Origin of the sequence: Nocardiopsis alkaliphila YIM 80379 (assembly GCF_000341005.1) — a bacterium.
GTDB classification, from domain to species: Bacteria; Actinomycetota; Actinomycetes; order Streptosporangiales; family Streptosporangiaceae; genus Nocardiopsis; species Nocardiopsis alkaliphila.
Genome location: NZ_ANBD01000039.1, coordinates 1 through 56709, shown reverse-complemented (window position 1 = coordinate 56709; position 56709 = coordinate 1). Strand labels below are relative to the sequence as shown.

Below are 56709 nucleotides of genomic sequence, written 5' to 3'. Positions count from 1 at the left end.
CCGAGGCCCACCCCCAGGCACCGGCGTGCCCCGCGGCGGCCGCGCCGAAGACGAGGCCGACGTAGACCACGTATTCCCTGAGCTGGACGGCCATGGACACGGTCCACAGGGTGAGGGCGTCCAATCGATGGACTCGCATATGGGAACGGACCACGTCGCAATACAGGACCAGACCGAGCAGGAGCGATCCGAGGACCGCTCCGGCGAGGTCGGCCCGACTGAACCAGACGGCCGCGGCTGCGGCGATCAGGATGCTGATACGGGTCACCCCCGAACGGGTGACGTATCTGCGTTCGAGCATCCGCGCGGTCGCCCGCGCCACGGTTCCGTTGGTCATGTCCGCACCCTCCAGATCGCAACTGAGAGTCACGGTCACTCACCCTTTGTGCGCAATCCATCACCGACACACCCAAGCACACCGATACACGCTTTCGGTGTGCTCGGGTGGTGTTTCGGACAGGCTGGACAAGGGAGGAGCGCACCTGCCGGAACCCTCCGGGGCGCGCTCTCACGGTGGACCGACGGGACGGATCAGGCGGCCTGACCGCCGTCCTTGCCCTCGTCCTTCTTCTTCGGCGCCTCGGCCCGCGTAGAACCGTCCTCGGCGGATTCGTCCTTCTTCGCCGCTCCCTCGGCACGCTTCTTTTTGGCCGCTTCCTTCTTCTTGCGCTCCGCGATCTCCGCCTTGGTGTCCGCGTTGTACGCGGCCAGAGCGGAGTCGATGTCGCTGTCCAGTGCGAGCGAACCGTTCTTGACGTACAGGCCGCGGTTACAGAAACGACGCAGGTCGCCCTCATTGTGCGAGACCAGGACCATGGTGCGCTCGTTGGCGAGCATTCGCTCGATGGCCTCATAGCTCTTGCGCTTGAAGGCCTTGTCACCCACCGCCAGCACCTCGTCGACCAGCATGATCGGGTGCTCCAGTTGGGAGATGAGCGCGAACCCCAGACGTACCTTCATACCGCTGGAGTAGTGCCGGATCGGGGTGTCGACGAACTTCGGTTCGATCTCCGCGAAGTCGATGATCTCATCGAAGCGTTCGTCGATGTCCTTCTCGGTCATGCCGTGGAGCGAACCCACCAGGTACACGTTCTCGCGTCCGGTCAGGTTGTCGTTGAAGCCGGCCCGCAACTCCAGCAGCGGCGCCACCTTGCCGTGCACGCTCACCTTGCCTTCGTCCGGGATGAGCACTCCGGCGATCAGCTTCAGCAGGGTGGACTTACCGGTGCCGTTCTTGCCGACGATGCCCACGCAGTCGCCCTTGGCGACCTCGAAGGAGACGTCGCGCAGCGGCCAGAACTCGTTACCCGCCGCGTTGGGGTCGCGTTTCTTGCCGTGGATGAACATCTCACGCAGGCTGCGCTTACGCCGACGGTTCACCGCGAACTTCACGCCGAGGCCCTTGGCCTCGATGACCGGACCGCCGGCGACCGCGGCCTCGTAGGTGGACGCCATCACAACTCCTTCAGAACGGACGTCTCCAGACGGCGGAACGTCCAATACCCGATCACCAGCATCAGGATCGAACCGACCACCGCGGAGGTCAACGCGAGCGTACTCGGCGTTAGTTGCTCGAACCCGGCGAACCACACCGTACGGTGCATCTGGAAGATACCCATCAACGGGTTGAGCTCGTAGATCGTCTTGGCCCAGTCGGGGACACGCTCGGCGTCCAACACCATGGATGCGGGGAAGAGGATCGCCGAACCATAGAACAGGAGTCGGGTCAGGATACGTGTCAGCCGTTCCACGTCACGGAACAACACGTTCACCGATGCCAGGAACAGGGTCACACCCAGGCCGAACATGAAGGTCAGCACGATGGCCAGCGGCAGCCAGACCAGGATGCCCTCCCAGGTGAAGCGCCCACCCAGTGCGAACACGAAGATCAGCAGGACCGGCCAGGTCAGCAGGTACTCCACGAACTTGGTGCCCACCGTGGCCATCGGGAAGATCTCCCGGGGCACCTTCATGGTGGTGATCAACTTCGAGTGCGTGATCATCGCGCGCGGCGCCTCGCTGAGGATGGCACCGAAGGTGGTCCAGGGCAGGATGCCCGCGACGAGGAAGAGGGTGTAGCCACCGTAGGGCTTGGCCTCGGGCGGGATACCCCGGTCCGCGTTGAGAACGAGACCGAAGACGAAGAAGTACACCAACGTCAGGGCGAGGGGTTCCAACATCGTCCAGGCGTATCCCAGCACGGACTGCTGATACTTGACCTTCAGGTCGCGCCGGACCAGGAGGCCGACGACCTTCCGGTGCTCCCAGACGGCCAGCGTCCTTGACGCCACCGCCACCTCCAAGGTTTCAGATCGTCCGGTCCACGATGTGCCGGACTGTCGCGTCTATGAATTCGCCTGTGCGCACCGACCGACCATCGAGGTGGTCCCGCCCGCACCCGGACCGGAACGAGGGCTATCCGGAAGGACCGGGGGATGTCACGGACCACACCCGGCTCTACGTCCGAATCGAAGGGAAGAGAGGACCGGGCACGCCCAACAGGCGTCCATAGGGTACCGCTGCATCGGACAACGCGTGTCAATCACGTACCCTCCGAACCACATCCACCTTCTCCCGAACCTCCCCCACCTCCGTCGACCAGGGTCCGACATCGCGCGCCGACGCCCATCACGGGAGGGCTCCCGTTCGGGCGCCGTCAGGCCCGTTCTCTTCACCAAGGTTCCATTCGGACACGGCGAGAGACGATGAAGAAGGGGCCAAGAGGATGGGGCGGGCGAAAAAGCCCGAAACGAACACGGAGGAAGCATGTCCGCAGGCCCGCGGGTGATCGCGGCGGTTCTGGCCGGAGGGGTCGGTGCCCGCATGGGGGCGTCCTCACCCAAGCAGCTCCTGCCCTTGGAGGGTCGGCCCATCATCGAACATTCGATCGCGGCCTTCGAAGCCAGTCCGGAAGTGGACGAGATCGTCGTGCTGATGGTGGCCGAGTACGTGGGACGGATCGAGGACGTCGTCGCCAAGGCCGGATTCACGAAGGTGTCGAAGGTGGTTCCGGGTGGAGCGACCCGGACGGACACCTCCTACGCGGCGCTGTCGGCGATGTCCGCCGCTCCCGACACCGACCTGGTTCTCCTGCACGACGCCGCCCGCCCCTTGGTCCGCCCGAGAACCATCGCGGCCTGCGTGTCCGCGCTGGACCGAGCAGGGGCCGTGGGGGTGGCGGTGCCCAGCGCCGACACCGTGGTGCGGGTGAGCCAGGGACAGGAAGGCGAGGTGATCGCCCAGACCCCGGACCGGTCGACGCTACGCCGGATGCAGACCCCACAGGGTTTCCGGCTGGGGTTGCTCCGCCGCGCCTACGAACTGGCCATGGCCGATCCGACCCTGGTGGCCACCGACGATTGCGGGGTGGTGCTGCGCTATCTACCCGAGGAGGACGTGCGGATCGTGCCGGGAGAAGAGAGCAACATCAAGGTGACCAACCCCGGTGACGTGGAGATCGCCGAGACGCTGCTGCGACGGATGCGCGCGCAGGGCGGATCGGGGCGCCGGACCACTGGAGCCGCTTCGTGAGCGGTGTGTTCGAGGCGACCGAGGTGATCGGCCATCGGGGCGCGGGTCGGGGCGTGGTGGACGGTGCTCGGGAGAACACCGTGGCCTCCTTCGAGCTGGCGGCCCGCACCGGAGCGGACTGGATCGAGATCGACGTGCGACGCACCGGCGACGACGAATTGGTGCTCTACCACAACGCCGCGTTGGACGACGGACGCGCGGTCGTGGACCTGAGCCTGGAGGAGTGCCGGCGGGCCGGTCTGGTGGGTCTCGCGGAAGGGCTCGCGGCGATTCCGGACCACATCGGCCTGGACGTGGACGTCAAGACGGTGATGGAGGACGCGGTGGACGCACCGGCACGGCGCACCGTGTCCCTGCTACTGCCGTATCTACGAAGAGAGGCCGCGCGCCGCAGAGTGTTCGTGTGTTCCTTCGACCCGGGGTTGCTCTTGGCGGTGCGGGAGGGCTCACCCGGAGTGCCGACGGCGTGGATGCCGTACGTGCGCAATCCCGCGGACTCCGCGATCCCCGGCGCCGTGGGCATGGGCTGCCCGGTGGTGGCGGTGGACGCCCGCGCTCTGGGGTTGAACGGAGAGGAAGCCCGGCCGGGGCGACGTTCACTGGAGTACACGGTGGAGGTCGCGCATCGGGCCGGGCTGGAGATCATGTCCTGGTGCCCGGGCCCGATGGACGTGGCCCGCTTCGCCGCGGCGGGGATGGACGCGGTCGTAGTGGACGACGTACCCGGTGCCGTGGCCGCCCTGAAGGATCCACCTGGCCCGGGAGCCTGCTGACAGTGGGTGTCGGCTCGGGTGGATAGCGGATGGGGTACTTGGCACCAGGTGGCGGGGCGGCCCGGGCTCGAAGGTCTTCCAACACCCACCATGATGAACCGGTTGATCTTGCTTCTGGTAGTCAGGGAAGCGATTTCCTAACTACCAGAAGCGTCACCACGGAACAAGGCACAAAGACCAACTCCGACACCAACCCCGACGCCGAGGACACCCCACCACAACCACCACCGGACAGGTCGAACCTCGAGTTCAGATCCGGTCGAGGAGTTCGGCCTTCTTGTCACCGAACTCCTCGTCGGTGAGCAGACCTTTGGCGTGCAGGTCGCCCAGGCGCTCGATCTGCTCGAAGATCCACGTGGTGTCGACGGGCTCGCCCTTGCGGTCCGGCGCGGGCTCCAGGACGGGTTCCCGCCGGTCCTTCGGTTCGTCCTCACCGACCTCGCTCGAAGCGTTCCCGCTCCGGCCGGGCAGGTTGAAGGTGAGCCTGGGGCCACGCAGTGCCTCGACCGCGTTCCGGGCGGTGTCCTTCCACCACCGTGGGTCGTCGAATCCGGCTGGTGGGGTCTCCTCGGTGTCCATGACGGCCGAGTCGAGAGCCCGTCGGTCCGTGTCCTCACGGGCCCACAGGTAGGCGGTGACGGTGGCGGCGAGCAGGAAGGCCTGGTGGATCTCGTTGCCCTCCGCGCCGGCCCGCAACACGTTGAGGTCGTTCCTGGGTTTGGCGTCGGCGGACCGTCCCCACCGGCCGCTGACCACCCGAACGAAACCCCAGCCCCAGTCATCGACGGGAGCCCACTCCACACCGGTGATCTCAGCGAGATCGAACTCTCGGCGCTGTTTCTTCTTCTTGTAGCCACTGGCGTAGCCACCCGACCACACCAGGGAGAGGCCGTCGGTGTCGAATCGAGCGGTGCCCTCGGAGGTGAGCACGTGCAGGGGTGGGGAAGGGACGAGGTCCAGCACGGCTCGGGGATCGGGGAGGGCGGCCTGTTCGGCTGCGAAACCCAGCTGGTCGGCCAGGTACTCGGCGATCAACTCGCTCTTGGCGGGACCGGTCAACCGAAAGGGCTGGTACTTGTCGTCGAGCATGGCGCCGACCGCGGCGTAGGGGTCCATGCGGTCGTGCAACCGCAGGTTGAGGATCCAGCCCTTCTTGCGACCCGCGCCCGGGCGAAAGTCCACCTCGCGGACCGCACCGACCGGTAGTTCGAGGCTTCCCAGGAGCTTGAACAGGGGACTCTTGAACCATCCCTTGGTCTCGAAGCGGATCCGGACCGTCTCACTGTCGAACACCCACACGGCCTGGTCTCCGCGCAACTCGCCCATGGCATCCTCTCCCGGTTTCGCCTCACCCTTCTTGCTAGCAGAATCGAGGCCGCGACGGGAGCCCCGATACCGTTCCCTCACGGGTTTTCAGGAGCGGGCTTCCTGCGCGGTGCGCGAGTCGGAACCGAGGCCGGGCGGACTGGTGAGGAAACCGACCCCCCATGACATGTGCATGGTGGCCAGCGAGACCGGGATGAGCGGCCAGGCCAAGGCGGGTAGACCTCGGGTCAGCGGCACCGAAGCGACGGTGATGGCCGCCAAGTAGGCGACGGGCACCGACCACAGCGGCCAGAAGACGAATCCTCCGACGAGGCCCGCGAGGATCCCGGTCACGGCCACCGGCGGGGCCAGGTAACGCAGGTTGATGGTGCCCTTGTGCTGGCGAGCGACCACACGCCGCCACCGGCCGTAGTGGAAGTACTGCTTGGCGAGCAGCTTGACGTTGCGACGCGGACGGTAGGAGACACGCATACGTGGCTGGAACCAGACCGTGCCGCCGGTCGTGCGAATGCGGTGGTTCATCTCCCAGTCCTGCGCCCGCAGGAAGGCCTCGTCGTAACCGCCCACGCGTTCCAACGCCGAACGTCGGAAGACACCCAGATAGACGGTGTCGGCGGGGCCGCCCTCTCCCCCGGTGTGGAAACGAGCGTTACCGACTCCGACCTTGGAGGTCATGGCTGCGGCCACGGCCATCTCCCAGGGGGTGGTGCCTTCGGCGGCCATGATGCCACCGACGTTGTCCGCGCCGGTCTCCTCCAGGGTCTCCACGGCCACCCGAAGGTAGTCGGAGGGCATCATCGCGTGGCCGTCGATGCGGGCGACGATGTCGTGGGAGGAGGCACCGATGGCGGCGTTGAGGCCCGCCGGGGTCTTACCGGTGGGGTTGTCCACCACCTTGACCCTGGGGTCGGCCTCGGCGAGACCGTCGGCGACCTCACGGGTACGGTCAGAGGAGGGCCCGACACCGAGAACGACCTCGAGTTCGCCCGGGTACTGCTGAGCCAGGACGTGCTCCACCGCGGCGGCGAGGTGGCGCTCTTCGTTCAATACGGGCATGACGACGGAGACAGGCGGCCAGGACACGGGCACTTCCCAAGGTCAAAACGTGTCGGAATCGCGTACGAAGAGAGGGTGTACGCGCGCTCAACCGTACTGCACCGGGATCACCCACCGGACGCCACGCTCCCCACCGCTACGCCCTATCGGGCCACCGATGATCGACGGGCGGCCCTTCGCTCTCCTGGAAGTCGCCGATCATGAGGTCGTGCAGCTCAGGGCGGCTCACATGAAACCTCGGAACCGATCGAGAAGTCCTGGACTCGAAACATATGGGAGCAACACGCCGAGGGTCGACATCCCGCGCCCTTCGGCCTATCAGGTGACAACCTAGATAGCGAGGACACCGTTGAATCGGGTGGAACGGGGACGCCGATGAGCGACGACGCCGGACGGCACGGATCCACGGGGGAATTTCGACGTGAGCGTTCCGCTCCCCTGCCACCCGAGCGAAGGCGTTCCATCCGCACCGGCCGCATCACCGTGCCCGACGCCGTCGTCCAACGTCGCCGCAACGGCCTGCTGGTGATGAGTGTCCTGTCCGTGCTGGTACTGCTCGCCTCGGGCACCTCCTGGGCCTTCACCGGCTGGATGTCGGGTTCGATCAACCGGTTCGACGTATTCGGCGAGTTGGCCGATGGGGAGCGCCCCGAGGGGACCGGTGGCCTGACCTTCCTCGTGATCGGCTCAGACAGCCGTGGCGACCTCAGCAGGGAGGATCGAAACGCTCTCAGTGTGGGTTCCACCCCCGGCCGGCGTTCCGACACCATCATGCTGGTACGCCTGAACCACGAACGGGACCACCTCACCGTGGTCGGTCTCCCCCGTGACCTGTGGGTGGACATTCCCGGTGAGGGCGAGGACAAGATCAACGCCGCCTACGCCTACGGAGGTCCACAACTGGCGGTACGGACCGTGGAATCGGTGACCGAAGTGCGCATCGACCACTACGTCGAAGTGGACTTCAACGGGTTCGTGGACGTGGTGGACGCCTTGAACGGCATCGAGGTGTGTCTGCCCGAAGCCATCGACGACCCGAAGGCCCACCTGAACATGGATGCCGGAACCCACGAGGTCGACGGTGTCGAGGCGCTGGCCTTCGCACGCACCCGGGCCACCGCACGCGGCGACCTGGACCGGATCGACCGTCAGCAGCAGGTGTTGTCGGCCATGCTCGACAAGGCGATGAGCGGTCAGACCCTGTCCGACCCGGGCAGGCTCACCGCCTTCTTGGACAGCACCCTGTCCTCGGTGACCGTGGACGAGGGGCTGGACACCAGCACCATCAACGACCTCGCTTACCAGATGCGCGACTTGGACCTGGACAACGTCACCTTCGCCCAGGTACCGATCGCCGACATGGACCACTGGACCTCGCGTGGTGACGTGGCTCTGCTGTGGGACGAGCCCGCTGCCCGGGAACTGTTCGCCGCCATCAACAGCGACCGCCCCCTGACCGAGCCCGCGGCAGGGGCCGAGGAGGAGAAGAGCGAGCCGTCTCCGGCCGAGGTCCGTGTGCGGGTGTTCAATGGCACCGCGACACCAGGGTTGGGCGCCAGGTTGGACGACCAGTTCGCCTCGGCCGGTTTCGACGTCACCGACCCGGCGGAGAACTGGACCGACCGGAGCGTGCCCACGACCGAGGTCAGGCACGGGCCGCAGAACGAGGCACTCGCCGACTACCTGGCGACGACCCTGCCCGGCGCGGAGACGGTGGAGGATCGGACCCTGGGCAAGGACCTCCAGGTCGTGATCGGCTTCAACCACACGGGGTTCGAGCCGCCCGAGCCGATCGAGGGCCAGGTTCCGCAAGAGCCCGAGCCATCTCCCGAAGAAGGGCCGGCCACCACGACCGCCGAACAGAACATCTGCGCATAGTCTGATGGAGGGTCCACGGATGGGCCCTCTAGGAGGGGATGACGTGCTCCGCCACCTGCTCGGCCTGCTCGCCGGGGTAGCCTTGGCACCCGTCCTGTGGGTCGGGGCCGCCTGGTCGGCCGACCTGTTCCCTCGCATCACCCAAGGTGACGTCGACTTCACCACCGTGTCATCGGTAGTGGTGCTGTGTCTGGTGGGGGCCGTGGGCGCCTATCTGGTCGCCTCGCGACGTTCACCCCTGGTCGCGGGCGCCGGCGGACTCCTCCTGAGCGCACTGTGCCTGTGGCCGGTCCTGTCCCCGGAGTCGATGTCCGCCTCCCTGACCTGGCTCGACCAGGAGAGCTTCCTCTACCCGAACGGTGCCGGTCTTGGAGTGGCACTCCCCTTGGGCGTCCTGCTGCTGGGATCGGCGTTCTCCCCTTCGCGTTGGCGGTCCGCCCAAGACCCGGGCCCGCTTCCCGGCGGCCGTGTGGTCGCCGCCGCCAGTCGCGACCAGTACCGTTCGGCGCCGGTCGAGGAAGCCGAACCGGAAACGCTTCCCGAACCGGAGCGTGCCTGGAACGACGGTGGACCGGTCGGTGACACCGTCCCCAATGTCCCACCGCCCACCTCACCGATGCGCGAGTTCGACGACCCGGCCAAGACCACCACACCGTTCCGACGTGGGGAGACCGGAGCCGTATGGACTCCTTTGGACGAAGAGGCCGGTCACGGGGCCTTCGACGAACGACGCCACTGAGAGGCCTCAGACGGTTCGGGCCCCGTATCCCTCCCCCGTGTCGACGTCCCCTCGCCCAGCGATACCCTGTCCGCCTGACTGTTCACATGTTGTTGGGTCGTGCGCCACACCTCGACGCGTAGGGTGATGCCCCGTCCCTCGGATTCCCCTCGACCGAACCATGTCCGTTTTCTGCCCCCGTGCAGGATGTCGTCCGCCATGAGCGGGAATACCCAAGTACGAGGCGCGTGCGGAAGCAAGGAAGGAACACCAGTGGTCGAAGCGGAACGTATGCGGGTCTCCGTCATCGGAACCGGCTACCTTGGCGCCACCACGGCCGCCTGTCTCGCCGAAATGGGTTTCGAGGTCTTGGGACTCGACGTCGATGAAGCCAAGATCGACCTGCTCCGCTCAGGCCGGGTCCCCTTCTACGAGCCCGGCCTCGACGAACTCCTGGTATCGAATCTGCGGGCCGGACGCCTGCGCTTCACCACGGATTTCGCCGAAGTCGCCGAGTTCGCGGACCTGCACCTGATCTGCGTGGGCACTCCCCAGCGCGATGAGTCCGGCGCCGCCGACCTGAGTTACGTCAACTCGGCGGTGGAGGGCCTCGCCCCACACCTGACCCGACCGACCGTGGTCGTGGGGCGTTCCACCGTCCCGGTGGGCACCGCCGCCACTCTGGCCGCCCGTTTGGCGGCGCTCGCCCCCGTGGGGAAGGAGGCCGAACTCGGTTGGAGCCCGGAGTTCCTCCGCGAGGGCTTCGGGGTGGAGGACACACTGCACCCCGACCGCATCGTGATCGGCACCGACTCCTCCCGAGTGGAGAAGGCCGTTCGGGCCCTATGGCAGCAGCAGGTCGACGCGGGCACCCCGTTCCTGGTCACCGACATGCAGACCGCCGAGCTGGTCAAGGTCTCGGCCAACGCGTTCCTGGCCACGAAGATCTCCTTCATCAACGCGATGGCGGAGGTGTCCGAGGTCGCGGGCGCCGACGTCATACAGCTCGCCGAGGCACTGTCCTACGACGACCGGATCGGTGGCAAGTTCCTCGGTCCCGGTCTGGGCTTCGGTGGTGGCTGCCTACCCAAGGACATCCGCGCGTTCATGGCCCGGGCCGACGAGCTCGGCGTGGAGCCGGCCCTGTCGTTCCTGCGCGAGGTGGACGCGATCAACCAGCGCCGTCGGGCTCGCACCATCGACATCGCCCGCCAGCTGATCGGTGGCAATTTCGCCGGACGCACGGTGGCGGTACTGGGCGCGGCGTTCAAACCCAACTCCGACGACATCCGTGACTCGCCGGCCCTGGACGTGGCTTCGACCATCGCCTCCCTGGGCGCGCGCGTCACGGTGTACGACCCGCAGGCGCTGGAGCGTGCCCGCCAGGAGCACCCGGAACTGAACTACGCCGATTCCATGTTGGGCGCCACCCGGGACGCGGACGTGGTCCTGCTGCTCACCGAGTGGGCGGAGTTCCGCGAGGCCAACCCCGACGAGATGGGCGAGGTCGTGGCCCAGAAGCGGATCGTGGACGGCCGCAACGCACTGGACCCGACGTACTGGCGTGCTTCGGGTTGGACCTACCGGGCCTTGGGGCGCCAGTAGGCACCTGAATTCGACCCAACGGCCGTCCCACTCGGGACGGCCGTTCGTGTGTCCAGACCCCCGACGTGGTTCACTACTATTCGCGTTCTTTCAATGACGCGTAGTAGTGAACAGTCGAACGGAGTCCGATGTCCCTCTTTCACGTGGTGGCCGCCACGAGCCTGACCCTGGTGTTCGGCGTCTGGCCCGCCCTGGCCGACGAATCCCTTCCCACGCCACCGCCGGCGCCGACCGGCGAGTGCCCCGTACTGGAACCACCGCCCAGCGAGGAAGAGCTGGAACGGTACCTGTGCGGCGACCCGAGGCTGGGACCGGCCGAACTCCCCACCGACGGACCCGTCGGCGAACTGGTGGAGGGCTACGACCGTTTCGGGGGCCTCTCCCCGGTCGAGTTCCTGGATCGGTGGGCCACCGACGAGGGCTGGGACTACCCCGAACACGACGGTTTCGTGGTCGAGGACGGACGCCCGTTGAAAGAACTCCAGGAACTACCCGAAGGATGGATGCTGGACCGCTTCGGCTCCCCTTGGGGCACCTTCCTCGCCCCGGCGGGTGCACCGTTCGCTGAGCGCGCCCTACCGCCGGACTCCTTGAACACCTGGCCGGACGGGGCCGAGCACAACTACAACTGCTACGAGGTGGTCCTACCCATCAAGGCGTGGGTGGGACCGATCGCGCCGCACTTCGAACAGCCCGGCGGCGGAGAACAGCTCCTGGTCCCGGCCGAAGAGGTCCCCGAGGCCGAGGGCGATGGCTACGTACCGGTCAACGACCTCTTGGAATGGGACTACCTGGACCAGCGCCCCGCCGAGGAGTGCGTCCTCCCCGACGAGTACGCGGTCTAGGAACCGACCCGGGCGGAGTCGGGTTCCGGTTCGTGGTGCTCGGGCGCCTCGACACCCGCCGGAATCCGACGTAGGGCCACCAGAACGGCGACGGCCAACGCCGCCAGCGCCCCGGCGGCGCCCAGGGCGGCGATGTTGAGACCGTCGGTGTAGGCGTCGAAGGCCGCTTCCAGCAAGGCGTTCCCTTCGGCCTTCGGCAGGTGGGGCGCCATGGCGACCGCGCCGGCCACGGTCTCTCCCGCCGGCCCCTCGACTCCGCCCATCGCCGAACGGTAGATGCCCGTCGCCACCGTTCCCAGGGTCGCGATGCTCAGGGCGGCACCGAACTCGGCGCTGGTCTCCGACACCCCGGCGGCGGCGCCGGCGCGTTCGGGCGGGGCGGTGGCCAGAACCAGGGTGTTGGCCAGGGTCCCCACCACACCGGCGCCCATGCCGATCAGCCCGTAGGCCCCGATGAACAGCGGCAGCGGTGTGTCCGGGTCCACCAGGGAGACCATGGCGAACCCGAGGGCTCCCACGGCCAACCCGGTCGCCATGAGCGGAGCGGGGCGCACCCGCGGGGCGAGCAGGCTGCCCAGAACAGCTCCCAAGGCGGTGGTGGCGAAGGTGGGCAGCGTCCACAGCGCCGCGTGCAGCGGACTGAGCCCGTGCACGCTCTGTAGGAACGTGAACGTGAGCAGCCCCATCCCGGCCGCGGCGAAGGACACGGCCGCGTTGCCGCCGACCGCCGCACTGAAGGCCGGCCGGGCGAACAGCGTCACGTCGATGAGCGGGTGCGCCACGCGACGCTGCCGCACCACGAACAGGACACCGAAGGCCGCACCGAGCACCAGGGCCACCCCGCCCTGGACCTCGACGCCGTGTTCGACCAAGCGCTTGGCCGCGTAGACCAGACCCAGCACCGCGACCAGGGACAGTCCCGCGCCGGGCAGGTCGAACCGGGCACCCTGGGGATCACGCGTCTCCGGCACCAGGAGGGGCCCGGCCACCAGGAGCAGGGCCATGAGCGGCAGGTTGATGAGGAACACCGATCCCCAGGCGAAGAACTCCAGCAGCACTCCGCCGAAGACGGGCCCGGCGACGGCTCCACCGGTGAAGGCGATCGTCCAGGCGCCCACGGCGGTGGCCCGCTGCCCGGGATCGGTGAACATGCTCCGGATCAGGGAGAGCGTGGAGGGGGCCAGGGTGGCCCCGGCCAGGCCGAGCAGGGCACGTCCGGCGATGAAGAGCTCGCTGCCCGGTGCGAAGGCGAGCAGGGCGGAGGCGAGACCGAAGAGCAGCGCTCCGGCGAGGAGCAGCCTTCGACGCCCGACCCGGTCACCGAGCGAACCCATGCTGACCAGGAGACCGGCCAGGACGAAGCCGTAGACGTCCATCATCCACAGCCACTGGGTGGCCGTGGGCCGGAGGTCCTGGGCGATGGCGGGCGCGGCGACGAAGAGCACCGACAGGTCCATGGCGACCAGCAGCGCGGGGACGAGCAGGACGACCAGTGCGGCCCAGGTTCGGGCGGTGGCGCGTGGTGGTGTGCGTGTCGCTTCCATGCCTTTGATCGTACGTACGTCAAAATCAGCCGTCAATATGTACGTACGTCAAAATGTTAGGGTGGACGCATGAGCCAACGTGAGGACCTGCTGGCCGGCGCCAAGAAATGCCTGACCGAAAAGGGTTACAGCAAGACCACGGCCCGCGACATCGCCGCCGCGTCAGGCGCCCACCTGGCCTCCATCGGCTACCACTTCGGGTCCAAGGACAACCTGATGAACACCGCCCTGATCGAGGCCAGCAGCGAATGGGGCGACGCATTCGAAGAGGCCATCCGCGACGCCGGACCCAGCACCGCGGAGAACCGGACCCGTCTGCTGCTCACCTCCCTGTTCAGCACCCTTCCCGACCACCGAGACCTGATGGTGGCGAGCCTCCAGGCCTTCGCCCACTCCCAGTTCGACGAGGGCCTGCGTACCACTCTGGCCGAGGGGATCCTCGGGGGCCGTAGGGAACTCGCCGCCCTGATCCTCGGCGTCACCTCCGAGGAGGTCGACCACGACACCGTCGCGGGACTGGGATCGATGGTCTACAACCTCGTCACCGGCTACGTGCTCCAGTACCTGGTGGACCCCACCTCACTGCCCACCGTCGAGCAGGCCTTGGACGGAATCCGGGCCCTACTGCCCCAGGTGGACTGATCCCGGGCACACCGCGGCCCCGGTGCCCTCGTGGAACACCGGGGCCGAAGAAGCACCCGCTACATGCTGAAACCCATGGGCCTGCCACCCTCGGCGACCTCACGCCGCAACTTCTCGCCCTTGGCGTGCGCCTGCGACTTCAACTCCTCCTGGAAGTGGGCCATTCGCTCGGCCAGCTCCGGATCGTGCGCGGCCAGCTGGCGCACCGCCAACAGGCCCGCGTTGCGCGCCGCGCCCACCGCCACCGTCGCCACCGGCACCCCGGCGGGCATCTGCACGATGGACAACAGCGAGTCCATCCCGTCCAGGTACTTCAGCGGCACGGGCACACCGATCACCGGCAGCGTGGTCACCGAGGCCAGCATGCCCGGCAGGTGGGCGGCGCCGCCCGCCCCGGCGATGATCGCCTTCAATCCTCGACCGGCCGCTTCCGTGCCGTAGGAGATCATCTCGTGCGGCATACGGTGCGCCGAGACCACGTCCGCCTCGAACGGCACGTCGAATTCGCGCAGGGCCTCGGCCGCCTCGCGCATCACCGGCCAGTCCGAGTCCGACCCCATCACGATGCCCACCACGGGCCTGTTCTCGGTCACAGCTGGTCTCCTCGCAGGTAGCTTGCGGCGTCACGGGCGCGCTCCAGCAGGTCCCGGTAGTCGTCGCCCATCACGGTGACGTGCCCGATCTTGCGGCCCGGACGCACACCCTTGCCATAGAAGTGCATCTTCACCTCGGGGTCCTTGGCCATGACGTGCAGATAGCGGCCGTAGACGTCGGGGTCCGCACCGCCCAGCAGGTTGGCCATGACGGTGTAGGGGGCGTTGGTGCGCGGCGAACCCAACGGCAGGTCGAGCACGGCCCGCAGATGCTGCTCGAATTGGGAGGTGCGGGCACCTTCGATGCTCCAGTGCCCCGAGTTGTGCGGACGCATGGCCAGTTCGTTGACGATCACCCCGTCCACGGTCTCGAACAACTCCACCGCGAGCACACCGGTGACCTCCAGCGCGTGCGCGATCTCGATGGCCAACCGCTGGGCTCGGGTGGCCTTCGCCTCGCTCAAGCCCGGAGCGGGGGCGATGACCTCGTGGCAGACACCATCGCGTTGCACGGTCTCCACGACCGGGTAGACCGCCACCTGACCGTGCGGGGAACGGGCCACCTGCACGGCGAGTTCACGAACGAAGTCGACCTTCTCTTCGACCAGCAGTGGTACGTCCTCGGCGGCCGCGCGTTCCACGACCTCGCGCACCTGCTCGGAATCGGCCACGACCCACACGCCTTTGCCGTCGTAGCCGCCGCGCGCCGCCTTGAGCACGACCGGCCATCCGGCCCCTTCCGCGAACGCGGTGGCGTGCTCCAGGGCGGTCACCGCCCGCCAGCGGGGCGAGGGGGCTCCCAGTTCGGCCATACGGGTGCGCATACGCAGCTTGTCCTGGGCGAAACGCAGGGCGTCACGGCTCGGGCGCAGCAGTCCGCCGGACTCCTCCACCGCCCGAAGGACCGGCTCGGGCACGTGTTCGTGGTCGAAGGTGACGACGTCGTGCGCCTTGGCGAACGCCAAGACGTCGTCGGCACCACGATCGTCACCGATGGTGACGTCACCGCAGACCAGGGCCGCGCTGTCGGTGGGGCTCGCGGCCAGGACCGAGAATTCCACCCCCAAGCCGATACCGGCCTGGTGCGTCATCCGGGAGAGTTGGCCTCCGCCCACCATTCCCACCCGGGGGATGATGCGGTTACGCTCGCTCACAGTTCCTCAACTCAATGCTCGTCAACCGCGGATGCGGGGCGGTCCCGACCATGCCGGAACCTGGCCGTTCGGCTCGGAACCCGCGGCCGGGGTCTTCCTCATGGCCCCCGACCAGAGTCTAGGGCGTACGGGTACTCCGCCCGAGTCCCGCTCCCCGCCCCGCGAGCCCACAGGACTGGAGGCCCAGCTCGTGCGCGAGTTCCTCGACCGACACCCACGCATCGCCCGGTTCACCGGTGAGGTGGGCAGGTTCGGCTCGGTGGGCGCCATCGCCTACGTGATCCAGTTGGCCATCACCAACCTGATCTGGGGTACCACCGACCTGCCTTTGATCGTCGGTCAGGTGGCCGGGACCTCCTGTGCGATCGCGGTGGCCTTCATCGGCAACCGGTTCTGGACCTTCGCCGATCGCGCCCGCACCGGCTACGGCAGAGAGACCTTCCTGTTCTTGGTGATGAACGGTGTGGGCATGCTCATCCAGGTGGGTTGTCTGGGTTTCGCCGTGTACGTGTTGGGCCTACAAGGCCCGTTGGCGAGCAACGTCGCGGGCAATGTCGTGGGAGTGGGGCTGGGCACGCTGTTCCGCTTCTTCGCCTACCGGACCTGGGTCTTCCCCGCCCTCCCCGAAACCGAGGGCCGCTTCGATGCCCCGGAGGTTTCGGCGAGGGACACCGCCTAGGCACGGACGGCGCTGCGGCCGCGCACTCCGAGACGGGAGGCACAGAGCAGTACCAGGAGCGAGTACAGACCCACCTGGGCGAAGGTGACGGCCAGGGTCAACGGGGTGTCGGCACCCATCGGAAGTCCGGCCCCGATGACCACTCCGGTCCCCACCTCCGACAACCGGCCTTCCAGGGCGCACCGAGTGAACTGGAACAGACCGTTGACCACGTGCAGACCGATGGCGGCCTCCAGACCACCGGTACGCACGGTCAGCCAGGACATCGCCAACCCGAACAACACCAGGGAGGCCGTGGTCCACACATGGCCAGGGTGGGTCGCGGCGTACAACGCGCCGAACAGGGTTCCGCCCGCCAGGATCGCCGGCCACGGGGAACGCAGTACCCGAGAGAAGGCGCTCCGCCCATCACGTGCACCCAGTGAACCCACGAGCTGCATCACCAACCCGCGCATGGTGAGTTCCTCGGCCGCCGACTGCAAGGGCACCAACAGGATGATCACCGTCATGGCGGCGAGCAGGACCTGAGCACCGCCACCGGCGGGGGTGGCCTCCACGGCGGCGGCCTCGGAAGCGGTTCCAGGGAGCATCGGCACCAGCAGGGCGCACACCATCGCCAAGGCCAAGGCCACCAGTAGGCAGACCCCCAACCAGCGCCGACGCAGGTACCCCGCCACCGAGATCAGCGAGCCGACACTGCGCCACTGCACCACACGGACCACGAAGAGCACCAGCGGTATGAGCAGGGCCATCGACGCCAACCCGAAGGCCAGCCCCGCGATCTCCCCGACCCGGACGGACTCCGGGGCCAGGCCACCACCTCCGTAGATGGCGACGATGGTCATCACGACCATGACGCCGGCCCACAGGAAGAACAGCAGGACTCCGAAGACCAGGACCAGCAGCGGCGGCACCCACCACCGGAACAGTGGAGTACGGGCCAACCTGTGATAGGGCTCACCATCGGGGATCGGCGCACTGGCGAATCCACTCGTGCGCACCGGACGCGGCGGTGGCCAAGCCCACACCGAAGGGTCCGGAGTCAGCGCCGGATGCCCACCCGGCGGAGTCTGTCGCGCACCCCCGGGCGGCCACGCCCAGGTCTGCTCCCGAGACTCGTCGAAGCCATCAAAAGCCCGTCCTTCCGGCCCTTCGGGCGCAGCGGGCCAGGACGAACCATGCGGTGGCGGCACATTTCCCATCGTGCGCGAGACTACTATCCGGGCATGTATCGGCCGCGTTAAGACCGCGCCGTTATCACCTGGTCACCGTGCGCATCCGGTCACGTCCACGAACATCGCGTGGCTGGAATAGCCGGACGCCGCTCCACCGTTGAAGATGAAGGACCTGGGAGCGACACCACAGGCCGTTCATCCCATCCCTGACCTACGATTGAGCATATGTCCTCCACAGCAACCACCGAGCAGGTACACGAAGCCCTGGCCACGGTGCAAGACCCGGAGATCCACCGCCCCATCACCGACCTCGGGATGGTCAAGAGCGTCGACATCGCCGACGACGGTGCCGTGCACGTCGGCATCTACCTCACGGTGGCCGGCTGCCCGATGAAGGGTCGCATCGAAAAGGACGTGAGTGAAGCGGTGACCAAGGTCGCCGGCGTCACCTCCGTCAAGGTCGAACTCGACGTGATGAGCGACGAGCAGCGCAAGGAACTCCAGACCAAGCTGCGCGGCGGCCAGGCGGAGAAGGAGATCCCCTTCGCCAAGCCGAGTTCGCTCACCAAGGTCTACGCCGTCGCCTCCGGCAAGGGCGGTGTCGGCAAGTCTTCCGTGACCGTCAACCTCGCCGCGGCCCTCGCCGCCCAAGGTCACAAGGTGGGTGTCGTCGACGCCGACATCTACGGCCACTCCGTACCGCGCATGCTGGGTGCGTCGGACTTCCCGACCAAGGTCGAGGACATGATCCTTCCGCCCACCGCGCACGACATCAAGGTCATCTCGGTCGGCATGTTCACCCAGGGCAACCAGCCGGTGGTCTGGCGTGGTCCCATGCTGCACCGTGCCCTGCAACAATTCCTCTCCGATGTCTTCTGGGGCGACCTGGACGTCTTGCTGATGGACCTGCCTCCGGGCACCGGCGACATCGCCATCTCCGTCGCGCAAATGCTGCCCGGCGCAGAACTGTTGGTGGTCACCACGCCGCAGCAGGCCGCCGCGGAGGTCGCCGAGCGCGCCGGCGCCATCACGGCGCAGACGCACCAGCGCATCGCCGGTGTCATCGAGAACATGTCGTACTACCAGCCGAGCCCGGACGTCGAACCGGTGTACCTGTTCGGTCAGGGTGGTGGCCGGCAGGTCGCCGACACGCTCACCAAGACCCTGGGCGCCGAGATCCCGCTGCTCGGCCAGGTACCACTGGACACGCGCCTGCGCGAGGGCGGCGACGAGGGGCAGCCTTTGGTCCTGAGCACCCCTGAGGCCGAGGCCAGCAAGGTGATCACCTCGATCGCCGAGAAGCTGGTCGCCAAGCCCCGTGGGCTCGCCGGGATGCAGTTGGGCATCTCCCCGGCCGGCCGCTAGCGTTCGATGCGCCTGAGAGTCAGGGACGCGGGTCATAGCGAACACGGTGTCCTCACCCACGCCTACCGCTCTCCCTTGGCCTGAGGGCGTCCGAATGGTCGACCCCGTGGTTCGCCAAGGTCGGTCGAAAGACCACGCGCGGGCCCCGAGTCGAGCGACTCGGGGCCCGCTTTCTCGCTTCAGGACGGCCACGGCCCTCTTTGGGACGAGGATCAGTCGTCGGGGCCCAGGGTGACGGTCACCGAGGTCCGTTCGCCGTCACGCTCGTAGTCGACCTCGACCTCGTCTCCCGGACTCTTGTCACGCACCATCGCCTGCAGTTCGCCGTGGGAGTTCACCCGACGGCCGTCGAAGGACACGATCACGTCTCCCGGCCGCAGGCCCGCCTCGTCGGCCGCTCCTCCCGCCTCGATGGCGTCCTCGCCCTCCCCGATCACCGCGCCCACGACCGTGCTCTCCTGGTCGTAGAGGTTGATCCCCAGGTCGGCGTAGGCCGCCGTCGATTCCTCACCGTGGTCGACCATACGACCGATGACGGTCTCCGCCTCGGTGGAGGGGATCGCGAATCCCAGACCGATGCTGCCCACCGGTTGGTCCCCGAAGGGCCCGCCACCCATGCTGTAGATCATCGAATTCACTCCGATGACCCGGCCCCGCATGTCGACGAGCGGACCACCCGAGTTGCCCGGGTTGATCGCCGCGTCCGTCTGGATCGCGAAGAACTGGGTGTCTCCGCCGTCCGGGCTCACCGGACGCTCCAATGCGCTGATGATGCCCTGGGTGACCGTACCGGTGAGCCCCAGGGGTGCACCGATCGCGATGACCTCGTCCCCTACGATGGCCTCATCGGAGTCACCGAACTCCAACGGATCCACTTCGCTGGGTTCCTCCAGTTCCAAGACGGCCAGGTCGGAACTGGGATCGGAACCCACCACCTCGGCACCGCTGCTACTGCCGTCGCTGTACTCGATGATGATGCCGTCATCCTCCAACTCAGCGGAGACGTGGTCGTTGGTGACCACGTAGTCACCTTCGATGATGAAACCCGAACCACCACCGCCGATCCGTGGGTCGGCGCTGCGTAGCGAAACCACGCTGGGGCTGACCCTCTGGGCCACGCCCGCCACCGTGTCCGGTGCGCGTTCGGGGGCCTCGGGCGGAGGTTCGTTGATGCCGGGCCCTTGCTGTTCGGGCTGTTCCTCTCCACCCCCGCCACCGGCGGCGGGGAACATCCCTCCGACCAGCCCACCGACACCACCCGCGATGAGGGCGACCACGAGCATTCCGGTCAACGCCGACCACGTGGGGACGCCGCGTTTCACCTTCGGGGCCACCTGGGGCTGCGCCTGTTGCGGGCTGGGCGGTACGGCGAAGTGTCCGGGACCACCGGCCGGGGCCTGGCCTTGGGGGTTCGGCTGGGCCTGTCGCCCCGGGCCGCTCTGGTAGGGGCCGGGGGCCTGTGCCTGGTGCCGGCCCGGACTCTGGAAGGCTCCTGCGGAATCGGTGTGGTCTGGGGGGGTCGTGGGGCCTTGGGGGTGGGGGTTCATGTTCTCTCCAGCAACGGGGGGCCGGCCCTGGGCACCCTGGCTCATGGGCCGCGGTGGCGTCCCCGTGAGGGGTTCTCCACCTGGTGGCCGAGGCGGGGCGTTCCGCGCGTCAGCGGGTCCCCGGTCCTGACCGGCAGGTCCCGGACCCGATACCTGGTTCCGGCCCGGAACCGGGTTCTGGGGCTCCGGCGTTCCCGGCCCAGGTGCTCCGCCATTCGGCCGGAGCGGGTTCGGCCCCCCTCCCTCAGCGGGTTCCGAACGGTCGTTCTCCTGACTCAAGACCTGCTCCGTATATCGCTTGGCTTTCGGCTGGGCACACGCTCCACCGATCTACCGGAGCCCTAGGTGGGCCCCAGTCGAGACAGACCTCGCTGGACCCGTGCCCAGAACTCGGAGTCACCCTCCGGCCCCGGCAACGCCGTCACCGCGGAGGAGGCCAGGTCGGCGGGGGCGTCGGCCAGCACCGTGTAGACGAAACCGTCCGCCTGCCACATGCTCTGGTACTGCCCCACATCTCCACCGAAGATCGTCTCGTGCCCTGTTGTGACGCCTTCTCCCCCCATGCCGGTTCCGGTGTATCCGTTCCGATCTGTGGAGAGATATTCCTCTCCAAGCTTGCCACGCTGACTGAAGACCGAGATCTGAGAGAGGCCATCGGAGTAGACCGAGTGCACGACCGGCCGACCTTCGTAGCTCTTCGACCTGCTGTCCACCAGACGCAGGTTCCACGTGAGGTGTTCAGGAAGCACCCACCCTTGGGCGCGCAATCGCTCGCGTTCGGGGTGGTCGATCGCGTCCCCCCAAGGCTCGCCGCCCAAGGCCTCCTCAGGCCAGTCCTCGTCCACCAGGCGTAGACCGGTGAGGTGACTACTGAAGGCCGTCTCACCCGCCTCGTCGTAGATCGCCCGGCCCAGAAGCAGGTCCGTCTCGCCATCCACCCAGAACCGTCCGGCCACGGTGGTGTTCGCCCGCCTGGCCTCGACCACCCGGGCCGAACGTCCGTCGAGTTCGTCCTCGCCGGCGTCCACCACACGGTAGGTGTCCTCCAGCATCGCCAGGAGACGCTCGTCCAGGGTCTCCAGGGCGGAGGAGGCCGGTACGACGAAGGCCTGTTCCTCGTCTCCCAGGGGGGCCATGGCCAGGCCCTCGCCCGGTCGGTTGACCACCCGCAGGTCCAGCCCACCCGGCGGCGTTCCCTCCGGCCCATGGAGTTCACGAACCGCGGTGTAGGCCACGTCGCCCTCGGCCACGGCGGCGCCCCGCAGGGTCGCCATTCCGTCATCCTCTCCCTCGGCCGGGATCGCGAAGGCCTCGGGATGCGCACCCGCGGTCAGTAGCAGGACGCACAGCACCGCGATGGGCATGACGGTGGCCAACACGGAACCGGGACCGGAGGGGGCGTCCGCCCTCCTCACCGCGCCGATTCGCCCGGGTCCGAGGGATGCCCCTCCATGACCGGGGGAGCGGGTGCGTTCACGGGCCACACCGGGGCCGGCCACCCTTCACCGTCGCCCACGGGCACCTGTCGACTGGTGACCGCGTGCTCGACCGCGTAGTCGGACAGGTGGGGCTCGACCACCGGGGCGGTCTCACCCGGCTCACCACCCGCGACGAACGCACTCCCCAACAGGGCCGTCGCCATGGCCAGGCCCGCGACAGCGTAGCGCCCGCCGAAGAACCGCCGCACGCCATCCTCGTGGACGAAGACACCGACGCGCGTGGAATCACCCCTTCGGCTCCGGGGTTCGGCCTCTGAGCGTTCGTGGCTCGGTCCGCTCCTCGCAGACTTCTCGGTGTCCGCGGTCGCCTCGGGGTGCCCATCCGGTTCGGAGCCGCCCGACATGATCGGTCCGCCTCCCGTGAAGCCACCGAGGGGACGGGACGAACCCAACGGAGGGCTGGACCCGAAAGGAGTGCCACCAGGGGAGTCACCGGCGCCGAACCCTCCACCACCCGACGAACCCCAGGGACCACCCGAGCCGGGGCGGGCCAGGAGACGACCCATGAAGTCCATATCGGGTTCGGGTTCACCGAGGCCGGTGAGACGGCGCTTGAGTCGACGCATCATGTCGGCCTCGAAACGGCACGACTCGCACTTGGCCAGGTGGATGAGCGCCCGCTCGTGTTCGGCTGCGCCCAATTCCCCATCGATGAGCGCGGAAAGGCGCTCCCCGAGGTGCTCCATCCTCACTCCGCCTCCTTGCTCACGTTCGCTCTGTCGCCCGACCGGTCCGACTGTGCGGCGAGAGAGCGCCGGTGCTCCAGAGCACGGCGCAGCTGGGCGCGGCCCCGGTGGATACGACTGCGAACCGTGCCGAGCTTGACGTCGAGTGTCGCGGCGATCTCCTCGTAGGAGAGGCCCTCGATGTCGCACAGGACGACGGGGGCACGGAACTCGGCGGGGAGGGCGTCCAGCGCGCTTTGGACGTCGGCGTCGAAGTGTCGATCGTCGTAACGCTGGGCCGGTGAGGGTTCACGGCCCTCCAGGCGATCGTCGGCGTTGTCCGCCAGGCCCTCGAAACGGATCCGTGCCTTGCGCCGGGCCATGTCCAAGAAGAGGTTGGTGGTGATGCGATGGAGCCACCCCTCGAAGGTGCCGGGGGTGTAGTTGGCCAGGGAGCGGAACACCCGGATGAAGACCTCCTGGGTGAGGTCCTCCGCGTCGTGCTTGTTGCCGGTGAGCCGGTACGCCAGGCGATACACCCGCGGTGAATGGACGCGGACGACCTCTTCCCAGCTCGGAGGTTCCCATTCCTCGAACTCCACGGCAGGGCCGGTCTCTGGCACCGCTGCTCCCTTCATTCCGCTGATCCACCGAACGAAGGTCGGTCGGAGGGAGTTTGCTTCGTGGCGATCAACGTACGTTCATCCCGATTCAACGTCAGGAGAAGCCCATTAAGTTCCCGTCGCCACACTCGGAGTTCGGACCGGTTCAGGCTAGTCTTTTGACCAGGGAGACTACCTGGCCGCTATCCCCATCCTACGGTGGGTGACGATCCCCCGGTCAGAACGCACGCCCCATTGGTGAAACTGGGCATGGAGGCCGTCATCAGCGCTGAAGAGAGCGTCGCACAGACCACGTGGGTTCGAACCGAGCAGGCTCGGTTCGAGGAGAACGCCATGGGTGACGGCCCCCTCGCGGAGGCCTACGACACGGGGGTCCGCTCGGCCGCACCACCGGTGGACGCCGCGACCGGGGCCGCTCTGCGCTTTCTGACCGCGGCCATCGGAGCACGCTCGGTGGTGGAGATCGGCACGGGTTGTGGGACGTCGGGGATCTGGCTGCTGCGGGGAATGGTCCCGGACGGGATCTTGACCACGGTGGACGTCAACGCCGCCTATCAGGACTACGCGCGCACCGCCTTCGCTCGGGCGGGCTTCGGGGCCGGACGAGCACGGCTGATCCGCGGCTCGGCCCTAGAGGTTCTGCCCCGGCTCACGGACGGCGGCTACGACATGGTGTCGGTCGACGCCGACCAGGCCTCCTATCCCACCTACCTGGAGGAGGCTCTGCGTCTTCTGCGTCCCGGCGGGGTGGTGACGTTCAACAACGTCATGGTCAGCTCGGGCGAACCGGACGGACCACTACGGGTCCCCGGTCCAGCGGAGGTCGCGGTGCGCGAGGTGATGCGCCGAATGCGCGAGGACGAGCAGTTCATCCCACTGCTGGTCCCGGTGGGCGAGGGACTACTGGCCGCGATCCGACCGTAGGGGTCCACGAAGAAAGCGGTGGGGCCCGAAGCGCTTCAGCGCACCGGACCCCACCGGAAGACGTGAGGCTACCTCTGAGCGAGCCAGCGCAACAGGGTTCGGGTGGCGAAAGCCGTGCCGCCCTTGCTGAGCAGACCGCTCTCCTTCATGGAACGGCCCGGGCCGGCGATGTCCAGATGGGCCCAAGGCAGACCGCCGGTGAACTCACGTAGGAAGAGCGCTGCGTCGGTGGCGCCGGCCGGACCGAACTCGCCACCACGGGTACCGATGTTGGCCAGATCGGCCACCCGGGACTCGGTGGTGGGAAGGTATTCCTCGGTGAGCGGCATCCGCCACAGTGGTTCTCCCGAGGCCTCACCGGCGCTCAGCAACTCGGCGGCGACCTCGTCATCGGTGCTGTACAGAGCGCCCATGCCGGTGCCCAGGGCGACCTTGGCCGCACCGGTCAGGGTGGCCACGTCCACGATCAGGTCCGGTCCGAGTTCGGAGGAGGCGTAGCCCATGGCGTCGGCTAGGACCAAACGTCCCTCGGCATCGGAGTTGAGCACCTCCACGGTCTTTCCCGTGTAGGTGGTGAGGACGTCACCGATGCGGGTGGAGTCCCCGGAGAAGGCGTTCTCCGCCAGTGCCAGCAGGCCGGTGACCTTCACCCTAGAATCCACGGAGGACAGGGCGGAGAGCACCGCCAAGACGATCGCCGAACCGCTCATGTCGGTCTTCATCAGCGACATGTTGTCGTTGGGCTTGAGGGAGAGGCCACCGGTGTCGAAGGTGATGCCCTTACCGACCAGCACCACGTGCCCGGTGGGGTTCTGCGGGGTGTAGGACAACTGAACCAGTCGGGGCGGGCTGACCGATCCTTGGCCCACCGCCAAGATCGCGCCGAAGCCCTCGCTTCGCAGCTCCTGCTCTTCCCAGACCCGCAGGGCGAGCCCACCCTCATCGGCCACCTCGCGAGCGCGGGCGACCATCCATTCGGGGTTCTTGGTCTGGGAGGGCGTGTTGATCAGGTCTCTGGCCAGCGCGGTGGCTCGGGCCAGGCGAGTGCCCAAGGCGAGGGCGTCGGTCAGGGAATCGGTGTCGCCGACCAGGTCGATCCGCTCGGGCGCGAGCTTGCCCACGGGGATCTTCGAGGATTTCAGGGTGAACGTGTAGGAGGCGAGCAGGGCGCCCTCGGCGAAGGCCGTGGCGGCCTCGGGGTCGCCACCAGGCCAGGCCAGGGCGACACGTTCGTTGCCCCGGGCGGCCCGGGCGAGGGCGGCGCCGGCCTTCCGAAGGTCGGCGGGGGTTCCCGAACCGACTCCGAGAAGGGCCAGGCGGACCAGGCCCCCGTCCCGGGTCACCGGGAACTGGGAAAGCTCACCGGACTTGCCGGTGAGCGAATAATGAGCGAACAGATCCATGAGCGTCGCGGGAAGGACCGCCGTCAGTCCGCTTTCGGCGACCCCCTCGACCGCTTCGGGTCCTTCCTCACCCGTGAGGACGGGGAGGACCAGCAGGTCCGCGGTGGATTCGGCGAGGGTCCCCGGCAGGGGGTGGATCTCCGTGGCGAATGGCACAGGCCGCTCACAATCGTTCGCTACTGGTGGGAGGTGTGGAACCTCGGGGGTCGTCAGGGCGTTCCGGCCCGGATGGGGGACGAGTGGAGTGTCGGAACTAGCCGACGACGCCCTGGAGCGCGTCCCGGAGTTCGGTCGCCTCATCGGGCGTCAACTCGACGACCAGGCGGCCTCCGCCCTCGAGCGGGACCCGCATGATGATGCCGCGACCCTCCTTGGTGACCTCCATCGGCCCGTCACTGGTCCTCGGCTTCATCGCCGCCATACCATTCCCCTTTCTAAGTGTTCCTCGCGGCCGGGCCGGCCCACAGCACCGCGTCGATCCACGTGTGTCTCGACTACGCAGCCATAGGTCGGTTCCGGGTGATTCGCGCCCATGTGACTTAAGGGACGCGAATCACTCTTCGCCCATTATCTCGGAGGTTGACCCCTGTGTGCGCCGGGCGACAGTCGGGCCACCGCCATGAGCACCCGATAACGAGGAAGCCTTAGTCAGTAAGGTTATATCCATCCTGGCCGAAACCCGATCGGCCGCCCGGCCCCCGATCGACGCCCCCGCTCATCCGCGGCTCAGCGGAGGGTACCGGTGGACACCATCCGGGTCCCCTCGCGGGTGACCGAGGACCACTCGGCGTTGAGTCCCTGCCCCGTGGTAGGCCACAGGGTCAACTCGGCCTCGTCCACGCACCGTTCGTCGGGATCGGAGATCTCGTTGTAGGTGTACACCAACCGGTCACCGTCCCGTGCCGCCAGCTCCAGTGTCCCCGAGCAGGAGAACGTGGTCCAGGCGGTACTACCGCGTTCGGCGCCCTCGTCGATGCGCACCTGGGCGTCCCACTCGGCGACCGGCTCACCATCGGTGTCCACCTGACTCATCCGACCGGACCAGGAGCCGACGAACTCGTCCGGCTCGGAGGTCGCGGTGATCGGATCCGGTTCGGAGGCTTCCAGGTAGGCCCAGGCGGCGGCCGCGCCGCCACCCAACACCAGGACCACGACGCTCACGACGGCCACTCTGGTGAGCTGACGTCGACGTTTACCGGTGTGCCGGGTCGAACGAGGCGGTGGCCACAGGGACATCTGACGCACCGGGGTGGTGGACTCCCCGTTCCCGTCGTCCGCGCCCACCTTGAGTTCGGCTGCTGTGTCCATCCTCGCCATCCTCACCGACGATCCACCCGCTACTCCGGCAGAGCGGGGGGTACGCATGTACAGCGAACGAGAATAGAGCAACCTAAGACCGCGTATCCGACCATGCAGGACGGATTCGGTGTGATGCACGACATATAGGCTTCAGGGGCACACCCGAACGTGTCCCGGTAGGTGATCGACCGCCACGGACCGGTTCAGGCTCGTTCCTCGCGCTCATCACCACCGGCGGTCTCTTCGCCCCCAGGCGCGTACTCGGCCGGGTCCACCGCCGTATCCGAGGCGGTGCCGATACCGGCCCGCGCCGTGTCCTCGGTGAAAGCCCCGGCACCATCCTTCGATGGCTGCGACGTACCCGCGGAGCGGCCCCGTTCCCCCTCTTCCATCGGCGCGTCACCGGGCAGGTAGGAGTCGGGCCGGGGGCCGGTGCCCCGCGGCACGAAGGAGGGATCGAGGTGGGCCAGGCGCCATTCCAAGTCCTCGATCCGCTCCTCACGCTCGCGCAGGGTCGAGGTCAGCCGTAGCAACAGGGCGTCGACCGCGCGCACGTGATATCCCCACAGCGACAACGGAAGCAGCAATCCGCCCAGGTCGCGAGGGTCGACCGGACGCCCCTCCGGAAGACCCAACGGGGGGAAGTCGGCCTCGAAGCGGGCGAGTCGTCCACCCTTGCCGAGCACGACGTAGACCACGCCCACGAGCACGGCGAGCGCGGCGGCGGCGACCAGGATCATGATGAAGTAGGGCACGGTACCGATCGTGCCACACCCTTCCTCAGCGGTGTTCCGGTGCCGGACCGCTGCGCCGGTGCGATGGTCCGGCGTGTTCGCTCAGGAACGTCCACGCACCCCGACTCCGCACGCGAACAGACCAGAACCCCTGCCCCGGGAACGATGGGGCGTGGGAGACTCAGCTGGTGCCGAACGAGTCTTTCCGAATCCTGACCCCCGCTTCCGTCGAGGACGCCGAAGGGATCGACGATCCCGTCATGGCCTCGGTCATCGACGCCGGACACCGGCCACCGGCCGCACGGGTCGAGGAACTGGTCGAGACGGGGCGCCCGATCCTGGTCCGCTGCGCCCCGCAGGGCCAGGGCCCTCGGGAGCCGGCCGGCCCGTCTCCCACCCCCGCCACGCTCGCCGGGACGGTGCCCGTGGACGCCGCGGAGGAAGTGGCCCTGGCCACCGTCTACGCCTGGGCCGGAGCCCGGGTGATCGTCACCGACCACCCCGAGCGGGTTCGGCGGGCGTTGGAGATGGTCGCCTCCATCCGAGGTGAGCGCCCACCCACCGCGGTACGTCGCGGACTGGTCTGAGGAGCCGAACCCATCGGCGCGCTAGGCGGGTCACCCGTTCGCGCGTCATCGGGCCGGGTTCGTCTCGACACCGTGCCCAAGGAGTCGAATCGCGAGCACCCGAAAGAATCCCCTCGTAGGCGCCGGTCGAGGGCGGGAGCGGGCTGACGGGCGGGGGAGCCCGGGCCCGAGGTCAGCTGGAGGGGCCGGGCTCGCTCCGCTCGAACTGGTTCTCCAAGTGCACGTGTGCCCTTTGGATGGTGGAGACCACCGCGTCGGGGTCGTCGGTCACGTAGAGCAGATCCATGTCCTGCTCGGAGATGAGGTTGTGCTTGAGCAGGCTGGCCTCGATCCAGTCGCGCATACCGCCCCAGAACTCGGTACCCACCAGCACCACGGGGAAGCGGGTCACCTTCTTGGTCTGCACCAGGGTGATGGCCTCGAACAGCTCGTCCAGGGTGCCGAACCCACCGGGCAGCACCACGAAGGCCTGGGCGTACTTCACGAACATCAACTTGCGGACGAAGAAGTACCGGAAGGTGACGCCCACGTCGACGTACTCGTTGAGGCTCTGTTCGAAGGGCAACTCGATACCGAGCCCCACGGACAATCCACCCGCCTGCTTGGCGCCCTTGTTCGCGGCCTCCATCATCCCGGGGCCGCCACCGGTGATGGTGGCGTAGCCCGCCTCCGCGAGCTTGGCCCCCATCCGGACACCCAATTCGTAGTACTCGGTGCCCGGCTTGATCCGAGCCGACCCGAAGACGCTCACCGCGGAGGGTAGTTCGGCCAGCAGCCCGAACCCCTCCACGAACTCCGACTGGATGCGCAGGACCCTCCAGGGGTCGGTGTGCACCCAGTCAGAAGGGCCCCTCCGGTCGAGGAGGCGCTGGTCGGTGGTGGTGTCGGGGATGGCGCGCCCGCGGTAGGTGAGCGGTCCGGCACGCCTCATCTTCTCTTCTTCCGTCATGCACGTAAAGTTATCCGCCCTGGAACCACTCACACCTGAACCCGGTGTGACCTGTGCGTGGCCAATGGTGGCCGCCTGCGGGGACACACCGCAGGCGATGGGGCGAGCACGCTTCAGCGGCGACCGGTCAACCAGGCGACCATGCGTTCCTCGGCCTCTCGAATCCGCGAGATCTTCGCGTACTCGTCACGGGTGTGCGCCAGCATCGGGTCGCCGGGTCCGTAGTTGACCGCCGGGACGCCCAGCTCGGAGAAGCGGGAGACGTCCGTCCAACCGAACTTCGCCCGGGCCCGCCCCTCCCCCACAGCGGCGACGAAGGCCGCGGCCGAGGGATCGTCCAGGCCCGGGCGGGCCGGGGCGGCGGAGTCGGTCACGGTCAGCTCGAAACCGGCGAACACCTCACGTAGGTGCGCTTCGGCGTCGGCCGGGGACAGGTCCGGTGCGTAGCGGTAGTTGACCCTGATCACGCATTCGTCGGGGATGACGTTGCCGGCCACGCCTCCCTCGACGAAGACCGCGTTGAGTCCTTCGTGGAAGGTCAGGCCCTCCACCTCGGGTCGCCGAGGCGTGTAGGCGCGTAGGACGTCCAGAACCTCTCCGGCCTTGTGGATGGCGTTCTCCCCCATCCAGGAACGCGCGCTGTGGGCACGCTTGCCGCTGGTCCTCACGTCCACTCGCATGGTGCCCTGGCATCCGCCCTCGATGACTCCGTCGGTGGGCTCCATGAGGATGGCGAAGTCGCCCGCGAGCGACTCGGGGTGGTTACGACTCAACCGCAGCAGGCCGTTGCGGGAGGCGTCGACCTCCTCGTTGTCGTAGAAGACGTAGGTGACGTCGTGGATCGGCTCGACGACCAGGGCGGCCAGTTTGAGCTGAACGGCCACGCCCGCCTTCATGTCCGAGGTACCGCAGCCGTAGAGACGATCCCCGTCCACGTACGAGGGCACGTTGTCGACGATCGGCACGGTGTCGAGGTGTCCGGCGATCACCACCCGGCGCTCACGTCCGAGGTCGGTTCGGGCCACGACCGCGTCACCATCGCGGGCGACCGTGAGATGGGGCAGTGCCGCCAAAGCGCTCTCGACCGCGTCTGCGAGGGCCTTCTCATCGCCACTCTCGGAACGTGTGTCCACGAGGGCGGCGGTCAACTCCGCCACGTCCGTGGTCAGGTCCAGCATGGTCTCGCCCCGTTTCGATTCAGGCACGCGGGTGTGCGGGTGGTGCGGGTGTGATGGTCCGGGGCCACACTAGAACAGCGGACGCCCCTCCCGGGTACCGGAAGGGGCGTCTCGAAGGCATCGCCCCTAGGCGTTGACGCCGTGTTCACGCAGAAGGTCGTTCAGGGCGAGCTTGTCGTGCTCCTGCCCCTCCTCCAAGCGCTTGAGCACCAGCAACACCGGCATACCGAAGTCGCCACCGGGGAAGCTCTTGGTGCGGTTGGCGGTCACGCACACCGACCAGGCCGGGGCCTCGCCGCGGGGCAGTTCCTGACCGCTCTCGGCGTCGAAGACGCGCGTGGAGGAGGTGAGGATGGTGCCCGCGCCGAGCTTGGCGCCCTTGCGCACACGAGCGCCCTCGACGACCATGCTGCGCGAGCCGAGGAAGGCCTCGTCCTCGATGATGACCGGGGAGGCCTGCGGGGGCTCCAGGACGCCGCCGACGCCGACGCCGCCGGACAAGTGGACGTTCTCGCCCACCTGCGCGCAGGAGCCCACCGTGGCCCAGGTGTCGACCATGGTGCCGGAACCGACATAGGCACCGATGTTGGTGAAGGACGGCATCAGGACCACGCCCGGGGCCAGGAAGGAGCCCCAGCGGGCGATCGCACCGGCGACGACGCGAACACCGTCGAAGCGGGTCTTCAGCGGCATGCGGTCGTGGTGGTAGAAGTCGCCGACCTGCGACTCCTTCATTTCCAGGACCTTGAAGCCGAGCAGGATGGAGCGCTTGGCGCGCTCGTCGACCACCACGTCATCGGTGGTGGGGTCGACGAAGGCCACGCGGGCCTTGCCCTCGTCGATCTGGTCGATGGCGCCGGTGATGATCTCGCGCGCCTCGGTGTGGCCGGGGGTCAGTTCGGAGCGCTGCTCCCAGAGTTCGTCGATCTGGTCGGGCAGCGGACTGGTGTACGAGCTGGTCATGTGAACCCACGTTAGTCGCTCGGTGGGGGTGTGGGGGATACGGCCCGCCCACCCGCACTGAGTGGTCGGCCACTTCCCGTCCCTGGCCCCGACGTCTCCCGTTGGTCCTCGCGGTGCCTACTACAATGCGGCCGAGGCACGCCGGACATCCTCTCAGTGAACTCCCGGCGGCCCAACGCACGGTCCCGACCCCGCCTGCGCGGATCGGGGAAGGTGCGTCCCATCCGTCCCCGACCCTTGGTGCGCCCGTGCCCAGTAAGCGTAGGAAGTTCTCCGCGTTCGCCAAGATCCTCTTGGTCCTGACCCTCGTGTGCGGTCTGTTCGTCGGCGGCGCCTACTACGTGTTGACCACGTTCGAGCCCCTGGACACCCGCGAGGCGCCGGAGCCGGGATGCCGTTTGAACCTGTCGAACGGCCGGTTCGACATGGAGTTCGAACAGGCCCGGAACGCGGCCACCGTCGGCGGGGTGGCGTTCAGCCGGGACCTGCCACAGCACGCGGTGACGATCTCCTACGCCACGGTGTGGCAGGAATCGCGTTTCTACAACATCGAGTACGGCGACCGGGACTCGCTGGGGCTCTTCCAGCAGCGCCCTTCCCAGGATTGGGGCGAACCGGAGGAGATCATGGACCCGGTGCATTCCAGCCGTGCCTTCTACGACGAGCTGGTCGAGGTGCACGACTGGGAGACGATACCGGTCTACGAGGCCGCCCAGCGGGTACAGCGCAGCGCCGACGGGTTCGCCTACGACCAGCATGAGGCGTTGTCCGAACGAATGGCCGTGACCCTGGGCGGCGATCACGGTGGCATGGCGACCTGCTGGTTCGACGAGGAGACCGTCGAGGCCCTCCAAACGGGTGAAGCCGACATCGCGGGTGCTCAGGAACAAATGGCTCGGGTGTTCGGCACCGATCCGGCGGAGCTGCCCCTGGACCAGGACCCGGCCACCGGCGACCTGGGCTGGGCCATGGCCATGTGGGCCGTCGTGCACGCCGAGGAGTACGGGCTGAGCTCGGTGACCTACGACGACATGCGCTGGCGGGCCTCCGACGGCCTGGACGAGGCCGCGGCCTGGACCGAGGTGGAGGACGACACCGGCGGCCGCGTGGTGCTCCGCTAAGGGGCGCTAGGATCCCACCGTATGAGTCCGGGAACCATCGACCAGTGGGTCGTCAACGCCGTCGAGCCGTCCACCCTCGCCCGTTTCTGGGCCTTCCTCCTCGGTGGTGAACCGATGGAGCGAAGAGATGGATGGGCGCATGTCGAGGGCGCGGCCGGGCTGCCTCGGCTGTCCTTCCAGCCCACCTCCGAGCCCAAGGCACACCCCAACCGCCTCCATGTGGACGTTCGGGTGGACGACATCGCTGCGGTCACCGAACGGCTCCTTCGGCGGGGCGCGACCACCGTGGGCGACGTGGTCACCGACGCGCAGGGGTCCTTCCAGGTCCTGCGGGACCCGGAGGGCAACGAGTTCTGTCTGGTCCGCCCGGCCGCCCGCTGAACCCCTCGCGCGGGCGAGCCGGAGTGGAGGGCTATTCGGACAGGCGCTCGACGGCGGTTTCGACGCGCTCATCGGTGGCGGTGAAGGCCACCCGCACGTGCCGCCCACCGGTGGGTCCGTAGAAATCACCCGGGGCGACCAGTACGCCACGATCGGCGAGTACACCCACCGCGCCCCAGGCATCCAGGTCGGGGTGGCTCGCCCACAGGTACAGGCCCGCCTCGGAGTGCTCGATCCGCCAGCCCGCGCCCTCGAACGCGGCGCGCAGCCTGGCCCGACGGGCTCGATAACGCTCCTTCTGCTCGGCTGCGTGGTCGTCGTCGTCCAATGCGGCCTTCATCGCCGCCTGGACCGGGGCGGGCACGATCATCCCGGCGTGCTTGCGCACCGCCAGCAACTCCGACACCAGAGCGGGGTCACCCGCCACGAACCCGGCACGGTAGCCGGCGAGGTTGGAACGTTTGGACAGCGAGTGCACGGCCAGCAGGTTCTCGTGCGAGCCGTCGCACACGTCCGGGTGCAGGATCGACGTCGGCTCGGCACCGTCCCACCCCAGGTCGAGGTAGCACTCGTCGGAGGCGACGATGGCGCCGTGCTCACGAGCCCAGGCCACCACCTTGCGCAAGTGGTCCCGGCCCAGGACGCGACCGGTCGGGTTGGCCGGCGAGTTCACCCACACCAGTTTCACCGGGGCCGGGCCGAGGGCGGTGAGACCGTCGGTGGCCACCGGGGTGGCCCCCGCGATCCGTACGCCCACGTCATAGGTGGGATAGGCCAACTCCGGCAGGACGACCGTGTCGCCCCGGCCCAGTCCGAGCAGACTCGGCAGCCAGGCCACCAACTCCTTGGAACCGACCGTGGGCAGGACCGCGCCGTCGGCCACACGCACCCCATGACGGCGTTCCAGCCAGCCCTGGATCGCGGCGCGCAGCTCGGGGGTGCCCCAGGTCAGTGGGTATCCGGGAGAGTCCGCCGCGTCGGCGAGCGCCTCTCGAAGGTTCGTCGGGACCGGGTCGACCGGGGTGCCGACGGACAGGTCGACGATGCCGCCGGGGTGGGCCGCAGCCGTCTCCTTGTACGGCGTCAGGCGATCCCAGGGGAAGGTCGGAAGCCGATCGGTCACCGGTCGCCGTTCGCCCATCGGGACACTCTCCATCCTGTTCGGAAACTGTGGAACCTTCTGCGCACAACGGCGTCGCGCCGACCCTCGGCGGAGGGTCGGCGCGACACGTCACGCATGGAGCGGCCTCACGCCACGCACCCTCTGCGCCGGGGGACGCCGTGGCGGGCGCCGACCTATTCGGCCTGCGGAGGCAGCTTGGCCACGATCGGGTGGTCCCGGTCGATCTTGCCGACCTTGGAGGCTCCCCCCGGGGAACCCAGGTCATCGAAGAAGTCCACGTTGGCCTTGTAGAACTCCGACCACTGCTCGGGAAGGTCGTCCTCGTAGTAGATGGCCTCGACGGGGCACACCGGCTCACACGCACCACAGTCAACGCACTCGTCCGGGTGGATGTAGAGCATGCGCTCGCCCTCGTAGATACAGTCCACGGGGCACTCGTCAATGCACGCCTTATCCAGCACATCAACACAGGGCTGCGCGATGACGTAGGTCACGTCGTAACTCCTTGTCTCACCCCCGCTCACCCACGGGGGATGCGGGGACCTTCAGAGCCTGCCCAGAGCAGCGGTCGGCATGCGGGCACCGACATGATTCTCCGGCCTCTGCAAGCTATCGGCACAGATGTCGTAGTCCTAGTATGGCCTTGGACAATGGCCGGCGCACACTCGGGGGTCCGGATTCATGCACTTGCGGGGACGACTCGTCCACAGAATCGACCAGGATGACGTCGGGCAGCGTGTCTCGCTGCGAATCTCCCTCCCTGGTGGTGGCTTCACCGATATCGTCGGGGTGGTGGAGTCCTGGGCCGACGGAGTGCTCACCGTGCGCCGTAGGGACGATTCGACGGTGGAGGTCGGCGAAGGCGACATCGCCGCCAGCCGTGTCGTCCCGCCCGTACCCCCACGGCGGCGCCCACGCCCCTAGACCCCACGCACGCAGGCATTCTTCGTCCTTTCCGGGGTAGGAGAGGCTCAGCCCCGTCAACGGTCACCCCGACCGTGGTCTCGGGTCGACAACGAAGCAGCATGCCCGGACGGCCCCGGGCCCAAGCACGCGGGGAGGTGACGCCCATCATGAGAGAGGCTGTCGCGTCGGCCCTCACCGAGCTGGCCCGGCAGGACGAGCGAGCGGCGGACATGGCACGCCTGGCGCTGCGCACCCTGTCCCCGGATCTGGACCTACAACGGCTCAATCAGTACGCGGTCCAACGCTTCTGCTGGTACGAGCTTCCCGTTCGCTTCCAGAACTCCCCCGACGACCGACTTTTCGCGGTGCGTTCCCTGGGGCGCCTCTTCCGCCTCCTCCAACTGTTCCGCTACGGCAACGTCTGTACCTCTCCCGAGACCACCACCCTGCTCGAACTCTACGGACGGGACCACACCGCGGGTCTGGCGATGTACGAGAGGCTCATGTGGGAGTCCGGAGTGGAACCGCCGGACCTGTCCGAACTGACTTGGGGCACCGCCGTCGGAGACGTGGAGTTGAGCGCCCGGAGCGAGACCGCGGCCGCCCTGGAGTTGGCGATCTCGCTGGGGGACATCCGCCCGGGAAAACGCGGCTGGCGGCTGGCCCAGGAACGGTTCACGCGGTCCTTCCTCACCCGGCCGGACCACCGTGGGCTCAGCCACCTGGACCGGGTCAGGGAGGAACGGGTCCGTGCCTGGCTCTCCTCCTCGACCCACCCGCACCGGCAGCGCCTGTGGCCCCTGGTGGGACAGATCATCGCCGGCGCGGACGTGCCCCATGACGCGCCCAGGGCCATGGCGCCACTCCAACGGCTGCTCGACCTGGCTTCGGAGGGCATCGCCCTGACCCAGATCGGTTACATCTCCCCCGGTGTGGTGCGCGCCATGTGCGAGGACTTCGGTTGGCGAACCACCCCCGATCCGCCGCGCAACGAGACCGATGCCACCCAACTCATCGCCCTGCACCAGGTACTGCGCTCCATGCGCGCGGTGCGCCGTTCGGGTCGACGGCTCGAACTGACCCGCCGTGGCCAGCAACTGCGCGAGGATCCCGCGTCGCTCTGGCAGGCCGCCACCGAGACCCTGTGCCGGACCGGTGGTATCGAGCAGGCCGCCGCCGAGACCCTCCTGGGCCTGTTGCTCTCCCGCTCTCCCCAAGGGCTGGGTTCCCACGCCCGGCGGGGCACCTCCGACGGCGAAGCCGCCGAGCGAGTGCTCACCGAGTCCGGTTGGCGTCCGATCGACCCTCCCGTGGCCGCCGGCCGGCACGCCGCCGCGCATCGGCGTACCGCCGAGGCCGCCTCGGACCAGGTGCGGGCCATGGTGATGGCGGTGGGTTGGCTGTTGGAGGCGCTCGACCTGGTCGTCGGTGACGAGAGTGTGGGGCTCCGGGAGCTGACCCCGGCGGGCCGGTCGTTCGCGATCGCCTGCCTGCACAAGTCCGCGGTGGCACCTCGCGCGATGGTCTGAGGGCCCGGCCGTCCCCGATCCGCGAGGAGGCACCCCCGGTGAAGGGCTCCTCGGTAGGGCCTAACCTGGAGCGCGAAACACCCGCGACCAGCAGGAGCATCATGCCCACGCCCGAACCGCCCCAGAAGGCGGAGTCCGACGCAGCGACGGTCCCCGACGCCAACGGTCCCGGTGACGCGGCCCGCGACGTCGACCCGTGGGAGCAGATGCCCGAGGACGCCCTCAACCGCGCCGGGGTGGGTGCCGACGACGACGCCGAGGGCCCCGCCGAAGAGGCCGAGGACTCCGCTGAGGTCGCGACCGACGATGAGAACGCCCCGGCCGAACCGTCCCGGTCGGACTTTTTGCCCAGCCCCGTGTTCGTCCTGATCCTGGGACTGACCGGATTCGCGGGTTGGCTCTCCTGGCGGGCCGTGGAACTGGACTGGGCCGCTGAGGACAGCACGGTCACCCCGCTCATCCCACCACTGCTCATCCTGCTCGGTTGGATCGTCTCCGTGGCCGTGCACGAGTTCGCACACGCCTTGGCCGCCCACCTGGCGGGTGACCGTTCCCAGCGCGGTGGCGGCTACCTCCGGTTGAATCCGTTCGCGTACGGGCAGGCCGGCGGCAACCTGGTCCTGCCCGTGGCCTACCTGGGAATGAGCGGGTTCGGGCTGAACGGGCCGCCCACCTACGTGGACTGGGAGACCATCCCCGGCCGTGGACGCAGGGTCATGGTGGCGTTGGCCGGCCCGCTGGCGAGTCTGCTGTTGTCGGCCGCGTTGGCGCTCACCGTATCGCTGCTGGTACCGGCCGGTCAGGACAGTGTGAACTGGGCGATCTCTTCGATGGCCTTCCTGGCCTTGGCCAACCTGACCAGTGCTCTGATCAACCTGCTACCGATCCCCGGTCTGGACGGGTACCACGTCGCGGCGGCCTTCGGCGGACCCAGGTGGACCGCCTTCGCCACGGCCTACGGGCTGTTCGGCTCGATCGCCGTGTTCGCCCTGCTGTGGATGCCGGTGGTCCGGGACCTCTTCGAGGACCTGATGTACGCACTGTTCGAACTACTGCTGCCCAACCCGACCATTCCCGGAATGATGTTCCACGGCAAGCTACTGCTGCAGTTCTGGGCCTGAGACACTCGATCCTCCGGTCGGTGCGCCCGGCCCGGGAAAGCTCACGCCGCGCATCACACCGGAGGCCAACGCCACCATGGACCCGAACAGGAACAGGTAGTTGATCGCCGCGGCGGAGAACACGATGTCTCCGCCGGGCAGGTAGCCGATCATGGCCAGCAGGGACGACACGTAGCCGACCGCGAACCCGGTGGCCCCGGAGCGACGACGACTCCCCCAGGCCGCCGCCCGGACGAGCGCGTACAGCAGCACGAGGAAAGCCAGGACCCCGGCCACCGCACCGGCCTTCACCAAGGCGCCCACGGGCCAGTAGTGGGAGAACCAGGACATCCCGAACCCGGACAGCACCCCAAGGGCCGCCCCGGTCAGGAGCAGAAGGACGAACGAGAGCACGGTCACGGCCGAGGACACGAACGTGGACGGCCGACGGTGGGGTTCCAGAGCGGAAGCAGGTGTGATCACGAAAGAAGAGGGTAGGCGCTCCGCGCACGGGGGACGGTCCCCAGGGCCCGGAGCCCTCCGTCACAACCCCGCGAACAGGTCGCTCTCGTAACGGTCGGTGTCGGGCCGGGGTGGCGGACCCATCAACAGGGTGTAGTACTCCACCGCGTCGATCTCCTGGGCGATGTCGTTGGACAACGCGAACCGTTCCCCGTCCACGGTGATCTGGGTGGCGTGGGCGCGCATCGCCAGGGCCTTGGCCGCCCAGTACTCGGTGGCGTCGATCCGGGTGGTGACGAGTGAGTCGGGGGTCCCCCGGGCGATGTCGGTGACCTGACGGGGCGGGGTGAAGGGTCCGACCTCCTCGTTGAGTCGGGCGATGGACGCCTCGATGCGGGAAATGGGCTGCGCGATCGCGTAGAGCTTGTCGACCTTCCACGGGGTTCCCGGGACGCTCCGCTCGCCCGCCATGAGCATGGCCCGACGAGTGACCCGATGGGCCTGGATGTGGTCGGGGTGACCGTAGCCGCCGTGTTCGTCGTAGGTCACCAGGACCTGCGGTCGGACCTGGCGGATGACCTCGGCGAGCAGCCGCGCCGCCTCCTCCACCTCCACGCCCCAGAACGCCTTGGGGTGCTCGTTGGTGGCGCCGCCCATCATCCCGGAGTCTCGGTAGCGTCCGGTGCCACCGAGGAAGCGATGATCGCGTACGCCCAGGACCGTGCAGGCCCTATCGAGCTCGCCGATCCGGTACCGGCCGAGTGTGTCCTCCCGGTCCGAGGTCAGGTGGGCCAATTCGGGCGGGATCACTTCGCCCTCCTCGCCCAGCGTGCAGGTCACCAGGGTGACGTGCGCCCCCTCCGCCGCGTACTTGGCCAGTGTGGCACCGGTGACGATGCTCTCGTCATCCGGATGCGCGTGCACCATCATCAGTCGCCTGTCACTCACGCAGCGAACGATACCGGCCATGCGAGGCCCTGATCCCCTGAAGGCCCATATCGGACCCGTCGAAGTGGCGCGCTCCGGTACGCCGGCGCCTCCTGCGAAGGCGTCCCTCGGCGGGGATGGGACACAATCGTCCCATGAGTTTTCCTCGCCAACAGGCCCGGACCCAACGCTTCACGATCGGGGTCCCCCGCAACTTCCAGATCTCTCCGGACGGGGAACGTGTCACCTTCCTGCGTGGCCGTCACGGCATGGACAAGGCCACCTGTCTGTGGCAGTACGTCACCGAGACCGGTGCGGTGACGGCGCTCGCCGACCCCTCCGCGCTGGGCGCCGACGACGAGAACCTTCCCCCGGAGGAACGAGCCCGCCGCGAGCGGATGCGCGAACACGGTGGCGGCATCGTTTCGTACACGGTGGACGACGCCTTCACCCGCGCGGTGTTCACCCTCTCCGGCCGCGTGTTCTACGTGGACCTGGTCGGTGACGACAACGCCCCGCGCGAACTCCCGGTGGCCACCCCGGCGGTGGACCCGCGGATCAGCCCGGCGGGCGACCGGGTCGCCTACGTGCACCATGGCGCCGTCCGGGTGATCGACATCGTCGACAACGGTGATCAGGACCGTGACCGGGTCCTGGTGGAACCGGACGGCGAGCACGTCACCTGGGGCCTGGCCGACCTGGTCTCCGCCGAGGAAATGAACCGGATGCGCGGTTTCTGGTGGGCGCCGGACGGTGCGTCCTTGGCGGTCAGCCGAGTGGACGAGGCCGACGTGAACCGTTGGTACGTCGGTGATCCCAACCGGCCTGAACAGGAACCGCGGCCGCTGCGCTATCCGGCGGCCGGGACGGCCAACCCGGACGTGCGTCTGGCGGTGATCGCGGTGCCCTCACCCACCGCCTACCGGCGGGACGGACGTCCCGAACCCACCCCGATCGAGTGGGATCGGGAGGAGCTTCCCTACCTGCCCACCGTGGACTGGACCACCGGCCCGGACGGGAATCCGACCCTGGTGTTCACCGCGCAAAGCCGCGACCAGGGCACCCTCGCCCTGTTCAGCGCCGACCCCGACACCGGCCTGGTCTCCCGTACCCGGACCGAGAGCGACGACGTCTGGGTGGAGTTGATGCCGGGGGTACCGGACTTCACCGCCTCCGGTGAGTTGGTGTGGATCGGCCGCCAAGGCGGTAGCGGTGAACGTCGGGTGTTCGTGGGCGACAGGGCGATCAGCGGCGATGACGTGTACGTGCGCGCCGTGGTGGGCGTGGACGGCGATCGGGTGCTGTTCTCCGGTTCGCCCGCGGGGTGCCCCGGCGACCAGTCGCTGTGGTTGGCCGACACCCGGGCGGGTACCTGCGCGCCGGTGGAGCTACCCGAGGGGACGGACGATGGCCACGGAGGGCTGCGCGCCGGACGGCTGCGTGGCGACACCCTGGTACTCCAGCATCGGTCGATGGACTTCACCGGGGTCCGGACCTTCGTGGTCTCCAACGCGAGCACCCAGACCCGGCGTACGCACGGGGAGATCGAGAGCGTCGCGGAGGTTCCGGAGCTGCCGGAGCCGCGGGTGCGAACCTGGCTCGCCGGGGAACGTCGGATCCCGACCGCCCTGGTCCTGCCGTCCTGGTACCGCGAGGGCCAGGCTCCACTGCCGGTGTTGATGGCGCCCTATGGAGGTCCGCACGCCCAGCGTGTACTCAACGCTCGGGGCGCCTACCTGTCTTCGCAGTGGTTCGCCGAACAGGGCTTCGCGGTGCTCATCGCGGACGGGCGCGGCACTCCGGGTGTAGGGGTGGAGTGGGAGCAGGCGGTCCACCACGACCTGGCCGAACCGGTCCTGGCCGACCAGGTGGCGGCGTTGGAGGACGCCGCCCGACGGTTCGATTGCCTGGACACGAGCCGAGTGGGCATCCACGGGTGGTCGTTCGGTGGGTACCTGTCCGCTTTGGCGGTCCTGCGTCGTCCGGAGGTGTTCCACGTCGCAGTGGCGGGCGCCCCGGTGATCGACTGGACGCTGTACGACACCCACTACACCGAGCGCTACCTGGGCCTGCCGCAGGAGCGGGAGGAGGTGTACGCGGGGTCGTCGCTGATGTCGGACGCCGCCAAGCTGGAGCGGCCGTTGATGCTCATCCACGGCCTCATCGACGACAACGTGGTGTTCGCGCACACCCAGCGGATGTCGGAGGCGTTGTTGGCCGCCGGACGCCCGCACACGGTGTTGCCGTTGGCCGGGGTGACGCACAGCCCCGCCGACCCGGTGACGGCGGAGAACCTGTTGCTGCTTCAGGTGGACTTCCTCAAGGAGAACCTCAAGGGCGCACCGGGGGCGTAGCCCTCGGTGCGTCCGAAGGCGGGTCCCGCTGCCGTGGTGGCGCCGGGACCCGCGTGCGTCCAAGACCTGCTCGTCAAAGGCCCGCCGATCAAAAACCGGGGGGTTCGGGCAGGATCTCGTCCTCGGTGGGGACGTGGAGATCGACCGGTTCGTTGAAACGGGCGAACTCCACCAGGTGGCCGAACTCCATGGGTTCGCCGCTCTCCGCGGAGACCTGGCCGGGCCACACGGTCCGGTCGAAGTGCATCGGGTAGCCGTCCTCGTCGACCCAGAACTCCACGAACGCCTCCACGTCACCGAAGTCGCGGTAGCCCTTCTCGATGTAGGCGGCCGTGTAGCGATGCCCGGTACGGTCCGTGAGGTCGCCGTCCCCGAGGATCTCCGGGGGAAGGTGTTCGGTGGGGGCCGTGCCGGTCCCTTCATAGGTGAGGTCGGCCATGTTCAGAACGCGGGAGATCTCATCGATCAGCCCTTCCCACTCCTGGCGGGGGTGAGCGAGAGGTTCGGCCCCCGGCTCGGCATCACGGTAGTACCCGCGTTCGATCTCCCAGTCGGGAGGTACCGGGTTCTCTCGGACGTACACGAACTCTTCGAAGTCCGCCCCCATCGCTATGGCCCCGGAACCGACCGGTCCAAGGTAGGCGGCCCGAAAGATGGCCGGCTCCGGTTCTGTGGTTTGCAGGTAGTGCACCGGGGTCGTGTCACCGACGTGGTTGATGTGCTGATGCTCGAAGGTGGTGAAGCTGGACGCTTCCAGGGCGAGTTCGACCGCCTGGGCCACCACCGCGTCGATCTCCTCGGGATCCTCGGCGATGATCGGCCCGGAGGGTTCCTCCTCCGCCCCTTCGGCGTCCGTTCCCGCCGCCACCTCACCCCCGTTCGCGATCTCGCTCGTCCCCTGAGACGGACGGAACACCAGCCATCCACCGACCAGAGCGGCGACCAACACCACCGCGACGCCGGAGACCAGCAAGGGTGTGTAGGAGCGGCGTGTTCGGCGAGGCTCGGGTGCGCTCACTCCACCCCACTCGGTGGCCAAGAGGTCGGAGACCGCCGAGGCGAGGTCCGATCCCTTCCCCTCGGTGAGCTCCTCCAGCAGTTCGAGTGCGGTGGGTCGTTGCTCCGGTTCCTCCACCAAGGCCCGACGGACCAGCGACGCCAGTGGTTCGGGCACCGCGCCCGGATCCGGCTCGGCGGTGACCTCTCCGGAGGGTTCCCAGCCCGTGGCCGCGAAGCGCACCAGGTTCCCCCAGGCGAACACGTCGGCGTATCCGGTGACCCGCGCACCGTCCACCCGCTGTTCGGGAGCGGCCCATCGCCGGTCCCCGATCGCCTTCCCCGTCACCCGAGAAACGCCGAAGTCCACTACCTTGGGCCCTCGTGGGGACAGGACGACCTTGCTCGGGTCCAGGGCCGAGTGGGTGCCGCCCAGGGCGTGTCCGGCGGCCAGCGCCTCGGCCAGCCCCACCGCCAGGCAGGTCAGCAGCCCTCCGGTCAATCGCCCGTGCTCGGTGACGTGTTCGGCCAATGTCCGCCCGGGCACGTACTCGGTGGCCAGCCAGGGTTCGGGGGCTCGCACCTCCGAACCCAGGTAGGCGGCGGCGCACACGGCCCGGCCTCGGAGCAGACGGCCGACCTCCGCGGTGAGGCCCGCCCGCACGTCCGGAGCGTCGGCGAGGTCGGCCGGAAACAGACGGATCCGCGCCGGGGCGCCCTGGTCGTCCACCCCCAGCAGGATCGAACCCGCGGCGTCCCGGGCGATGCGGCCCATGATCCGGTAGGGGCCCGCCGTCTGTGGGTCCTTCCGACCGAGCGGGGCGACCCCGGGAGGCAGGTGATCACGGCCCAGGCCCGGATAGGGGTCAGAGAACATAGGAGCTTCCTGTTCACGAGGGTGGCGGTATGGATCGCCGTGTGACGAGAGCGAGCGGATACGAGCGGTGCCGGTCCAATGGCTCGGACGCGTCCAACCGACCGCTGGTTCGCGAGATCTCCGATGGCTACGGGCTTTTCGCGGGCCTGGCCCCGCGTTCGGGCCCGCCGAGAGGGCCGCCAAGGACGGGCATAACCTGGGCTCATGCGTTCGTACACCCCACTCTTGGCCTTGGCCATCGACCTGATCTGCGTGCTCGCCTTCGTCCTCGTGGGCAAGGCCGACCACGCGACCGGCCTGGAGCCGACCGCGGTGGCCGCGACCGCGTGGCCGTTCCTGGTCGCCCTCGCCCTGGGTTGGGCCGTCACCTTGGCGTGGCGCTCTCCTGGCCGGATCTGGCCGACCGGGGTGCTCGTGTGGGCGGTGACCGTGGTGGGCACGATGCCGTTGCGCCTGCTCAGCGGGGAAGGGGCGCCCCTCTCCTTCGCCTTGGTGACCTCCCTGTTCCTGGCGGCGACCATGCTCGGTTGGCGTGTGATCGCACTGTTGGTGTCGCGAAAGAGGCGACAGGCGACGGACTGAGGGACGAGACTGGGGTATGCACCCCCGTCGTGAGGAGGCCCTCGTGTCCGACCCCATCACCGCAGCCATCGTCACCGCCCTGGCCACCGGATCGAGCACCAAGATCAGTGAGGCCCTCGGTGAGGGCGCGGTAGCCGTGTTCAAGTCCCTGTACAAGGCCGTCAACAAACGGTTTCGCTCGACTCCCGAAGCCCAGGAGGCCCTGGAGGATCTTCGCTTGGACAGCGGCGACGCCGAGGCCCTGGCCGACGCCACGAAGCACCTGGAACGGGCCGCTTCACAGGACCCAAAGATCGGTCGGCTCCTGCACGAGCTACGTTCCGAGGTCGTTCAAGAGGGCGACGGCACGGTCAACAACCAGATCCATGGCAACGTGGGCGACAACGCCAGGGTCTTCCAGGGACGCGACTTCCACGGAGACATTCGTTTCTGAGAGGGACCCTCGACCGCCGGGGACGGGTTCCGCGCCGGACCGTCCGGGCACGGGCCGTTCGTATCCTGGAGGCGATGAACGAGCATTTCGCCCCCGAGGCGGCACCGACGATCACCATCACACCCGTCAACGCCGAGGACGAGGCACGTGAGGTGGGTGTGGGCCCCTGGCCCGGCCCTTGGCCCGAAGGCGACCACTACGATCCCGAACTGCTCGCCGGCGGTGACCGGCGCAACGTGGTCGACCGCTACCGGTACTGGCGACGTGAGGCGATCATCGCCGACCTGGACAAGGTTCGCCACGACTTCCACGTGGCCGTGGAGAACTGGTCGCACGACTTCAACATCGGGTCGGTGGTACGCACCGCCAACGCCTTCGGTTGCGCGGCCGTGCACATCGTGGGCAAGCGCCGGTGGAACCGTCGAGGCGCCATGGTGACCGATCGCTACCAGCACGTGCACCACCATTCGGACACCGAGTCGCTGGTGGCCTGGGCCGCCGAACGCGACCTGGTGCTGGTCGGGGTGGACAACCTGCCCGGTGCCGTCCCCCTGGAGACCTATCCACTGCCGCGTAACGCCGTGCTGGTGTTCGGACAGGAGGGTCCGGGGCTGTCCGAAGAGGTTCGGCGAGTGTGCGCGGCCGTGCTGTCGATCGCCCAGTTCGGTTCGACCCGGTCGATCAACGCCGGGGCTGCGGCGGCGGTGGCCATGCACGCCTGGGTCCGAGCCCACGTCTTCGGGCAACCCGCCGGAACCACGACCACACCGACACCGTGATGTTTCCGTGATCTAACATGGGCGCATCCGCCGCCCCTACCAGTAGGAAGCAACGAGGATGAGCCTGATCGTCACCTCCGCCGCTCGCGCCGCCACCATCGACGACGTTCCCGACGTCGCGCGGGTCCTCAGCCGCTCGCTCCACGACGACCCGCTCTTCCCCTGGCTCTTCCCCGAACACGAAGCGCGCATGGCCCAGGTCCGCCGCTTCTTCGCGTTGACCGCCGGGTTCGGCTACGTGCCCTTCGGGGACACCCGGGTGGCCGATCTGGCCGATTCCATCGACGCTCCCCCGATCGTGCGCGGAGCGGCCCTGTGGGCGCCTCCCACGAGCAACCCCGAGGGGCCCCTGGTGTCGCCTCGCACCTGGCCGCACTGGGTCGGCCTGCTCGGCCGTGGTCGGGTGGCCGCCTTCGTCCGGATGTTCGCGGAGTGGAAGATGGCGGCCCCGCAGGAACCCCACCTGTACCTGGCCGCCTTGGGCGTGGATCCGAGTGTGGCGGGCACCGGTGTGGCCGGGACCCTGCTCACCTCCGGGCTGGACGAGGCCGACGCCCAGGGGCTCGCGGTGTTCACCCAGACCCTCGATGAGGAGGCCGTAGGGTTCTACGAACACTTCGGCTTCCGCCTCGTGCACGAGATCCCCCATGAGGGCATCGGCACCACTCGCTTCCTGCTCCGCCCCGCCTCCTGAGCGCTCCGGAGAACATCCCGTCTGATCCGAAACAAGACCGCCGGACGATACCGGTTTTCGGCATCATCAAGGCATGAACATGCACCTTCGACTTCCCGACGACGTCCACGCCCAGCTCAAACAGGCCGCCGAAGAAGATGGCAACAGCGTCAACACGGAAGCCGTCACCGCGATCTCCGACTACCTGGCGCGGCGACAGACGGCGAGAGTGCGCGAGGTCGCCAGGGAAATCGCGAAGGAGGACGCCGCGCTTTTGGCGAGGTTGGGCGAATGACGGCATATCTCACCAGGGCCGACCTGTTCGCGATCATCGAGGAAGTCCTACCCTGAACCGTGACCATCAGGGACCATGGCCAACTCCAAGCGGCCACGCTACGACCACAGACGACCGCTTTCGCAGAGGACGCCTACCCCGACCTGTGGGAGAAGGCCGCAGCCCTGATGCAGTCACTTCTCATCGGTCGCCCGCTGTCGGACGGCGACAAACGCCTCGCCTGGACCAGTGGCAAGGCCTTCCTGCGCTACAACGGCGAGAAGGTCGGCGCACCCGGCACCGACGCCGCCTACGAGCCGGTCGTCGCGGTGACGACCGGTGAGATCGTCGACGTCCCAAAGATCGCCGATCTTTTGCGTGCCCTGCTTCGCCCCTGACCTCGGAGGCGCGAAGGGGCCGCCTCCCTCGTGGAAGACGGCCCCTGGTGCGACCGGGGTCGGAAACTATCCGATGCCCTTGCCGAGCGAGCCCAGCAGGTCGCGGTTGAGCTGGGAGATGGTGTCCAACGGGATGCCCTTCGGGCAGACCGCGGCGCACTCACCGATGTTGGTGCAGCCGCCGAAGTCCTCTTCGTCCTGCTGGTTGATCATCCGCACCACGCGAGAGGCCCGCTCCGGCTGCCCCTGCGGGAGCATACCGAGGTGGGTGACCTTCGAGGCGGTGAACAGCATGCTGGAAGCGTTCGGGCAGGCCGCCACGCAGGCGCCACAACCGATGCAGGTCGCGGCGTCGAACGCGCGGTCGGCGTCCGGCTTCGGGATCGGGTTGGCGTGCGCGTCCGGGGCGGTACCCGTGGGCGCGCTGATGTAGCCACCGGCCTGGATGATGCGGTCGAACGAACTCCGGTCCACGACCAGGTCCTTCACGACCGGGAAGGCCTTGGCCCGCCACGGCTCGACCGTGATGGTGTCCCCGTCCTTGAAGCTGCGCATGTGCAGCTGGCAGGTGGTGGTGCGCTCGGGACCATGGGCCTCGCCGTCGATCACGACACCACAGGCACCACAGATGCCCTCACGGCAGTCGTGGTCGAAGGCGACCGGGTCCTCGTTCTCCAGCGTGAGCTTCTCGTTGAGAACGTCGAGCATCTCGAGGAAGGACATGTCCGGCGAGACGTCCGTGAGCTTGTACGTGACCATCCGGCCTTCGTCGTCACGGCCCTTCTGGCGCCAAACGCGCAGGGTGATGTTCACTTGTAACTCCGCTGCTTCATCTCGACGTACTCGTACTCCAAAGCTTCCTTGTGGAGTACGGGCTTGCTGTCAACGCCACCGAACTCCCAGGCCGCGACGTAGGCGAACTCGTCGTCGTGACGCAGCGCCTCACCGTCCTCGGTCTGGCTCTCGGAGCGGAAGTGGCCACCGCAGGACTCGCGGCGGTGCAGGGCGTCGATGCACATGAGCTCGCCGAGCTCCAGGAAGTCGGCCACGCGGTGGGCCTTCTCCAGGGCCTGGTTGAGCTCCTCGTTGACACCGAGCACCTTGACGTCGCGCCAGAACTCGGCGCGCAGCTCGCGAATGAGCCCGATGGCCTTGCGCAGGCCCTCCTCGTTGCGCTCCATGCCGCAGTAGTCCCACATGATGTGGCCGAGCTCCTTGTGGAAGGAGTCGACGGTGCGGGAGCCGTTGATGGAGAGCAGCTTGTCGAGTCGAGAGGTGACCTCCTCCTTGGCCTTGACGGCCTCGGGGTGGTTCTCGTCGACCTGCTCGAAGGGGCCGTCCGCCAGGTAGTCGTTGATGGTGTTCGGCAGGACGAAGTAACCGTCCGCCAGTCCTTGCATCAGCGCGCTGGCGCCCAAGCGGTTGGCGCCGTGATCGGAGAAGTTGGCCTCACCGGTCACGAACAGGCCCGGAATGGTGCTCTGCAGGTCGTAGTCGACCCACAGGCCACCCATGGTGTAGTGCACCGCCGGGTAGATGCGCATCGGAACCTCGTACGGGTTCTCACCGGTGATGCGCTGGTACATGTCGAACAGGTTGCCGTACTTGGCCTCGACGGCGTCCCGGCCCATGCGCTCGATGGCGGCCGCGAAGTCCAGGTACACGCCCAGACCACCGGGACCGACGCCCCGGCCCTCGTCACAGACGTTCTTGGCGGCACGGGAAGCGATGTCACGCGGCACCAGGTTGCCGAAGGACGGGTAGATGCGCTCCAGGTAGTAGTCGCGCTCGTCCTCGGGGATCTGCCTCGGGTCGCGGTCGTCACCGCCCTTCTTGGGCACCCAGATCCGACCGTCGTTACGGAGCGACTCGCTCATCAGGGTCAGCTTGGACTGGTAGTCGCCGCTGACCGGGATGCAGGTCGGGTGGATCTGCGTGTAGCAGGGGTTGGCGAAGTAGGCGCCCTTGCGGTGCGCACGCCAGGCGGCGGTGACGTTCGAGCCCATCGCGTTGGTGGACAGGAAGAACACGTTGCCGTAACCACCGGTGGCCAGGACCACGGCGTCGGCGAAGTGCGTCTCGACCGCGCCGGTGACCATGTCTCGGGCGATGATGCCGCGGGCCTTGCCGTCCACGATGACGAGTTCGAGCATCTCGTGGCGGGTGTACATCTTGACGGTGCCGGCGGCGATCTGCCGTTCCTGCGCCTGGTAGGCACCGATCAACAGCTGCTGACCCGTCTGGCCTCGGGCGTAGAAGGTGCGGGAGACCTGCACACCACCGAAGGAACGGTTGTCGAGCAGACCACCGTACTCGCGGGCGAAGGGAACCCCTTGGGCCACGCACTGGTCGATGATCTCGACACTGGTCTGTGCCAGACGGTAGACGTTCGACTCGCGGGAGCGGAAGTCGCCGCCCTTGACCGTGTCGTAGAACAGACGGTGGATGCTGTCACCGTCGTTGCGGTAGTTCTTCGCGGCGTTGATGCCACCCTGCGCGGCGATGGAGTGCGCGCGCCGAGGGCTGTCCTGGTAGCAGAACGAGGAGACGTTGTAGCCGGCCTCGCCCAGGGTCGCCGCAGCGGAGGCACCGGCCAGACCGGTGCCGACGATGATGACGGAGAGCTTGCGCCGGTTCGCGGGATTGACCAGCTTGGCCGAGAAACGGCGCTTGTCCCAACGTTCGTTGATCGGGCCCTCGGGGGCCTTCTCGTCCCGAATCGGGGCGCCCTCGGTGTAAAGGTCGATGTCAGACAATTAACCCACCAGTCCAAAGGTGATCGCCAGGGGCGGAAGCACGAATCCGACGGTCACGACCAGAGCGATCACCGTGGCGATCGAGTTCAGCACGGGCTGCCGCCGAGCCTGGTTGACGCCGAGCGTGGCCAGACCGCTCCAGATGCCGTGCCGCAGGTGAAAGCCCACGGCGACGACGGCGGCGACGTAGAACAGGGTCACGAACCAGAACTGGGGCTGGAACCCGTTCACGAGCCGCTCGTAGGGGCTGTCGGACGCACCACCCGGCGCGATGACGTTCACCGTCAGGTGCAGGATGTGGAAGATCACGAAGAGCGCGATCAACACGCCGCCCCAGCGCATGGTGTAGGAGGCGTAGGTGCGGTGCACCCGCTTCTTCACCTGGTAGCGCTGGGAGGCCGGGCGAGCCCTGCGAGCCCGAGCCCACAGCGCCACGGCCGAGTAGATGTGGATCAGGACGCTCGCGAGGAGAACGATCCGAAAGACCCACAGGAAGCCGTTCTCGGGCAGCATCGGGTAGCCCAGCTCGCGGAGGCTGTGGGCGTATCCGTCGAAGGCCTCCTGGCCCGAGAAGACTTTCAGGTTGCCGTACATGTGCGCGATCAAATACAGCACGAGGATCGCACCGGAGGTCGCCATCGCTGCCTTCAGCGCCACCGTGGATCCGTAGGCCGTAGACCGCTTCTTGGTCAAGGTACTGTTCGCCACAGCCTGCCACTTTAATTTCGGGTTAAGTCTGTCGTCCAAGTCATCAGGACCCTGGTGTCCATAGCCTTAGGCTATGGAGCATGCAGTTCCAACAGCTCGCGTACTTCGTCGCTGTGGCCCGCACGCGCCATTTCACCCGTGCAGCCGAGCTTTCACGCGTCGCCCAGCCGAGTTTGAGCAAACAGATTCGGAGCCTTGAGCGCGAGTTGGGCGCGCCGTTATTCAGTCGTGCCCGGGGAAACATCACACTCACACCAGCGGGTGAGGCACTACTTCCACTCGCCCAACGCATCCTCACCGATCTGGAAACGGCCCGCCGAGAGGTGGCGGAATTGGCCGGCGTGCGTCGTGGTCGGGTCCGTCTGGGAGCCACCCCGTCTCTGTGCGCGGGGCTGCTGGCCGATGTACTCGCCGATTTCCATACCCGTTTCCCCGGCATCGAACTCCACGTGGAGGAGAGCGGTTCCCGCGACCTCATCCGGAACCTGGGCCGCGGCGAGTTGGACATGGCCCTGATCATCCTCCCCTTGCACAGCAGTGATCCGGACTTCTCCACCACTCCGATCCTGCGCGAGAACCTCGTGGTGGTCAGCCCGACCTCCCGTCCCTCACCGAACGGGCGCGCCTCGATCCGCATCACCGAACTCCGGGGACGCCCCCTGGTGATGTTCCGCAGGGGGTACGACGTTCGGGAGGCGACCCTGCGCGCCTGCCGGGCGGCCGGCTTCGAGCCGGAGTTGGCCGTGGAGGGCGGGGAGATGGACGCGGTGCTGCGGTTCGTGGAGGCCGGCCTGGGGTTGGCGGTGGTACCGAGCATGGTGCTGCGCAACCGTCCCGGTCTGCGCGGTACCCCCCTGACCCGGCCTCGACTGCTGCGCACCGTGGCCGTGGCCCGACGCAAGGACGTGGAGCCCTCCCACTCGGCGGAGGCCTTCCGCCGCCATCTGAACGAGTACCTACTGGCGATGTCCCCCGAGGACTTGGGTCCCGATCTGGAGGTCCTGATCTCCTCCGTGGACGCGGGCCGACCGGTTCGGGGCGATGACGGGCGTCCCTCTCCCTCCGGGGGTGGCGATCCCGCCCGATAAACAGAGGAATCTCCCTCGAACCCGGTTTCCGGGCCCGGCCGCCCTCCATGGGTGAACCTGAGTGCGAACACTCGTTCTTCAGGGAAGGGCTCAGGGATCGTTCATGGGAGCCACAGCGTTTCCGCGCAAGTACGTCGCGGTGGCGGCGGTGGGGATCATCGCCCTGGTCATCGCGTTCCTCCCGCCCCGGGTCGGGCTGGTGGTCGCCTTCGTCGCCTTGGCCGGGGCCGTGCTGGTGATCGGCGCGCTGGTGGAGAACCTCCGGCGCCGCGCGACCGGGTCGTTGACCCGGCTGAGTGAGGACGTGGGAAGGATCGCCGCCTCCCAAGAGGAGGAATGGAGCCTCGCGCGCCGTCAGGCGACCGAGGCACGTTCGATGTTGCGGGAGTGCCTACGGGACCAGAAGGAGCAGCGGGAACTGGAGGAACGAGAACGCTCCGCCTCCGCGGCTCCACGGGGCAGCGACCCTCTGCGGCGGGCCCAGGACCTGCTGTGGTGCGGTTTCTCCGAGGATGGCCTGAAGCGTTTGCGCGAGCTTGGGTCGGACGTGGGCGTGGCCGAGGAGGTGCGTTCGGAGTCCCATCGGTGCCTGGCCAACTGGTACACGGCGGCCGGGGAGGTCGGCCGCGCACGGGAGCACGCCCACCTGGCGGATCTGGCGGCGCCACGGGCCTCACGGGAGGCCACGGGAGTACCGCGCCGAGTCGCCCTGGGGCGGAACCGCAATCGCCGCGAACTCCATTTCGACGTCATCATCCTGTCCGACTTCCGACTGCCCGGAGGTAGCACGAGCAGCAACCTCCAGGAGATCACCGCTCAACGGCGCGCCGGACTGCGCACCGGGCTGGTACACCACCCGGTGCGTGCCTGGGGTCTGGCCCAGGGCGTGAATCCCAAGATCTTGGCCGCCGTCGACGGCGACCTGGTCCGATTCGTCTCTCCAGACGAACGGGTCAGCTGTGACCTGCTGGTCGTCCGCGTGCCTCGCATCGGTGAGCGCGTCATGGACGATCTGCCTCGGATCGAGGCGGCCCGCTCGGTGGTGATCCTCAACCAGACGCCGGACCGTTGCTATGGGACGCAGGAGCTTCTCGACAACGAAGCCTGGAACCTGACCCGGTGCGCGGAGGGGTTCGGACGGATGCTCGGTGAACACCAGTGGTACCCGATCAGCCCACGGGTCCGTGAGGCCATGGTCGGCGCGCACGCGGCGGAGCTGGACGCGGCCGCGTCCTTCGGGGTCACCCTGGCCGACCAGGACTGGCTGAACGTCATCGACGTACCCGCGTGGCGGCGCGACACCCGGCGCGCCCCGGACGGGCGCACGCTGCTGGGGCGGCACTCACGCGATCACAGGGACAAGTGGCCCGACACCCCGGAGGTGCTGCGGGCCGCCTACCCCCAGGAACCGGGTTGGCAGACCCGGGTCCTGGGTGGGGCGAGCGTCCCGGAGAAGATGCTCGGGGGACTCCCCTCGAACTGGCAGGTGCACCCCTTCGATTCGATGCCGGCCCGCGATTTCCTGCACGGATTGGACGTGTACGTGTACTTCACCCGGCAGGGGCACCTGGAACCGTTCGGTCGGGCGCCTTTGGAAGCGCTCGCGGCGGGGATCCCGACCCTGTTGCCGAAATCTTTTCGGCCGGTGTTCGGGGATGCGGCGATCTACACCGACCCCGCGGGGGTTCGGACCGAGGTCGCGGCGCTGATGGCGGACGAGGAACGCTACGCCCGACGGGTCGCGCTGGGCCAGGAGGTGGTGGAGTACCACTTCGGGTACGGTGCGCATCTGCGACGCCTGTCCCTATTGGGGGTTCGGACCCCGCAGGACGACGTGCGAGGCCTCGTCGACCTGCCCACGCCCTGACACCCCCGATCCCTCGAAGCCGCCACGGTTGACTTCCCCACGACCGAAGTCGGGAGTCCGCACCATTGAGGACCGATCGGCAGAGCCATTTCCCACCACGTCATGGAAAGGGAAAAGTAAGTCGTTTTCGCCATGGATTCTGGGAACCCTCGACTTCGTCGTAGGTCCGGGATAGTTTTTCCCTCCCCCAGTCGATGGCAGGAGTAAAGCGGACATGGCCGGTGAGTACAGCCTCAAGGAATACTTCGATGGATCGGCGGCACGAAGGCTCGGCGAGTCGATCCAGGCGGTGCACCCCGACTTCGACGTGGATTCCTACGCCGCCGAGGTCGACCGCCGGGTCGGCCCGTTGGAGCTCAAGGACCGGGTCCTGGTCATGGCCCAGGGCCTGCGTGATCGGCTTCCCGAGCACTATCCGGACGCCGTCGCCGTGCTGGTTGCCTCCCTAAGGGAACCCTTGAGCGAGGACGCCGGCATCTTCAACGAGGGCTTCCACCTGATGGCGGTGGCCCGGTTCGTGGAGGAGTACGGGCTGAAGCACCCGGACGCCTCACTGCCGGCCCTGGTGGAGATCACCAAACGGCACACCGGCGAGTACGCCGTGCGTCCCTTCGTTCAGGAACACTACGAACCCACCATGGCGTTGATGCGCGCCTGTGCCCTGGACCCCGATCCCCACGTGCGTCGGTTCGCGAGTGAGGGCATCCGTCCCCGTCTGCCGTGGGCACGCCGACTCCCCGAGTTCGTCGCCGACCCCACCCCGGTCCTGGAGGTACTGGAGCACCTGCGCAGCGATACCTCCAAGTACGTACGCACGTCGGTGGCCAACAACCTCAACGACATCGCCCGTGAACACCCCGAGCTGGTCTTGGACCTGGCCGAACGATGGACCCGGGACAGTCCCACGCCCGAGACCGCCTGGACGGTGCGGCACGCTCTGCGCACCCTGGTCAAGGAGGGTGACCAACGGGCCCTGGCACTACTCGGCGCCACCGGCGGCGAGCACGTCCTGGCCCACGGCCTGAGCCTGAGCCCCCAGTCACTGGACCTGGGTCGGGTCTTGTCGGTCCGCGTGGAGCTGGAGAACTCCGACACCCGTCCGCACACGGTGGTGGTCGACTACGCCGTGCACCACCTGCGCGCCGACGGTTCTCGGGGGCGCAAGGTCTTCAAGTGGACCACGGTGGAACTATGCGCCGGGGAACGGCGGGCCTTGGAGAAGAAACACCCGGTACGACCGCTCAGCACCCGCACCTAACCACCCGGGGGAACATCCGGTGGAGGTTCAGGTCAACGGACTTGTCAAGGCCTCGTCCTCGTTCGAACTACGCCTTTGATCGGGTGGCTCCGGGAGGGGTCCGTGGACGAACCGTCGCGCCCGTGGGTTCAAAAGCCCCGCTCGGACCAGCCCTCCAGGTGCGCGGCGGCCTCCGCGATGGTGGTGGACTCGCCATGACCGGGATGCACGATGGTGTCCCCTGGCAACGGGACGAGGTGGTCGCGGATGGAAGCGATGATGGTCGGAAAGTCCGAGGCGTGTTGACCGGTGGCGCCGGGTCCATCGTCCAAGAGCGTGTCACCACTGAACACCACCCCCAGTTCCGGGGAGTGGAAGGCCACCCCGCCGGGGGTGTGCCCCGGGGTGTGCAGGACGTGGAGCTCGATGCCGCCCGCGTTCAGCACCTCACCGTGCAGCAACGGAGCGTCCGGCTCTCGGTAGGGGTGCTCCCGATGCCAGAGCTCGCCGTCGTCGGGATGCAACAGGATAGGGGAGTCGGTGAGCTCGGCCAGCGCCACCGCCGCGTTGATGTGGTCACTGTGCCCGTGGGTGCACACGATCGCCATGAGCTCACGGTCGCCCAGTCCCCTGGCGATGCGCTCATGGTCATGGGCCGCGTCGATCACCACGGCGGTGGCGTCGTCGCCGACGATCCACACGTTGTTCTCGACGTTGGACGTGGCGCCCTCGAAACCGACGATTCCCGAGGTGCGTAGCCGCTGGACGGGGGACGGGGAACTCACGCGCGCACCACCTGACGTCTCGCGGGTAGGAATCTCGAGCCTATCCCGCGGTTCCTGCTCGCACACGCCGTTCCTCGGGCTTGGTCTCCGTCTCAGGGGCCAGGAGGGGCCCTGAGTCAGGCACCGCCCGCGTCGAAGTCACGGCGCAGGGTGTAGGGCTGGATGAGGCCCAGACCGTGTGCGTGCCGGGCGCGGACCTGGACCACCTGGAGCCCTTCCTCGTCCTCCAGACACTCCGCGAGGGCGTCGTCGATGAGGACGGTCCCCGGGCGGGCGAAGGAGGTGAGTCTGCTGGAGCGGTTGACCGTCGTGCCGAAGACGTCGCCGTGCAGGGTCAGGACCGGCCCGTAGGCCACGCCCACCCGAACGTCCGGGACCTCGACGTGGGTCTTGACCCCCGAGGCCAGGCGTAGCGCGATGTCGGCGGCCTGGCGTGGGGAGTCCGCGACGTAGAGGACCTCGTCACCGAGGGTCTTGACCACGCGGCCCCCGCCGGAGGCGACGATGTCGGCGGCGGTGGCCTCGAAACCCTCCACGACCCCGGCCAATTCCATCTCGTCGAGTTCGCGGCTGAGCGTGGTGAAGGAGACCAGGTCGGCGAAGCCCACGATCAACGGATAGTAGTTCGGGACTATGTCGTTGCCGTTGGACATCACCGCCAGGGTGCGCGCGGTGGAGGCGGCGAGCTGCCGGCGCCAGATGTGCAGCAGCAGTCGTTCGACATCCGGCAGTAGTTCCCTGGCCTGCTTCATCAGTGGGCCGGACATCGGGTCCTCCTGTCCCTCCTTGAAGATGAGGGTGCTGAGGATGCTGGTCTGCCAGTCGGCCAACCGGGCCATGGTCTGCCCCATCGCCCGAGCGAAACGGACCACGCCCTCCTCGTCGAGAACCCCTCCCTCCAACAGGGAGCCGGCGATACGCAGGGCCTCGACGTCGCTCTCGGCGAAGACCACCGAATCGTCGCCCAGGGTGGGAAAGCCCAAGGCTCGCCAGACGCGACCGGCGAGCTCGGGATCGGCTCCGGCGAGCTCGATCGCCTGTTCCCTGGTGTAGACCGCCTCACCACCGAGGAGGATGGACTCGATCGCTTTCGGGTCAGGACGCGACGGCATACGTTCTCTTTCACAGGAGCTTCCCCGCCAGGCGAGGAACGATCTCTACGGCACCGGCCCCGCGGGCGCGGCCTTGGCTCCGGTTCCAGCCTACGCCCGAGCCCGCTGCCGGGGCCGGGGTGAGGGAACCGTTGGTCAGCCCTGAGGCCCGGAGGGGTACTCCGGCCGCTGGGCCGCGTTGACCTGGCGGTAGATCTCCGACTGGAACCACTGGGGCTTGGGCACCCGTTGGAGGACCATGCCCTCCTGCTCGGACGCCGACTGAATGGACAACGTTCCGTACCGCATGATCCGTTCCCACAACGAGATATTGAACGAGACGTCGTTCACCCTGGTGAGAGGCATGTCGCGGCCCTGTCTGGAGATGATGCCGTCGCGCATCATGAGCCGCCGGTTGGTGAGGATGTAGACGGTGCTCATCCACTTGAGCATGGGGATGAACCAAAGGGCCAGCGCGGCGATGAGACCGACCGCCACCACGCCGCCCCCGGCGATGAGGCTCCACTCCTCGTTCCAGGGGATGAACAAGAGCGCGGTACCCACGACCACGAGGATGATGAACAGCACCAGGAACTCGCCCGCGACGACGGTCCAGTGCTGGCGCGCGACGTGGACGAGTTCCTCGTCGTCGGAGAGATAGCGGTCCGCGATAGCCATACCGGTGATAATGGCACAAGCTCACCCGTCGTGGGAGACACGAAAAGACGGCTGTGGACAACCCCCGTGTTCAGTCGCCAGGGCGCACGTGCACGACGTCGCCGACATGGAGCCGCTGCTCCCCCGCAGGGCCGGAGACCAACAGGCGTGCCTGGTCGTCCACTCCGGTCGCGGTGCCCTCCATCAGTCGGTCCCCGGGCAGGTGGACCCGCACCCGACGGCCGATGGTGCGGCACGCGTGACGATATTCGGCGGCCAGCCCACTGACCTCGGCGTTCCCGGACGCGTTCGTCCAGGCGGTGTAGCGTTCCTCGAACCCGGCCAAGACG

57 protein-coding genes and 1 pseudogene (1 of these 58 only partly in view) are annotated in these 56709 nt (G+C 68.0%); 26 read left to right on the top strand and 32 right to left on the bottom strand.

Features of this window, described 5'->3' with window-relative positions; translation table 11 throughout:
• The 3 genes from D472_RS0105640 to D472_RS0105630 form a co-directional block, all read right to left on the bottom strand.
• Positions 1-337, bottom strand: the beginning of a protein-coding gene (locus D472_RS0105640; RefSeq protein ID WP_026117418.1) for a hypothetical protein. It extends 410 nt beyond the left edge of the window; the window shows 337 of its 747 coding nt (coding positions 1-337); it begins with the start codon at positions 335-337; its stop codon lies beyond the left edge, outside the window.
• Positions 338-531: 194 nt separating this feature from the next.
• The gene (locus D472_RS0105635) at positions 532-1347 is read right to left on the bottom strand and encodes an ABC transporter ATP-binding protein (protein ID WP_449406495.1); all 816 of its coding nucleotides are present in this window, start codon (positions 1345-1347) and stop codon (positions 532-534) included.
• A gap of 107 nt (positions 1348-1454) precedes the next feature.
• Complete coding sequence (locus D472_RS0105630; protein ID WP_017603527.1) at positions 1455-2303, bottom strand: ABC transporter permease; 849 nt, start codon at positions 2301-2303, stop codon at positions 1455-1457.
• 463 nt (positions 2304-2766) lie between these two features.
• Between D472_RS0105630 and ispD the strand changes: the two genes are divergently transcribed.
• Both ispD and D472_RS0105620 read left to right on the top strand, forming a co-directional pair.
• Positions 2767-3531, top strand: coding sequence for a 2-C-methyl-D-erythritol 4-phosphate cytidylyltransferase (gene ispD / locus D472_RS0105625; RefSeq protein WP_017603526.1), 765 nt, complete (start codon positions 2767-2769; stop codon positions 3529-3531).
• The gene (locus D472_RS0105620; RefSeq protein ID WP_017603525.1) at positions 3528-4304 is read left to right on the top strand and encodes a glycerophosphodiester phosphodiesterase; all 777 of its coding nucleotides are present in this window, start codon (positions 3528-3530) and stop codon (positions 4302-4304) included. The genes ispD and D472_RS0105620 overlap by 4 nt, the downstream gene beginning before the upstream one ends.
• 249 nt (positions 4305-4553) lie before the next feature.
• Here D472_RS0105620 and D472_RS0105615 read toward each other — a convergent pair whose 3' ends face one another.
• Together D472_RS0105615 and D472_RS0105610 are read right to left on the bottom strand one after the other, a co-directional pair.
• Entirely contained in the window at positions 4554-5630 is a 1077-nt protein-coding gene (locus D472_RS0105615; protein ID WP_017603524.1) for a DUF4429 domain-containing protein, read from the bottom strand.
• 87 nt (positions 5631-5717) lie between these two features.
• Positions 5718-6713 carry a glycosyltransferase family 2 protein gene (locus D472_RS0105610; RefSeq protein ID WP_026117417.1) on the bottom strand — a complete coding sequence of 332 codons (996 nt, stop codon included), beginning with the start codon at positions 6711-6713 and terminating at the stop codon, positions 5718-5720.
• Between the two features lie 348 nt (positions 6714-7061).
• Here D472_RS0105610 and D472_RS0105605 point away from each other — a divergent pair, with 348 nt between their 5' ends.
• The 4 genes from D472_RS0105605 (at position 7062) to D472_RS0105590 (ending at position 11732) form a co-directional block, all read left to right on the top strand.
• Entirely contained in the window at positions 7062-8564 is a 1503-nt protein-coding gene (locus D472_RS0105605) for an LCP family protein (protein ID WP_017603522.1), read from the top strand.
• Between the two features lie 43 nt (positions 8565-8607).
• Complete coding sequence (locus D472_RS0105600; protein WP_017603521.1) at positions 8608-9303, top strand: hypothetical protein; 696 nt, start codon at positions 8608-8610, stop codon at positions 9301-9303.
• Between the two features lie 252 nt (positions 9304-9555).
• A complete protein-coding gene (locus D472_RS0105595) occupies positions 9556-10887 on the top strand; it encodes a UDP-glucose dehydrogenase family protein (protein WP_017603520.1) in 1332 nt (443 codons plus the stop codon).
• A 128-nt stretch (positions 10888-11015) separates the two neighbouring features.
• Positions 11016-11732 carry a TNT domain-containing protein gene (locus D472_RS0105590; protein WP_017603519.1) on the top strand — a complete coding sequence of 239 codons (717 nt, stop codon included), beginning with the start codon at positions 11016-11018 and terminating at the stop codon, positions 11730-11732.
• Here D472_RS0105590 and D472_RS0105585 read toward each other — a convergent pair.
• Positions 11729-13276: an MFS transporter gene (locus D472_RS0105585; RefSeq protein ID WP_017603518.1), complete on the bottom strand. Its 1548-nt coding sequence runs from the start codon at positions 13274-13276 to the stop codon at positions 11729-11731. The genes D472_RS0105590 and D472_RS0105585 overlap by 4 nt on opposite strands.
• A 69-nt stretch (positions 13277-13345) precedes the next feature.
• Between D472_RS0105585 and D472_RS0105580 the strand changes: the two genes are divergently transcribed.
• Positions 13346-13918: a TetR/AcrR family transcriptional regulator gene (locus tag D472_RS0105580; RefSeq protein WP_017603517.1), complete on the top strand. Its 573-nt coding sequence runs from the start codon at positions 13346-13348 to the stop codon at positions 13916-13918.
• A 59-nt stretch (positions 13919-13977) separates the two neighbouring features.
• Here D472_RS0105580 and purE read toward each other — a convergent pair whose 3' ends face one another.
• Complete coding sequence (gene purE / locus D472_RS0105575) at positions 13978-14511, bottom strand: 5-(carboxyamino)imidazole ribonucleotide mutase (RefSeq protein ID WP_017603516.1); 534 nt, start codon at positions 14509-14511, stop codon at positions 13978-13980.
• On the bottom strand, positions 14508-15665 hold the full coding sequence (locus D472_RS0105570; RefSeq protein ID WP_017603515.1) for a 5-(carboxyamino)imidazole ribonucleotide synthase: 1158 nt from the start codon (positions 15663-15665) through the stop codon (positions 14508-14510). Before D472_RS0105570 ends, purE begins: the two co-directional genes overlap by 4 nt.
• Positions 15666-15855: 190 nt before the next feature.
• On the opposite strand from D472_RS0105570, the gene D472_RS0105565 reads away from it, so the two are divergent.
• Complete coding sequence (locus D472_RS0105565) at positions 15856-16344, top strand: GtrA family protein (RefSeq protein WP_026117415.1); 489 nt, start codon at positions 15856-15858, stop codon at positions 16342-16344.
• On the opposite strand, the gene D472_RS0105560 is transcribed toward D472_RS0105565, so the two are convergent.
• Positions 16341-17345: a CPBP family intramembrane glutamic endopeptidase gene (locus D472_RS0105560; RefSeq protein ID WP_017603513.1), complete on the bottom strand. Its 1005-nt coding sequence runs from the start codon at positions 17343-17345 to the stop codon at positions 16341-16343. The two genes, D472_RS0105565 and D472_RS0105560, sit on opposite strands and share 4 nt — an antisense overlap.
• Positions 17346-17744: 399 nt before the next feature.
• Between D472_RS0105560 and D472_RS0105555 the strand changes: the two genes are divergently transcribed.
• Positions 17745-18884 (top strand): Mrp/NBP35 family ATP-binding protein, encoded by a 1140-nt coding sequence (locus tag D472_RS0105555; RefSeq protein WP_017603512.1) that lies wholly within the window; start codon positions 17745-17747, stop codon positions 18882-18884.
• A gap of 212 nt (positions 18885-19096) precedes the next feature.
• On the opposite strand, the gene D472_RS0105550 is transcribed toward D472_RS0105555, so the two are convergent.
• From D472_RS0105550 to sigE, 4 genes are all read right to left on the bottom strand, one after another.
• A complete protein-coding gene (locus D472_RS0105550) occupies positions 19097-20167 on the bottom strand; it encodes a S1C family serine protease (RefSeq protein WP_017603511.1) in 1071 nt (356 codons plus the stop codon).
• A 605-nt stretch (positions 20168-20772) separates the two neighbouring features.
• Complete coding sequence (locus tag D472_RS0105545; protein WP_051045953.1) at positions 20773-21795, bottom strand: transcriptional regulator; 1023 nt, start codon at positions 21793-21795, stop codon at positions 20773-20775.
• A 47-nt stretch (positions 21796-21842) separates the two neighbouring features.
• Positions 21843-22616, bottom strand: coding sequence for an anti-sigma factor family protein (locus tag D472_RS0105540; protein ID WP_033303219.1), 774 nt, complete (start codon positions 22614-22616; stop codon positions 21843-21845).
• Between the two features lie 2 nt (positions 22617-22618).
• Positions 22619-23233 carry an RNA polymerase sigma factor SigE gene (gene sigE / locus D472_RS0105535; protein WP_083903390.1) on the bottom strand — a complete coding sequence of 205 codons (615 nt, stop codon included), beginning with the start codon at positions 23231-23233 and terminating at the stop codon, positions 22619-22621.
• 318 nt (positions 23234-23551) lie between these two features.
• Between sigE and D472_RS0105530 the strand changes: the two genes are divergently transcribed.
• On the top strand, positions 23552-24142 hold the full coding sequence (locus D472_RS0105530) for an O-methyltransferase (protein WP_026117414.1): 591 nt from the start codon (positions 23552-23554) through the stop codon (positions 24140-24142).
• Positions 24143-24210: 68 nt separating this feature from the next.
• Here the strand turns inward: D472_RS0105530 and D472_RS0105525 are convergent, their stop codons facing one another.
• The 4 genes from D472_RS0105525 to D472_RS0105510 all read right to left on the bottom strand — a co-directional run bounded on the left by D472_RS0105525 (position 24211) and on the right by D472_RS0105510 (position 27599).
• On the bottom strand, positions 24211-25701 hold the full coding sequence (locus tag D472_RS0105525) for a leucyl aminopeptidase (RefSeq protein ID WP_017603506.1): 1491 nt from the start codon (positions 25699-25701) through the stop codon (positions 24211-24213).
• A 97-nt stretch (positions 25702-25798) separates the two neighbouring features.
• Positions 25799-25966, bottom strand: a complete 168-nt coding sequence (locus D472_RS27425; protein WP_014909697.1) for a DUF3117 domain-containing protein — start codon at positions 25964-25966, stop codon at positions 25799-25801.
• Positions 25967-26271: 305 nt separating this feature from the next.
• Positions 26272-26853: a hypothetical protein gene (locus D472_RS0105515; protein WP_017603505.1), complete on the bottom strand. Its 582-nt coding sequence runs from the start codon at positions 26851-26853 to the stop codon at positions 26272-26274.
• 194 nt (positions 26854-27047) lie between these two features.
• Entirely contained in the window at positions 27048-27599 is a 552-nt protein-coding gene (locus tag D472_RS0105510) for a hypothetical protein (RefSeq protein WP_017603504.1), read from the bottom strand.
• A gap of 167 nt (positions 27600-27766) precedes the next feature.
• Here D472_RS0105510 and D472_RS0105505 point away from each other — a divergent pair, with 167 nt between their 5' ends.
• Positions 27767-28165, top strand: a complete 399-nt coding sequence (locus tag D472_RS0105505) for a hypothetical protein (RefSeq protein ID WP_017603503.1) — start codon at positions 27767-27769, stop codon at positions 28163-28165.
• Between the two features lie 172 nt (positions 28166-28337).
• Here D472_RS0105505 and D472_RS0105500 read toward each other — a convergent pair whose 3' ends face one another.
• From D472_RS0105500 to D472_RS0105490, 3 genes are all read right to left on the bottom strand, one after another.
• Positions 28338-29114 carry an LOG family protein gene (locus D472_RS0105500; protein ID WP_239642919.1) on the bottom strand — a complete coding sequence of 259 codons (777 nt, stop codon included), beginning with the start codon at positions 29112-29114 and terminating at the stop codon, positions 28338-28340.
• Between the two features lie 113 nt (positions 29115-29227).
• Positions 29228-30292: a succinyl-diaminopimelate desuccinylase gene (dapE, locus tag D472_RS0105495; protein WP_017603501.1), complete on the bottom strand. Its 1065-nt coding sequence runs from the start codon at positions 30290-30292 to the stop codon at positions 29228-29230.
• Positions 30293-30418: 126 nt separating this feature from the next.
• Positions 30419-31255, bottom strand: a complete 837-nt coding sequence (locus D472_RS0105490; RefSeq protein WP_017603500.1) for a 2,3,4,5-tetrahydropyridine-2,6-dicarboxylate N-succinyltransferase — start codon at positions 31253-31255, stop codon at positions 30419-30421.
• A 248-nt stretch (positions 31256-31503) separates the two neighbouring features.
• Between D472_RS0105490 and D472_RS0105485 the strand changes: the two genes are divergently transcribed.
• Both D472_RS0105485 and D472_RS0105480 read left to right on the top strand, forming a co-directional pair.
• Entirely contained in the window at positions 31504-32376 is an 873-nt protein-coding gene (locus D472_RS0105485; RefSeq protein ID WP_017603499.1) for a hypothetical protein, read from the top strand.
• Between the two features lie 21 nt (positions 32377-32397).
• A complete protein-coding gene (locus D472_RS0105480; protein ID WP_017603498.1) occupies positions 32398-32757 on the top strand; it encodes a VOC family protein in 360 nt (119 codons plus the stop codon).
• Between the two features lie 31 nt (positions 32758-32788).
• On the opposite strand, the gene dapC is transcribed toward D472_RS0105480, so the two are convergent.
• Together dapC and fdxA are read right to left on the bottom strand one after the other, a co-directional pair.
• On the bottom strand, positions 32789-33898 hold the full coding sequence (gene dapC, locus D472_RS0105475; RefSeq protein ID WP_017603497.1) for a succinyldiaminopimelate transaminase: 1110 nt from the start codon (positions 33896-33898) through the stop codon (positions 32789-32791).
• A gap of 155 nt (positions 33899-34053) precedes the next feature.
• Positions 34054-34374: a ferredoxin gene (gene fdxA, locus D472_RS0105470; RefSeq protein WP_026117413.1), complete on the bottom strand. Its 321-nt coding sequence runs from the start codon at positions 34372-34374 to the stop codon at positions 34054-34056.
• A 187-nt stretch (positions 34375-34561) separates the two neighbouring features.
• Between fdxA and D472_RS0105465 the strand changes: the two genes are divergently transcribed.
• The 3 genes from D472_RS0105465 to D472_RS0105455 all read left to right on the top strand — a co-directional run bounded on the left by D472_RS0105465 (position 34562) and on the right by D472_RS0105455 (position 37436).
• Entirely contained in the window at positions 34562-34804 is a 243-nt protein-coding gene (locus D472_RS0105465; protein ID WP_017603495.1) for a putative acetyltransferase, read from the top strand.
• A gap of 149 nt (positions 34805-34953) precedes the next feature.
• Positions 34954-36315: a hypothetical protein gene (locus tag D472_RS0105460; RefSeq protein ID WP_017603494.1), complete on the top strand. Its 1362-nt coding sequence runs from the start codon at positions 34954-34956 to the stop codon at positions 36313-36315.
• Positions 36316-36416: 101 nt separating this feature from the next.
• Entirely contained in the window at positions 36417-37436 is a 1020-nt protein-coding gene (locus D472_RS0105455) for a site-2 protease family protein (protein ID WP_017603493.1), read from the top strand.
• Here the strand turns inward: D472_RS0105455 and D472_RS0105450 are convergent.
• Positions 37413-37898, bottom strand: a complete 486-nt coding sequence (locus tag D472_RS0105450) for a hypothetical protein (protein WP_017603492.1) — start codon at positions 37896-37898, stop codon at positions 37413-37415. The two genes, D472_RS0105455 and D472_RS0105450, sit on opposite strands and share 24 nt — an antisense overlap.
• 60 nt (positions 37899-37958) lie before the next feature.
• Entirely contained in the window at positions 37959-38825 is an 867-nt protein-coding gene (mshB, locus tag D472_RS0105445) for an N-acetyl-1-D-myo-inositol-2-amino-2-deoxy-alpha-D-glucopyranoside deacetylase (protein WP_193373429.1), read from the bottom strand.
• Between the two features lie 134 nt (positions 38826-38959).
• On the opposite strand from mshB, the gene D472_RS0105440 reads away from it, so the two are divergent.
• On the top strand, positions 38960-41158 hold the full coding sequence (locus D472_RS0105440) for a S9 family peptidase (RefSeq protein ID WP_017603490.1): 2199 nt from the start codon (positions 38960-38962) through the stop codon (positions 41156-41158).
• Positions 41159-41246: 88 nt separating this feature from the next.
• Here D472_RS0105440 and D472_RS0105435 read toward each other — a convergent pair whose 3' ends face one another.
• Entirely contained in the window at positions 41247-43031 is a 1785-nt protein-coding gene (locus D472_RS0105435; protein ID WP_026117411.1) for a serine/threonine protein kinase, read from the bottom strand.
• Positions 43032-43235: 204 nt separating this feature from the next.
• On the opposite strand from D472_RS0105435, the gene D472_RS0105430 reads away from it, so the two are divergent.
• From D472_RS0105430 to D472_RS24890, 6 genes are all read left to right on the top strand, one after another.
• Entirely contained in the window at positions 43236-43613 is a 378-nt protein-coding gene (locus D472_RS0105430; RefSeq protein ID WP_017603489.1) for a DUF3054 domain-containing protein, read from the top strand.
• Positions 43614-43656: 43 nt separating this feature from the next.
• On the top strand, positions 43657-44046 hold the full coding sequence (locus tag D472_RS0105425) for a hypothetical protein (RefSeq protein ID WP_026117410.1): 390 nt from the start codon (positions 43657-43659) through the stop codon (positions 44044-44046).
• Between the two features lie 74 nt (positions 44047-44120).
• A complete protein-coding gene (locus D472_RS0105420; RefSeq protein ID WP_017603487.1) occupies positions 44121-44825 on the top strand; it encodes a TrmH family RNA methyltransferase in 705 nt (234 codons plus the stop codon).
• A gap of 58 nt (positions 44826-44883) precedes the next feature.
• Entirely contained in the window at positions 44884-45519 is a 636-nt protein-coding gene (locus D472_RS0105415; RefSeq protein WP_017603486.1) for a GNAT family N-acetyltransferase, read from the top strand.
• 73 nt (positions 45520-45592) lie between these two features.
• A complete protein-coding gene (locus D472_RS0105410) occupies positions 45593-45793 on the top strand; it encodes an Arc family DNA-binding protein (protein WP_017603485.1) in 201 nt (66 codons plus the stop codon).
• A gap of 59 nt (positions 45794-45852) precedes the next feature.
• Positions 45853-46170, top strand: a complete 318-nt coding sequence (locus D472_RS24890; protein WP_017603484.1) for a type II toxin-antitoxin system death-on-curing family toxin — start codon at positions 45853-45855, stop codon at positions 46168-46170.
• Positions 46171-46236: 66 nt separating this feature from the next.
• On the opposite strand, the gene D472_RS0105400 is transcribed toward D472_RS24890, so the two are convergent.
• Genes D472_RS0105400 through D472_RS0105390 form a run of 3 tightly spaced genes read right to left on the bottom strand, consistent with a single transcriptional unit; the run spans position 46237 to position 49583 of the window.
• On the bottom strand, positions 46237-46983 hold the full coding sequence (locus D472_RS0105400; RefSeq protein WP_017603483.1) for a succinate dehydrogenase/fumarate reductase iron-sulfur subunit: 747 nt from the start codon (positions 46981-46983) through the stop codon (positions 46237-46239).
• Complete coding sequence (locus D472_RS0105395) at positions 46980-48926, bottom strand: fumarate reductase/succinate dehydrogenase flavoprotein subunit (protein WP_017603482.1); 1947 nt, start codon at positions 48924-48926, stop codon at positions 46980-46982. Before D472_RS0105395 ends, D472_RS0105400 begins: the two co-directional genes overlap by 4 nt.
• Entirely contained in the window at positions 48927-49583 is a 657-nt protein-coding gene (locus D472_RS0105390; protein ID WP_083903392.1) for a succinate dehydrogenase cytochrome b subunit, read from the bottom strand. It lies immediately after the preceding gene.
• A 131-nt stretch (positions 49584-49714) separates the two neighbouring features.
• Between D472_RS0105390 and D472_RS0105385 the strand changes: the two genes are divergently transcribed.
• The 3 genes from D472_RS0105385 to D472_RS26620 all read left to right on the top strand — a co-directional run bounded on the left by D472_RS0105385 (position 49715) and on the right by D472_RS26620 (position 53847).
• Positions 49715-50722: a LysR family transcriptional regulator gene (locus tag D472_RS0105385; protein WP_017603480.1), complete on the top strand. Its 1008-nt coding sequence runs from the start codon at positions 49715-49717 to the stop codon at positions 50720-50722.
• Between the two features lie 103 nt (positions 50723-50825).
• Positions 50826-52589 (top strand): glycosyltransferase family protein, encoded by a 1764-nt coding sequence (locus D472_RS0105380; protein WP_017603479.1) that lies wholly within the window; start codon positions 50826-50828, stop codon positions 52587-52589.
• A 214-nt stretch (positions 52590-52803) separates the two neighbouring features.
• Complete coding sequence (locus D472_RS26620; RefSeq protein WP_017603478.1) at positions 52804-53847, top strand: hypothetical protein; 1044 nt, start codon at positions 52804-52806, stop codon at positions 53845-53847.
• A gap of 128 nt (positions 53848-53975) precedes the next feature.
• On the opposite strand, the gene D472_RS0105370 is transcribed toward D472_RS26620, so the two are convergent.
• From D472_RS0105370 to D472_RS24880, 4 genes and pseudogenes are all read right to left on the bottom strand, one after another.
• On the bottom strand, positions 53976-54611 hold the full coding sequence (locus tag D472_RS0105370) for an MBL fold metallo-hydrolase (RefSeq protein WP_017603477.1): 636 nt from the start codon (positions 54609-54611) through the stop codon (positions 53976-53978).
• Positions 54612-54727: 116 nt separating this feature from the next.
• Complete coding sequence (locus D472_RS0105365) at positions 54728-55723, bottom strand: adenylate/guanylate cyclase domain-containing protein (protein WP_017603476.1); 996 nt, start codon at positions 55721-55723, stop codon at positions 54728-54730.
• A 135-nt stretch (positions 55724-55858) separates the two neighbouring features.
• The gene (locus D472_RS0105360; protein WP_017603475.1) at positions 55859-56380 is read right to left on the bottom strand and encodes a PH domain-containing protein; all 522 of its coding nucleotides are present in this window, start codon (positions 56378-56380) and stop codon (positions 55859-55861) included.
• A 70-nt stretch (positions 56381-56450) separates the two neighbouring features.
• Positions 56451-56709: pseudogene (locus D472_RS24880) on the bottom strand (biotin--[acetyl-CoA-carboxylase] ligase); the annotation flags it as partial.

Bases quoted from the DNA above. Each gene is read 5' to 3' on its own strand.
- D472_RS0105455 (WP_017603493.1), top strand. From the start codon at position 36,417: ATGCCCACGCCCGAACCGCCCCAGAAGGCGGAGTCCGACGCAGCGACG.
- D472_RS0105480 (WP_017603498.1), top strand. From the start codon at position 32,398: ATGAGTCCGGGAACCATCGACCAGTGGGTCGTCAACGCCGTCGAGCCG.
- D472_RS0105460 (WP_017603494.1), top strand. From the start codon at position 34,954: ATGAGAGAGGCTGTCGCGTCGGCCCTCACCGAGCTGGCCCGGCAGGAC.
- D472_RS27425 (WP_014909697.1), bottom strand. From the start codon at position 25,966: ATGGCGGCGATGAAGCCGAGGACCAGTGACGGGCCGATGGAGGTCACC.
- D472_RS0105515 (WP_017603505.1), bottom strand. From the start codon at position 26,853: ATGGACACAGCAGCCGAACTCAAGGTGGGCGCGGACGACGGGAACGGG.
- D472_RS0105465 (WP_017603495.1), top strand. From the start codon at position 34,562: ATGCACTTGCGGGGACGACTCGTCCACAGAATCGACCAGGATGACGTC.
- D472_RS0105605 (WP_017603522.1), top strand. From the start codon at position 7,062: ATGAGCGACGACGCCGGACGGCACGGATCCACGGGGGAATTTCGACGT.
- D472_RS0105430 (WP_017603489.1), top strand. From the start codon at position 43,236: ATGCGTTCGTACACCCCACTCTTGGCCTTGGCCATCGACCTGATCTGC.
- D472_RS0105365 (WP_017603476.1), bottom strand. From the start codon at position 55,723: ATGCCGTCGCGTCCTGACCCGAAAGCGATCGAGTCCATCCTCCTCGGT.
- D472_RS0105420 (WP_017603487.1), top strand. From the start codon at position 44,121: ATGAACGAGCATTTCGCCCCCGAGGCGGCACCGACGATCACCATCACA.
- sigE (WP_083903390.1), bottom strand. From the start codon at position 23,233: ATGAAGGGAGCAGCGGTGCCAGAGACCGGCCCTGCCGTGGAGTTCGAG.
- D472_RS0105545 (WP_051045953.1), bottom strand. From the start codon at position 21,795: ATGCCCATCGCGGTGCTGTGCGTCCTGCTACTGACCGCGGGTGCGCAT.
- D472_RS26620 (WP_017603478.1), top strand. From the start codon at position 52,804: ATGGCCGGTGAGTACAGCCTCAAGGAATACTTCGATGGATCGGCGGCA.
- D472_RS0105585 (WP_017603518.1), bottom strand. From the start codon at position 13,276: ATGGAAGCGACACGCACACCACCACGCGCCACCGCCCGAACCTGGGCC.
- D472_RS0105555 (WP_017603512.1), top strand. From the start codon at position 17,745: ATGTCCTCCACAGCAACCACCGAGCAGGTACACGAAGCCCTGGCCACG.
- dapE (WP_017603501.1), bottom strand. From the start codon at position 30,292: ATGCTGGACCTGACCACGGACGTGGCGGAGTTGACCGCCGCCCTCGTG.
- D472_RS0105530 (WP_026117414.1), top strand. From the start codon at position 23,552: ATGGGTGACGGCCCCCTCGCGGAGGCCTACGACACGGGGGTCCGCTCG.
- D472_RS0105385 (WP_017603480.1), top strand. From the start codon at position 49,715: ATGCAGTTCCAACAGCTCGCGTACTTCGTCGCTGTGGCCCGCACGCGC.
- D472_RS0105380 (WP_017603479.1), top strand. From the start codon at position 50,826: ATGGGAGCCACAGCGTTTCCGCGCAAGTACGTCGCGGTGGCGGCGGTG.
- D472_RS0105360 (WP_017603475.1), bottom strand. From the start codon at position 56,380: ATGGCTATCGCGGACCGCTATCTCTCCGACGACGAGGAACTCGTCCAC.
- D472_RS0105440 (WP_017603490.1), top strand. From the start codon at position 38,960: ATGAGTTTTCCTCGCCAACAGGCCCGGACCCAACGCTTCACGATCGGG.
- D472_RS0105415 (WP_017603486.1), top strand. From the start codon at position 44,884: ATGAGCCTGATCGTCACCTCCGCCGCTCGCGCCGCCACCATCGACGAC.
- dapC (WP_017603497.1), bottom strand. From the start codon at position 33,898: ATGGGCGAACGGCGACCGGTGACCGATCGGCTTCCGACCTTCCCCTGG.
- D472_RS0105490 (WP_017603500.1), bottom strand. From the start codon at position 31,255: ATGACCAGCTCGTACACCAGTCCGCTGCCCGACCAGATCGACGAACTC.
- ispD (WP_017603526.1), top strand. From the start codon at position 2,767: ATGTCCGCAGGCCCGCGGGTGATCGCGGCGGTTCTGGCCGGAGGGGTC.
- D472_RS0105500 (WP_239642919.1), bottom strand. From the start codon at position 29,114: ATGACGGAAGAAGAGAAGATGAGGCGTGCCGGACCGCTCACCTACCGC.
- D472_RS0105410 (WP_017603485.1), top strand. From the start codon at position 45,593: ATGAACATGCACCTTCGACTTCCCGACGACGTCCACGCCCAGCTCAAA.
- D472_RS0105615 (WP_017603524.1), bottom strand. From the start codon at position 5,630: ATGGGCGAGTTGCGCGGAGACCAGGCCGTGTGGGTGTTCGACAGTGAG.
- D472_RS0105540 (WP_033303219.1), bottom strand. From the start codon at position 22,616: ATGGAGCACCTCGGGGAGCGCCTTTCCGCGCTCATCGATGGGGAATTG.
- D472_RS0105435 (WP_026117411.1), bottom strand. From the start codon at position 43,031: ATGTTCTCTGACCCCTATCCGGGCCTGGGCCGTGATCACCTGCCTCCC.
- D472_RS0105635 (WP_449406495.1), bottom strand. From the start codon at position 1,347: ATGTTCATCCACGGCAAGAAACGCGACCCCAACGCGGCGGGTAACGAG.
- D472_RS0105550 (WP_017603511.1), bottom strand. From the start codon at position 20,167: ATGCTCGTGGTCGCCCTCATCGCGGGTGGTGTCGGTGGGCTGGTCGGA.
- D472_RS0105590 (WP_017603519.1), top strand. From the start codon at position 11,016: ATGTCCCTCTTTCACGTGGTGGCCGCCACGAGCCTGACCCTGGTGTTC.
- D472_RS0105580 (WP_017603517.1), top strand. From the start codon at position 13,346: ATGAGCCAACGTGAGGACCTGCTGGCCGGCGCCAAGAAATGCCTGACC.